We start from the raw sequence: 57,671 nt of genomic DNA, 5'->3' as shown, positions 1-57,671 counted from the left end.
GGACGATGCCTTCGGCGGAAAGAATGGCTAAAAACGGGGACGAGTTCCGTTTGACAAAGATTTTTTGTTGGCGCGTCGTCGCTACGTACGCTTCGCCTGTAATCCCGCCTGCGGAAGCCACCGTCCACTCTTCACCGAGCGCACCGATTATATCTGAATACATATTCATCACGCTCAAATCTCATTAAGAATTACAAAGATACAATCACCATATTAACACGCGATAATCGTCATTGACAACGACTCGACTTGAATCTCACGCGGATTTCGTGCAATCGGGACGAGGCTCGCCGTTTCCCCTTGCACATAAACGTTCCAGTCTCCGTCAGCATGAAACGTCACGTCACCGAACGTTCCGTTCAAATAGACACGGACGCGTTGCCACGCATCGTAGGAATGGCTCGCCGTCAACTCATAGGCGATCACGCCTGGAGGCGACGGAAGGAACTTGAATTGCTCCACGACTTTCTGCCGACTATCGTAACGGAAACAAGTATGACGGCGCCGCAATTTCAGCAGCGTCTTCACAAATTCGACTTCACTCTGACGCTCGTCCCGCAAATCCCAATCGAAGTGATTGATTCGGTCCGGTGCGTTGTAACTATTTTCGACCCCTTGTTTCGTCCGACCAAACTCCTGGCCTGCATGGAGAAACGGGACGCCTTGCGACGTGATGACGATGGCCGTGGCGAATCGTTGCATCCGTAATCGCACCGCCTCGTCCATATCCTCACACGATAAGAGCAATTTATCGTAGGTCGTGTAATTGTCATGCGCCTCGACGTAATTGATTGTATATTGCGGGCTCGGGAATCGTCCGACGGTGACGTTCGGGATTTGAACCGCTCCCGTGATGCACTCTCGAAGCTCCCATTCCCGCCATTCGTTACCAGAGACGAAACCGCGTTCGCGGTCATTGAACGTCGACCCCTTTAACGCGTCCCGCATCATGTCATTGAAGTGCCCGATTCGAGGTATAAAGGCGGCGTTATGGGACGAGGCTTTCAACGATGGGCTGAGCGGTGTCGCCAAATCCCATCCTTCCCCATAAATCAAGATTGAACAATCAATCTTATCAAGCGAAGCCCGGACTTGATTCATTGTCTCGACATCATGGATTCCCATCAAGTCGAACCGGAAGCCGTCAACGTGATACGCCTCGGCAAAGAAAGTCACACAATCGACAATCATCCGCCGCATCATGTACCGTTCCGAGGCCGTGTCATTCCCAACCCCAGTCCCGTTCGCGACCGTCCCGTCATGTTCATAACGGAAATAGTAGTAAGGGACGAGCGCTTCGAGCGAGGATTGTTCACGGATAAAGACATGGTTCATGACGACATCGACGACGACCCGCATCCCGTGACGATGCAGTTCCTCGACCATATGAGCATATTCTAGAATTCTCGATAACGGCTCGGCTGGGTCTGAGGCGTAACTCCCCTCTAACCCGAACCAATGAATCGGGTCGTATCCCCAATTGTATGGCATCCGGGTCGCCTCATCGACGCTGCCGAAGTCATGGACAGGCAACAGTTGCAGATGGGTGACCCCGAGTTCTTTCAAATAATCGAAGCCGGCACTGTTTTCGCCTCTCGTTCTCACTCCGGTCTCGACGATGCTGCCATACAAACCTCGCATCTGACTCATCGAGGACGGATGGCTCGTGAAGTCCCGGATGTTCAGTTCATAGATGACCGCATCGGTCGCTTTCCGCAGCGGCGGCCGTTCCGTCGGCGTGACATGGGCGGCGACATGCGCCTCGACATCGATCAATACGCCAAATTCGCCATTCAGGCTGACGGCTTTCGCGTAAGGATCGACGACCTCGTTCGTTTCGACTGGCGTCTTGACGTACAGTCGATAATAGTGACCTTCATAAAACCGTGGCACGTCGGCATGCCAGACACCACGGCTCTCTTTAGACATACGAAACCGCTCGATTTCACGATGTGTCGTCGAGTCGTGGATGACGAGCCAAATCGAGAACGCGACGGGAGACCAAACGTATGCCTCGATCGAGTGTTCGGAAAAAGTGAGGCCGAGCGGTCCGTCATAGGCATAACGGCGTTCGAACTCGTCCGTATGCACGATTTCACGTGGCACGACGACAATCGTTTTATGTCCGGGGTGAAATACAGTATAGACCGCTTCAAGCGTGACCGGTCGCGCCAATCGGATATCTCGCTCAATCGTACCGGCCTCTGTCGTCCATTCATTGAGCACCACATAGTCGACCGGTCGACCGTTCTGTTCAATCTGTACTGGAACGGATTCATATTCGGCGATGACTTCCAGTCGAATCGTCTCGAACGAGAGCAAAGATGCCCGTTCAATCGTCACATGTGACGTCGTTTGCTGCTCTGGTGTGTGATGCATACGCGTTCCATCCTCTCCAACCTACTGGTCCAAAAATTGTCGAAACGGCATCTGGGCTGTCGCATCTAGTAGTTTCGCCACATCTCGAATTTGTTGGGCTTTGACGATCGGTGCCCTCGTGTTCACTTGTTTCAGCCACGACTCATAATCAGAGCGTGAAATGAACTGAGTCGACCTTGTCTCGGGCACGTGATCGAAATAGCCTTCTGGGGCCACCGTGACTTTTTGGATGACCCCGTCATAGGACGGAAGAAACTGTCGAATGATTTCTTCAGTGCGCGTCAATGCAATGAGCGGATTGACTACACGTTTATTTTCCCCTTTGAGCGGTTGATGAATCCATGTCTTCTGCTTTGAGATGTGATAGATGCTCCGATCCCCGTCAAGCCATTCGACCAAATACAGATGTGACGGTCCGATGATAAGATGGCTCAATTCGACAGTTGCCCCGTTCCATTCGACAACTGGACGATACATGAAGAAGTGTTGGTCGTTCCATTCGGTCACCATCTTGCGATAACCGTATTCACGAAGGAACGGCAAGAACGGCATGTCTGCTTCGGTCGCCCCTTCACATGCGAACTGCAACTTCTGGATGTGGCGACGGTTCGCGAGGAGCGCCTGGAACTGCGTCTCCGAGAGTGGGGTCGGTTCGAGCTCGATACGTTCCGTTCGACGCCAAAATTTCCACCATGGGTTCTCGAACTCCATGATCTCGGGCGGATTCAACCGATTGGACTCATGCAGGCGGCGCATACGGGCGACATCGGACTCGACGTATTCTTGGAAACGATTGAACTGATCGAGCATATTTCGTTCATATTTAGATGTCACGTCAAAAATTTTAATCGGGATCGCCATGTGTCCTCCTCTGACCGCTGTAACGGAAATACTTCAACTGCCTCATAGGCAGGGGTGTGGTTCGGATTGATTCGATAAAGGATGACGGCTTCAATCGACTCTTCGATCTTGAACGTCGGGGGGATGTGTGGAATGATCGTTCCGGTGTCCCACTTTTTGGCGAGCGTGACGTGCGGGACGAACGGTTTCCGGTCGAGTGACGCGATCTCTTCAGACAGCTTGCGCCGGAGCGTCCCGGTGAGCGCCGTCAATTCTGCAGACGAATCCGGGACAATCGTCAACACTCGAGGACGATCTGGTCTCCCGAAGTGATCAATTTGTTGGAACATCAGTGAAAACGGAGCCGTCACTTCCGTCACGTCACGCGTGATCTCTTTGACCGCCTCGACTTCATCATCGTCCAATGCGCCAAGAAACTGAAGCGTCAAATGGAATTCTTCCGGCCGATACGTCCGGCGATACGAATAAAACGGCAAGATGGCCCGTTGAACGCGTTCGAACTCCGCCTCCTCCATCGGTAGGGCTATAAAGTAATGTGTCGACATCGGAATCATCCTTTCTCACGAAACCGTCTCAACCCTAAGAATAAAATCGCGCCAATCACACTGACGACTGTGTACATCCAAAATACACCGATAATGCTGTTCACTTCAATGATGATTCCGCTCAACTGATTGAACGCGGCCGTCGCCAAACCTGAAGTAACTGCCATATAGACGCCAATCGCCGTCGAGGTGACGTTTCGGCTGACAAGGCTTCGCACAAACTGAAGCGCGACCGGAATGAGCAGGCCGACGACGAGCCCTTGGACGATGGCGAGCAGCCAGACGACCCACAGTTCTGGTTCGAGTGCGAGCCAACCGTTGCGGAGCGCTGAAACTAACGCCGCTCCCGCAAGTACGTTGACCGTCCCAAGACGTTCGACGATTTGATACGCCACTTTCATGAACGGGATCTCACAAAGCACGGCCACTAAAAACAACGTCCCGACGAGCGTCGTCGAGCCGCCGATACTCGTCACGTATATCCCGAAGTAATAGTTGTTCGCATAGATTGGACCGAAGACGAGCATGCCCCCAATCAAAAAGGCGATGAACGGGGCGTTCCAGACGGCCGACCAAGCGAACGGGGCGACCGTCGTCGCGCGCGTTGCAACCGGTTCGGCAATCGTCCTTAACACGATGCTGCCGGCCACGAGTACGATGGCGCTGAGCAAAAATGTGCTCGCAAGACCCCACGTCGTATCCGCGATTCGTCCCATCATGAAAACGGCGATGGCGAAACCGGCCGATCCGAATAGACGGATGGCTCCATAATCAATTTTGACACGGGCCGTATAATCGAGCGTCATCATATCGATAAGCGGGATGTGCGCGCATTGGAACACCGACCAGGCGACCATCAAGAGCACGATCCAAACGTAATCGGTCGCGAACAAGAACGTGATGGAAAGGGCGGCCGCCCCGATCATGGCGATACCGAGCCACGCCCGGACACGGCCCGTCCGATCGGCAAGCATGCCCCATAACGGCTGGACACCAATCGAGAGGATCGGCATGATGGCGACAATCGTCCCGACCTGACCCGGAGACAAATCAAAGCGTGCCTGCGAGAAGAAAAGTGCCATGTAAGGAATGAGGGCCCCTTGTGCGAAAAAGATAGCGACATACATTGATTGAAACGATAGTTTTTGTTGGTTCACTGTAAACTTCCTTCCTAACAGACAGAGAGCCGACCGAATCAGTCAGCTCTCACGGATTATTATTTAGCGAGCTCATAAATCGCTTCCGCATAGATGGCGGCGGCGCGAAGTAAATCTTCAATTTCCATGTATTCATCGACTTGGTGTGCGACATCTTTCGCTCCTGGGAACAATGCGCCGAAAGCCACACCAGCCTCGAGCGAACGGGCATACGTTCCTCCGCCGATGGCCATCAAGTGTGCCGATTCGCCGGTTTGACGCTCATACACATCCGCCAACGTTTTCACGAGCGGATGGTCCTCGGCCACGTGGTGCGGCGGCATATGGTGACGCGTCGACAGTTCGAACCCGAACGACAAGGCGATCTCTTTCAAGTTTTGCAACCGTTCTTCAAACTTCGCGGTATACGGATAACGGATATTGACCGTCGCCGTCCGCTCTTCGCCTTGATAGCGGAACACGCCACCGTTAATCGTCAAGTCACCGGTCTCGTCGGTCGCTTCGATGCCAAGCGAAATCCCGCGTGAGTCAGCAAAGACGTGGCGGATGAACTCGATGTAGCGCTCCCCTTGAATATCGAGTGGAAGCGTCAGTAGGAACCCGGCAAGTACGTAGGCCGCGTTCACACCATTATCCGGCTCCATCGCATGGGCGGCGACACCTTTCATCGTGAACGTATACGTCCCCGCTTCCCATGTGCACGTCCCGTCGGCCTCATATTTCGCAAGGTAGGCCTCAAATTTTTCTTCGAGCACATCTTCTGTCTCAAGTACCGCGGTCGCGAAATCCGGGACCATGTTCGGACGTTCTCCGCTCACGAACGAGACCAAGTGATGTTTCGAGCCGGGTACGCGCTGAATTGGGAGTTGCTTCAAGACACCGTCATACAAACCTTTTTCCGCGTTAATAATCGGGAAATCAGCATCCGGTGCGAAACCGTATGTCGGCATCGCTTCCTGCTTAAAATATTCACGGACACAGCGCCATTCGCTCTCCTCGTCACAACCGGCGATGAGGCGGACACGTTTCGATAGCGGCAACCCGAGCTCTTTCACGATGCGCAACCCGTAATAAGCAGCCATCGTCGGACCCTTATCGTCATTGCTGCCGCGGGCGTACAGTTTCCCGTCCGCGACCGTCGGATTGAACGCCCCATACGTCCATCCGTCTCCGGCCGGCACCACGTCTAAGTGGCAGAGGATCCCAACGATTTCTTCGCCTGACCCGTACTCCAAATGTCCAGCGTAACCGCCGACATCTTTCGTCACGAATCCGTCACGCTCTCCTAACGCAAACATATAATCGAGGGCACGGCGGACTTCAGGACCAAACGGCTCGTTCGGTCCGGCCTTGTCTTCATCGAGGACGCTCGGGATTTGTAACAACCCTTTTAAATCTTCTAAAAACGCGTCTGTTCGTGCGTCGACTTCTTGTCTCCAATTCATCTCAATCTCCCCTTTGCGAATGTTCTCTCCCTTATTAGTATATCCAAATGTTAGAAAGACGAACATTCATTTCGAAAATATTTTTTCGTTCGTCTTTTAGAAGTTTTATTATCCATTTACACGATGTTCATTCGATATTTACGTTCATAACATGTTCTTTACATTTCGATTGTTCGTTCTTTTCACTTGCAATTATATTTGAGAGCGGTATACTAAAGGTGTAATTTTAGAAAATAACAATTTCATATTTCATTTGTCGTCCGTAGGTTTTGTCTTTCATCATTCTACGCATTGGGAGGTCATCCAATGAAAGGTTCAACAGATCGTATGCTAACCCGCATCAAGTCCATTTATTTGTTCATTAACGAAAGGGAATGCGTCACCACTTCAGAACTAGTAGAGGAGTTTGGGATCACGTCACGCACCGTACAACGTGATTTGAACGTTCTTGAATACAACAATCTGGTTGAAAGTCCGAGTCGGGGCACGTGGACGTCATCAAAACGTTCACTCAAGACGGCAAATTGAATAACAAGTTACAAGGGATTCCGCACGCGGGTCCCTTTTTTTGCACAAAAAAGTACGTGCCGATTGACACGTACTTCCGAATCATATGAGGAACAAGTCGACTTCCGTTTCTGTCAACTCACGGTATGCACCAGGTTCAAGCGTCGGATCGAGTTCGAGGCCACCGATTTGGACGCGCTCGAGCCGCTCCACATGTTTTCCGACCGCGGCGACCATCCGTTTCACTTGATGATACTTCCCTTCCGAGAGCGTCAAGCGAATCGTCGAGCGGCGCCCGGACTTGCTGAGCAGTTCAAGTCGTGCCGGTTTCGTCGTGTAGCCGTCCTCGAGTTCGACGCCTTCGGCGAAGCGACGGACATCATCTGCCGTCATCTCCCCATCGACTTCGGCGATATATACTTTGTCGACGTGTTTACGAGGCGACATGAGCGCGTGATTGAACGCCCCATCGTTCGTCAATAGCAACAGGCCGGTCGTATCTTTGTCGAGGCGTCCGACCGGGAACAAATCGTAATGGGCATAGGCCGGGTCGATTAAATCGACGACCGTCGACTCGACTTTGTCCTCGGTCGCACTGATGACACCAGCCGGCTTGTTCATCATCAAATAGACGAACGGTTTGTACTCGACGACTTCCCCGTGCACGGTCACACGTTCCGCCTCTAAGTTGATTTGTCGTTTCGCATCTTTGACGGGCTGGTCATCGATCCGGACGGCCCCTTGTTTCAATAAAATCTTGACGTCTTTACGCGAACCATATCCCATGTTCGCCAATAATTTATCAATTCGCATTATGCTTTCCTCCGATATTGGAATCGTTTCCCTAGTAGTTTTCCGGCCAAGTGACTTCTCCAACCGAGATAGCCGTATACGACGAGGCCGATTCCGAAACCGACGATCGTAGCCAATATATCGTTCCCCCAGCTCGGCTCATCTTGGAGCGTGACGAACAACGAGCCGTATACCGCGATAAACATCGCCCCACCCATGGCAAACATGAGCATCGTCCGACGCAACAATTGCTTATACGGGAACTGGAGCGTCCGTTGAATTTTCCACACCATGAGGATGATCGCGACAATATAGCCGGCGATCGTCGCGTAACCGGCGCCGATGCCGCCGAGCGCATAGACGAACGGTACGTTGAGTGCAGCTTTCGTCAATAGTCCCATCGCCGTCGCGAAGATCGTGAAGTACTGACGATTGATCCCTTGCAGGATGGCCGCTGCCACCGAGTAATAGGCCAGGAAGAACGCACTCGGCGCATAGTGGAGCAAGTAGACCCACCCTTCCCGGTCACCCGGGAACAGTGTCCCGAACAACGGCTCGGAGAGGGCGACCAACCCGATGACGGCCGGGATGGTGACAAAGAACGACACTTGGAAGATGTGGTTCACTTGATTACGGACTTTATTCATGTCGCCGTGCGTGAACGATTTCGTGACGAGCGGAATCGTCGCCATCGACACACTTGCCGCGATCGATACCGGAATCAAGACGATCTTATGGGCGTTCCCGGTCAAGAATCCAAACGCGGACGTCGCTTCAGCGACCGACTTGCCCGAGTTGAGCAACGTGTTGACCATCGTCAACTGGTCGACGAACTGATAGAGCGGCGTCGACAAGCCGACCATGACGATCGGGATCGAGTAACTGAGCAACTCGAGCAAGAGCGATTTCATCGAACGGACCGGCGTACCGGCCGGATTATCCGTCTGACGATGGATGTCTTTCCGTTTGCGCCAATACATGGCGAGCACGACGATACTTCCGATTGCCCCGATAAAGGCGCTGAACGTCGCGATCGTCACGGCGAGTACTTTCAACCCGTTCAACTCGGTCGTCGCCACGGCAGCGGTCCCACCGAGCGAGTCGGCGAGCGGACGAATGAGTGCCGAGTCCGAGAAGACGAACAAGACGAGCATCGTTCCGCTGAGCAGGAACATGATGCGGACGATCTGTTCGATGACTTGCGAGATGGCCGTCGGGGCCATGTCCTGATGTCCTTGGAAATAGCCGCGCACCATGCTCATCGCTGGGATGAGCAGGAGTGCGAAACTGACGCTACGCGTGACGAGCGTCAACGAGTCGATATATTGCTGATTGTTCTCCGAGTTGCGGACCATGAGTTCTGATAACCACGGTGCTGAGAAAAACAGTAATAAAAAAGCGACGACTCCGGTCACGAGCATCAGCTTCATCCCTTGACGGAACAAGCGCTGACTCGTGCCATATTCACCGAGCGCGTTATACTTGGCGATAAATTTTGAGACGGCGACAGGAATCCCCGCCGTCGAAATGGCGATCATGAGCGCATAATAGGTGTAGGCCGCCTGATAGAGCGTGACGCCGGCAATCCCGACCATCGCTTGGAAGGGAAACGTATAGAGCAGTCCGAGCGCACGCGAGATCAAATTTCCGGCTGATAAGAGCAGCGTGCCTTTGACGAAGGACTCCCGTCCTGAATCTTGTTTGACGCTTGATGACATGAGATACCTCCATCTATTCTTTCACAACTAATGTACCTAGTTTTACAAAACAACCGTTTCTCATTATACTCTTACTGTTGCAGATAATAAAGTTACGAACCGTTAAAGTTTAGATTGAGAAGAGAAACGAGGGATACCATGATGAAAGATGTCATCGTCATCGGAGGAGGGCCAAGCGGCCTGATGGCGACATACGCCGCCGCCAAAGCCGGAGCGAACACGCTCCTGATTGATAAAGGTTCGAAGCTCGGACGCAAGCTCGCCATTTCTGGCGGCGGGCGCTGTAACGTCACGAACCGCAAGCCCGTCGACGAACTGATTCAGTTCATTCCGGGGAACGGACGCTTCTTATATAGCGCCCTCGCCCAGTTCGACAACCAGTCGATTATCGACTTATTCACCGGGTTCGGCATCCCATTAAAAGAAGAAGACAACGGCCGGATGTTCCCAGTGACGGACAAAGCGCAAGATGTCGTCAACACGCTCCTCGGCGCCATCGACGCACTCGGTGTCGAGATTCGCAAAAACGCGAAAGTGAAGACGCTCCATTTTAATGAAGCAAACGAGTTTGAAGCGGTCGAACTGGAGGACGGTGAACGCATCGAGGCAGGCGCATGTGTCATCGCTGTCGGCGGACAATCTGTCCCCCACACCGGCTCGACCGGCGACGGATATCCGTGGGCCGAGAAAGCCGGGCACACGATCACGGAACTGTTCCCGACCGAGGTGCCGATTTTGTTGAACGATGCCTTTATCGGCACGAAACAGCTTCAAGGGCTGTCGCTCCGGGACGTCGCCCTCACCGTCCACGGCAAAAAAGGCAAACCGATCAAGACACACCGTGGCGATATGATATTCACGCACTTCGGCATCTCGGGCCCGATCGCCCTCCGGTGCAGCCAATATACGATCAAAGAGCGCAAACGCAGCAAAGAGCGTGTCGTCGCCCTCTCGCTCGACTTGTTCCCGGACATGGCACGTGACGAGCTGTATCAAGAGCTGTGGAACCAAGTCCAAGAACAACCGAAACGGGCCGTCAAGAACGTCTGGAAAGGGTTTATCCCGGAACGGATGCTCGACCTGTTGTTGGCCGACCTCGCTTTCGGTGAAGAAGACGCGAGTCAGTTGAAGAAACAATCGGTCATCGATTTTGCGACACGACTGAAGACGTTTGAGCTACATGCGACCGGGACGCTCGATTTCGACAAAGCGTTCGTCACCGGCGGCGGCGTCTCTGTCAAAGAGATCGCCCCGCAGACGATGATGTCGAAGAAAGCGGACGGCCTGTTCTTCGCCGGCGAGGTGCTCGACATTCACGGCTATACAGGTGGTTATAACATCACGGCCGCCTTCACGACCGGACATTGTGCCGGGTCGCACGCCGCAGAATTTGCTGTACGTACAACCGTATAAAAAAGAGAGCCTATCGCGCGAGATAGGCTCTCTTTTTGGTGTCACTGTTTCGCTTCAAGTTGGCGTCGCACTTCCGCCTCGAGCTCTGGCTCGGGTGGCAACCAGCCTTCCGGCTTCATGACCTTATTGTCTGACGCGCGCAGGATCGGCTTACCATCCGGACCGAGCTTCGCCATATTGGCGCGCTGCACGATCTCGAACAACGGCACCGGGTCGAGCCCGAGCTCGACGAAACTGCCCATCACGAAATAGAGGGCGTCCGTGAGCGCATCACCTTGTCCGACGAGTCGCTCGACGTCATTTGTCGGTGGGGCGTCCTGGAGCGATTTCTGAACAGCCTGTTCGAATCCTTGTTGGAACGTGGCGACGGCTTGCAGGAACTCTTCCTCGTTCCGTGCCGATTGATGTAAAAATTCGACGACGGCCTCTTCTGCCGTCCAGACCGAACGTTTGACGGCCCGGTCTAACTCGAGCGGCTGTGGCGCACTCGCTTCCGGGTGCCCGAACGTCTCATGGAATTGGCGAACTTCTTCATAGAAATAGCGTTTGCTCATATGATCCTCTCCTATCAGTCGACCGAGACGAAATCGTCAAGGTCGAACACATCTGGTCGCACGATGGCGAAAATTTCATTGTCTTGCAAAAACATACCGGTCGACCCGTACACACGAGGAGTGACCATCTGTCCGTTCATCGTCCCTTCATCCGGGTTGATCGTGTAGAGGACGAGTTCTTCTGAATCGAGGACGTAAATGCGTCCCTGGCGTTCGACGAGGCCGACACCGCGGAAGTTCTCGAACTTCTGTTGAATCGAGGCGCTCATCCCTTCGGTCGTGAGCGGTTTTCTCGACTCAATGGCCCACTCCGTCTCAGGCGCTGGCGCTTCTTCGGCGTCTGCCTCATCAGCCGTGGTCGCCGTATCGGCGTCTGAATCCACTTCGGTCGTCGCATCCGTCTGGTTCGCATCGGCTGTTTCTTCTGTCTCTGGCTTCGCTTCAGCATCGGTGGCCGTCTCATCCTCGAGCGTCCGTTCTTGGACGTATAACAGTTCCACGTCGGGCGTGTCCGCCAAACGGCTCATGATGATCAGTCGTTTCGTCTCCTCGTCATAACCGAGGCCGAACAATCGGTCTGTCGAGGCGATTCCTTTAATCAATTTGCGTCGTTGTTCCGTCCACCGGCCCTCTTCACGCTCGATTGTCACGAGAACCCCATTCGCCGTGACGGCATAAATCTTGTCCTCGGAAATCATGCGCATACCGATGAACTCGCCGAACCGGTAGGGCTGTCCTTCGTTGCTGAGGATGAGTGACGCGTTCACGCGATTGGCGTTCCCGCTCACTTCGAAAAATTCTTTATTTTTCGTCAAGACGAGATATGATCCGATCGTGTCACTATAGTACACTTCATCGAGCTGTTGAATCTGTTCGAGGGCATCGGTCGTATCGATATCCTCCTCGTCCGGCGAGGCTTCGACGGGAGGTACAGATGTCGCTTGGTGACTCGTTTGAATCTCTATTTTTTCAAACGTCGAGGCGATTTGGCTTTGAATATCCTCGTCCGAAAAGACGAACACATAGCACAAAATCACACCGACGACGACGGCAAACAGCGTCGTATATAGTACGTAAGAACGTTTCATGGACGTTTCGTCCCCTTTACATGCAGTATCGCCCTTTAGTGTAACAAACCCGCCCCGAAAAGAAAACGACATCATACAAAAGAAAGGAACGTGTGACAATGTCACACATTCCTTTGCTTATCCAACGACGATATTGACGAGCTTACCTGGAACGACGATCACTTTGCGGACCGTCTTCCCTTCCGTGAACTCTTGAACGCGTTCGTTCGCGAGCGCATCGGCCTCGAGCGCTTCTTTCGAAGCGTCGCGGGCCACGTGCATCTTCGCACGAAGCTTGCCGTTCACTTGGATGACGACTTCAATCGTGTCGCTGACGAGTTTCGACTCATCAAACTTCGGCCATGCCGCATACGTCAAGTCTTCCGTCATGCCGAGACGCTCCCACAACTCTTCGGCCAAGTGTGGCGCGACCGGGGCGAGCATCTTAATGAAGTTGATCATTTCTTGTTTCGGAAGCGTGTCTTGTTTATACGCTTCGTTGATGAAGACCATGAGTTGCGAGATCGCCGTGTTGAAACGGAGCGCCTCATAATCTTCTGTCACTTTCTTCACCGTCTGATGGTACGTCCGCTCGAAGTCGGCAGTCGGTGCGACGTCTTGAAGCTCTGTCTGATCGAACAAACGCCAGACACGGTCAAGGAAGCGACGAGCGCCGTCGAGACCGTTCGTCGACCAAGCGATGGCCGCATCGAGTGGTCCCATGAACATCTCGTAAAGACGAAGCGTGTCGGCTCCGTGCGATTTGATGATGTCATCCGGGTTGACGACGTTCCCTTTCGATTTCGACATCTTCTCGTTGTTCTCACCAAGGATCATCCCTTGGTTGTAGAGTTTTTGGAACGGCTCTTTCGTCGGGACGATGCCGATATCGTAGAGCACTTTGTGCCAGAAACGAGCGTAGAGCAAGTGTAGGACCGCGTGCTCCGTACCACCGATATACAAATCGACCGGAAGCCAACGCTTCAACTTCTCTGGGTCCGCGATCATGTCTTCATTGTGCGGATCGATGAAGCGAATGTAGTACCAGCAGCTGCCGGCCCATTGTGGCATCGTGTTCGTCTCGCGACGACCCTTCTCACCCGTCACTGGATCCGTGTACGTCAACCACTCGTCCGCGTTCGCAAGCGGCGATTCACCCGTACCCGACGGTTTGATTTCATCGATAATCGGGAGTTCGAGCGGGAGGTCTTCGACCGGTACCGTCTTGAGCGTGCCATCTTCCATATGAACGATTGGAATCGGCTCGCCCCAATAGCGCTGACGGCTGAACAACCAGTCGCGGAGACGATACGTCGTCTTCGCACGGCCAGTGCCGGCAAGTTCAAGCTCTTCGATGATCTTGGCGATCGCGTCGGCTTTATTGAGACCGTCCAAGCTACCTGAGTTGACGTGGACGCCATCCTCGACGTAAGCCGCCTCATCCAAGTTGCCGCCGGTGACGACTTCACGGATTGGAAGGTCAAACGTCTTCGCGAACTCATAGTCGCGCTCATCATGTCCAGGAACGGCCATGACCGCACCTGTACCATACGTTGACAACACGTAGTCAGCAATCCAGATTGGAAGCTTCTCACCATTGACCGGGTTGATCGCGTAAGCGCCAGTAAACACGCCTGTTTTCTCTTTAGCAAGATCGGTCCGCTCGAGATCCGTTTTTTTCGAGACTTCTTCGACGTACGCCTCGATGGCGACGGTTTGTTCCGGTGTCGCGATGGCTTTCACGAACGGGTGCTCCGGTGCGAGCGTGACGTATGTCGCGCCGTAAAGTGTGTCCGGACGTGTCGTGAACACCGTGACGACTTTTTCGTGACCGTCGACTTTGAAATCGACTTCGGCCCCGACCGACTTGCCGATCCAGTTGCGTTGCATCTCTTTGACGCTGTCTGGCCAGTCAAGCCCTTCTAAATCATCGAGCAACCGCTCTGCGTATTCCGTGATGCGGAGCACCCACTGCTTCATCGGGACACGGTAAACCGGATGGCTGCCGCGCTCTGACAAGCCGTCGATGACTTCTTCGTTGGCGAGTACCGTCCCGAGGGCCGGGCACCAGTTGACGGCGACTTCGTCGACGTAGGCGAGTCCGCGGTCATGGAGCTGTGTGAAAATCCATTGCGTCCACTTGTAGTATTTCGGGTCGGTCGTGCTGATTTCACGATCCCAATCGTATGAGAAACCGAGCTCTTTCAACTGGCGGCGGAATGTGCCGATGTTGCGCTCTGTGAACTCGCGCGGGTCATTCCCTGTGTCGAGGGCATATTGCTCGGCCGGAAGACCGAACGCGTCCCACCCCATTGGATGGAGGACGTTGAAGCCTTGCATCCGTTTCATGCGGGCGATGATGTCCGTCGCCGTGTAACCTTCCGGGTGACCGACGTGAAGGCCGGCTCCTGATGGATATGGGAACATGTCAAGGACGTAGAAACACTCCTTGTCCGGGTCTTCTGTCGTCCGGAACGCATCTTTCTCGTCCCAACGCTTTTGCCATTTCGGCTCGATGTCTTGATGTTTAAAATAATCCAAAATTCATCCTCCTCTGCATAATAAAAAGCCTTCCGCCCCGGTAATGGGACGAAAGGCTTGAAAGCTTTCCGCGGTACCACCCATGTTGCATTTCTGCCACTTGAGACGCCGATAACGAGGCGTAACTCCGGTTCACCTTACTGTTCGTTCAGGCGAACTGCTCCAAGGCGAGTTCTCGCAGTCCATATACCGGTTCACACCACCCACCGGCTCTCTACAAATACAGACGTCACGATACTATTCCTCTTCTACGCATGTGTATGATCTCACTCGTTCATTTTAGCCCAATCTGTTTTAGAGCGTCAACTTGATTTTTCAGGCACTCGGATGTCTTTCATAAAAATGAAGAACGCGAGCGCGATGGCCGTGAGCAAGAATAGCATTGTGAAGACGGCACCGATGCCGAATACGTCATAGACGAGGCCCGATAAGGTCGGGCCGATCATCCGACCGACCGAGGCCGCGATATTGACGAGTCCTTGGAACTGTCCTGCTTTCCCCGGCGGTGCGAGTTTCGCGGCGATCGTCGGAACGGCCGGCCAAATGAACATCTCCCCGATCGTCATGACGACCATCGCGACCATGAACATCGTAAAGCCCCCCGCGAACGGGACGACCGCGAAGGCGGCGAGGAAAATAACGGCGCCAACGATGAGTTGCTTCTTCAAATCGTCTTCAAAGTAACGAAGTGCCCGGTTGAGGAGCGGTTGAGCGAACACGATCAAGGCGCCGTTCACCGTCCAAAGGAGCGAATACTGGCTGATTGTCACGCCGAGGTCTTTCGAATGGACAGCGATCGTGCCTTGCCACTGCACGTAAACGAACCAAAGGGCCGCGTAACCGATGGCGACGAACCACATCGATTTCATCGTCGCGCCGGACAACGTCGTCGCCGCAGCCTCAAGCTGCGATTGGACGACCGGACGCGCCGGGTCTTTCAAATAACGGAGCCCGAACAAGAGGACGACGACGAACAAGACCGATAAGAAGAAGTTCGCATAGAAAATCAACTCGATGTCGATGCGCGCGATTTGCCCGCTCATCGCCGTCCCGAGGGCGACCCCGACGTTTTGGGCGACGTAAATCGCGTTGAACGAACGGCGTCCGCCTTCCGGCCAAATCAAGCCGGCGAACGCGTACACGGTCGGGAAGACGAGGCCACCCGAAAACCCAATCAATCCAAGCCAGCCCAAGTAACCGAGGAATGTGGCATGAAACAACAAGAAGCCGAGCGAGCTCGCGAGCAACAGCCCGACCGCGAGGATGAGCGTCCGTTTCCCGCCAATTCGGTCAAACAGCGTGCCCCCGATATAGTTCCCAGCGATGGCGAGCGCCGAGTTGACGAGGAGGGCAATCCCTGCGAGCGTCATCGATTCGCCTAAATATCCATTTATATAGAGTGTGTTAAATGGCCATAAAAAAGACGCCGCCGTTGTGTTGAGCGCCATCGCAATGACCAAAATCCATACCGAAATCGGCATTTTATTGTTCATACCAGTTACTCCTTTCATTCCCGTTTAACGATAAAAATTCGGCACGACGGCCGAATCAAGAATAAGTCCTTCTCCAAGCTAACGGAACGCCCCATAACTGTCAAGAAAAATTACTTATTATGAAGTAAACACGAGGAGAGCTTGTGATAGCATGAGCAAAGAAGGAGAGGATATTCATGCAACATCCATTTGGTGACGCCAGATACCACAAATTAAATGAAGCATACCGCCGTGAGTTCGGCGGGAAAGTGTTCAAGGTACCGCTCGACGGCGGTTTCACTTGTCCGAACCGGGACGGGCTCGTCTCGAAGGGCGGCTGTACATTCTGTTCGGACGACGGCAGCGGTGATTTTGCCGGCAACGCCTGCGATCCGATCCCGGTCCAATTTGCCGAAGTGAAAGCTCGGTTGCATCGGAAGTGGAAAGAAGCCCGCTACATCGCTTACTTCCAAGCGTTCAGCAACACGTATGCCCCCGTCACCCGGCTCCGGGAATTGTTCGAGCCTGCCCTTAAAGAGGAAGGTGTCGTCGGTCTATCGATCGCGACCCGACCGGACTGTCTGCCGGACGACGTCGTCGACTATCTCGCCGAGTTGAACGAGCGGACGTCCCTCACGGTCGAACTCGGTCTACAGACGATTCACGATGCGACAGCGAAAAAAATCAATCGTGGCCATGACTATAAGACGTTCCTCGAAGGTCTCGCCAAGCTCCGCCGACGCAATATAAGCGTGGTTGTCCATATCATTAACGGTCTCCCTGGTGAGACGACAGAGATGATGCTCGACACGGCGCGAGAAGTTGCTAAAATGGACATACAAGGAATCAAGATCCATTTGCTCCACGTCTTGAAGCACACGCCGCTCGCCCGTCAGTACGAAAAAGGATTGCTCGAGCTCATGGACGAGACGACTTACGTCTCCCTCGTCTGCGACCAGCTTGAGACGTTACCGCCCGAGATCGTCATCCATCGGTTGACCGGTGACGGGCCACCGGATCTGTTGATCGGTCCGACGTGGAGCCGGCACAAGATGGCCGTCTTGAACGCCATCGATGCCGAACTGGTGCGTCGTGATTCCTTCCAAGGAAAAAAGAAGGATGAGAGCCATGGGATTAATGAGAGTCTTACCGTTCGCGAAGTACCTACTCCGTGAACACGTCACACCTGGTGCCGTCGCCATCGATATGACGGCCGGCAACGGGCACGATGCATTGTTTTTAGCCGAACTCGTCGAGGCGACGGGACACGTCTACGCGTTTGATGTCCAAGCAGCGGCGGTCGAGGCGACACGCATTCGCATCGAGGAAGCAGCATTGACGGACCGCGTCACTGTCATCCACGACAGCCACGACACCGTCCGAGAAATTGTAGCGGACGAGACACGCCCGATCACAGCCGCCGTGTTCAACCTCGGTTATTTACCGGGAAGCGACAAGTCGGTCACGACGATGGGCAATACGACCATCGACGCCCTCGAGCAACTGCTCGACGTCATGGCCGTCGGTGGTGTCATCGTCGTCGTCATCTATCATGGCCATGATAGCGGCAAAATCGAGCGCGACGAGGTGCTCGCCTACGTCGAGGCACTCGATCAAAAGCGGGCCGGCGTCCTCCGTTACGGCTTCATCAATCAAATCAATCATCCCCCGTTCATCGTGGCGATTGAAAAACGTGCATGAAAACAGGCGACTCGAGCGAGTCGCCTGTTTTGTCATTCTCGAATCAATTCATAAAACGTGATGAGCGTCTCCGCGAACTTCGTGTTCAGTCGTTCATAGCCGAAATGCGGGAAGCCTTCGAGCCGGCGGATGTACACTTGATCGCCGCCGATTTTTCGACAGACGTTGAGCGTCAGTTTCACATCGGCGAAGCGGTCGTCCGGCGCATAGAAGCAAGCGAGTGGAAGGCGCGGCAAATGTTTCTTCTCTTCTTGATGCTCGACGATCTCTTCCTCGATTTCCCGGTATTGCCCATACGTGATCTCACCGAAGCGGGACGACTCTTCGCCTGCACCCATGAACGTCATCATGCCGAGCGGCAAATCCGGACGGAAACGGTCGACCGCACTCGCGACGACTTGTTTCAATCCGCCGATTTGGCGGGACGGATGCCAATCGAACAAGGGTGAGATATACGTCAAACTGCCGAGCGGCACATCGTATTCCTGGAGCAATCGGTTCGTTAACAACGCCCCGAGACTGAAGGCGATGACGTGAATCGGCAGTTTGTACTGGCTCGCCTCGCGTAGCGTGTTCTTGATTAACAGCTTATGGTCTTCCGCGGTCAAGCCGACCGTCTGTCCGGTCACGACGAGAACTTCATATTCGTCACGTAACCGTCCTAAAAACGCCTCGCTCAAGCGTGACGTGAACTGGAGCGGATAGACGATCACGATGACCCCTTTTCGTGATTCTTCTTCGTATGTCATACTGTCACCTCATTTTATTATGTCCATGTTTTTATACTAACAAAAAACATCAGCCGAGACTGATGTTTGTCAGAAAATCCGTCTAGGGTCTTAGCTCGGGTCATAGCGCAAATGAATCAGTTCCATCGGTTGGTCGTACACTTCCTCTTGAATCCGATTCAACTCGATGAACGCCTCATGGTTCAAAAAGGCGATCGCCTGCTCGTTCGAACTCTCGACGTACAGTTCGATCGGTTGAACTTTACGTTCGCGCAGATGAGACAATAAGGCCGTTCCGAGACCTTGTCGGTGATGGGTCGGATGAAGATAGAGTCGGAGCACTTCCCACGTATCCCCGCGGTCGATCGCATGATAGAACCCGATGACGTCGCCTTCGGCTTCACCGACAATGAACAACTGCTCTTTCGCTTCCTCGCTTGAACTGATGGCGCGGACGATCTCTTCTTGCTGATAAGCCCGTTCCATTACTTTTGAACGAACCTCGTCTTGTTCACTGACCGTTGCGAGCGCAATATCGCGGATGGTGGCGGCATCTTCTGGTACGGCTTCCCTGATCTTCATAACGGCATCCCCCTTTTGGCCAATCTAGTAGTATCATTCCCCATCAGCAAAAAAATATCCTGCCCGCTCATTACTTTTTGATGTCGAAATGAAGGAAGACGTTATTTTCCATTTTGACTCGGGTATAAGAGTATCAATGCCAACTTACAAAAAGGAGTGTTACTATGGAACCGAAACTACAACATGATCCAAAACTAGAGCAAGCCAACAATCCAAATCGTCAGTTTGACCAAGCAAATGCAGGTGGCCCTAAAATCACCGTCGTGACCGGGATGCTCCTCGGCGCCCTCGTCGGCGGTCTGCTCGCCTTACTTAGCACGTCGAACCGTGAGAACACGAAACAATCGTTCTCGAGCGCGAAATCGTCGGTCGGCGGTCTCGTCGATACAGTCAAACAAGACCCAGCCGGAAAGGCCTCACAAGTCATCGACCAAGTGAAATCAGCTTCTGGAATCATCCAAGAAGTTGCCACTGACGTTCAAAACGTATACGAGAAAGTCGCTGGTGAAGTCGACACGGTCAAAGAAGACGTGAACAAAGTCGTCGGCACGGCGCAAGAAGCGAAGTCAGATCTTCAATCGATCGGCGAGAAAGTCGTCGATGCGAAAGATACGGCGCTCGGGCAAGAAACTTCATCCGACACGTCATCAAGCAATAACGAATCATCGAATGACAACAAAACACAAGCCTAACAAAAAAACGACCTTTCGCTGAGAAAGGTCGTTTTTACTGTCTTATGCGAAGCGTTTCGCGCCTTCTTCAAGCACTGCCGCTTTATCCGTTTGCTCCCATGGGAGTTCAACGTCTGTACGACCGAAGTGGCCGTAAGCTGCTGTCTGCTTGTAGATTGGACGGCGAAGGTCGAGCATCTTGATGATGCCGGCCGGCCGGAGGTCGAAGTTCTCGCGAACGAGTTCGACGAGCTCAGTCTCGCTCAATTTGCCTGTGCCGAACGTGTCGACTGCGATCGATACCGGGTGGGCAACGCCGATCGCGTAAGCAAGTTGAACTTCTGCTTTGTCAGCAAGTCCCGCTGCAACGAGGTTTTTCGCTACGTAACGAGCCGCGTATGCCGCTGAACGGTCAACTTTGGTTGGATCTTTACCTGAGAACGCGCCGCCGCCGTGGCGAGCGTAACCACCGTACGTATCGACGATGATTTTACGTCCTGTAAGGCCTGCATCCCCTTGTGGTCCACCGATGACGAAACGGCCAGTCGGGTTGATGAAGTATTTTGTATCCGCGTCGATAAGTTCAGACGGGATGACCGCGTCGATGACGTGCTCTTTCAAATCAGCTTGGATTTGTTCGAGTGTGATGTCTTCGGCGTGTTGCGTCGAGATGACGATTGTGTCGATGCGAACTGGGTTGTTCGCTTCGTCGTATTCGACCGTCACTTGTGTCTTACCATCAGGACGAAGGTAAGCGAGCGTGCCGTTCTTACGAACTTCTGCCAAACGACGTGACAATTTGTGTGCGAGTGAAATCGGGAGCGGCATGAGTTCTGGTGTCTCTTTTGTTGCGTAACCGAACATGAGACCTTGGTCACCAGCGCCGATCGCATCGATTTCTTCTTCAGTCATTTGTCCTTCACGAGCTTCAAGCGCTTGGTCGACACCTTGGGCGATGTCTACCGATTGCTCATCAATCGATGTGAGGACAGCACAAGTCTCTGCATCAAAACCATATTTTGCACGTGTGTAGCCGATCTCACGAACTGTTTCACGAACAACTTTCGGGATATCCACGTAAGTTGATGTTGTGATCTCACCTGCTACGAGCACGAGACCTGTCGTGACAGATGTCTCAGCCGCAACGCGGGCGTTTGGATCTTCAGCTAAAATCGCATCCAAAATCGCATCTGAGATTTGGTCACAAATTTTATCCGGATGTCCTTCCGTGACGGACTCCGAAGTGAAAAGTCGACGGTTCAAGTTTGCCATTTCGAAAAACCTCCTATAATAAGGGTGATGTGTGGACGGTACTCGTTCCCCTTACGCGTTGCTTTGGGACGGTAATGAAAAAAACCTTTCGCCATGTTCAATGGGAAAGGTTGAATCGTTCTTCCTTACCCTCTTATCGTTCGAAGCTTGCGCTTCGCTTCAGGATAGCACCTTTTCCGAATAACAATGACAAATCGGACGGTTGCTGGGCTTCGTAGGGCCTTGTTCCCTCCACCGCTCAGAATAAGAGTATCCGTTACGAAGACCATCATATAAATGACACCCCGTTCTGTCAAGCGTATCGACTGAATTCGTAAAACTTTTCACGAACTCGCAATAGTTATGTTTGTGAAATATCAAACATTTTTTTGTCGGTTTTCGATTTTGTACTATGACCTGGTACAGAATATGTTAGAATGACAGTGTAAGAAAGCGCTTACTTTAAAGGGTAAAAAAGGCTTGTTTTTGATTAGTATGTCACATATAATAAAAACGTCATACTAATTAAACGCGGAAGTATGCGGATTTCATCCACATCTATTTAGGGGAAAGGTGGGATTCAGGATGGCGACAACGCTCCTGAAAATCGAAGAATTAATTAAAGGTGCCGACATGATGCGGAACTTAACGGTTCCAGAATTGGTGGAAGAAGCCATTCGCAACGGGGAAGGCGTACTGACGAAAGACGGGGCTTTATCGGTCAGTACAGGTAAATTCACAGGACGGTCACCGAAAGACAAATTCGTCGTGCAAGATGAAGTCAGCAATCATTTAGTAGACTGGGGTCCGGTCAACCAACCGATCGCAGAAGAGAAGTTCACGGCACTGCTCGATAAAGTGCTCACGCATCTCGAGACGAAAGACAAGCTCTATTATCTCGAGGCGTCTGCCGGGGCTGACGAGCATTATACGCTCCCGGTCCGGGCCATCACAGAATACGCGTGGCACAACTTGTTCGCGAAACAGTTGTTCTTGCGCGAATGGCCGACACAAGGTGCCTTTGATCCGTTCACGGTCATCTATGCACCGAGCTATAAGGCCGATCCGGAAGTCGACGGGACGAACTCCGAAACGTTCATTCTCGTCTCATTCGCCAAACGGACCATTCTGATCGGGGGAACAGAATACGGCGGCGAAATTAAAAAATCGATTTTCTCAGTCATGAACTTCCTGTTACCGGAACAGCACGTCTTGTCGATGCATTGCTCGGCGAACGTATCGGACGCCGGCGAGACGGCTCTCTTCTTCGGGCTATCGGGTACCGGAAAGACGACGCTATCGGCCGACACAGAACGTCATTTAATCGGGGACGACGAGCATGGTTGGTCTCCTGACGGCGTCTTCAACATTGAAGGCGGTTGCTACGCGAAGACGATCAACTTGTCGCGTGAGAACGAACCTCAAATCTACGATGCCATTCGATTTGGCTCGTTGATTGAGAACGTCGTCTTGGACGAGGAACGGGCGCCAGACTACAAGAACATCTCACTCACTGAGAACACACGGGCCGCCTACCCGATTCAATTTATCGATAACGCGATGCTTCCGTCACGAGCCGGGCATCCGAACACGATCGTCTTCTTGACGGCCGACGCATACGGCGTCCTGCCTCCAATCAGCAAATTGACGAAGGAGCAGGCGATGTATCACTTCTTGTCAGGCTATACGTCGAAGCTAGCCGGCACGGAGCGCGGCGTGACGGAGCCGCAGGCGACCTTCTCGACATGTTTCGGGTCACCGTTCTTGCCGCTCGCACCGGAACGCTACGCCGACATGCTCGGCACGTTGATCGAGAAACATGACGTCGACGTCTATCTCGTCAATACGGGTTGGACCGGCGGCGCATACGGCGAAGGATCGCGGATGAAGCTCGCCTATACACGGGCGATGGTGAACGCGGCCGTCAACGGGAAACTCCGTGACGTCGAGACGACGCGCCATGACATCTTCAACGTCGAGATCCCACGCCACATCGACGGGGTGCCAGACGACGTGCTCAACCCACGGGGCACATGGAAAGACGGGGCCCGCTACGACGCCGAGGCGGCAGCGCTCGCCCGTAAGTTCCAAGACAACTTCAAACGATTCACGAAAGCGAGTGAGGCGGTCGTCGCGGCCGGCCCAATCATCGTGTAATAAAAAATGACTAGCGCCTGGTTTAGGCGCTAGTCATTTTTTTGGTGCGACGGCTAACATCCAGTCCATCGCCTCATCGGTCGTCTTCCACTTTTCCCAAAACGGGAGTTGATGAGCGAACGGGACGATCCAAAGTTCGGCCCGCTCCCCCATCCGTTCGGCCACGGCTGTCGCATGACGGAGCCGCACTTGCTCGTCGTCTGTCCCGTGAATCAATAACGTCGGGGCCTCCCAGTCCTTGTAGAGGGGTGAACGCTCCACGTACGCCGCACGAGCCGCTTCCGGATCACCCCCGGTCATACGGCGGAGCATTTTCCGCATCGAGCGTTGCTCTTCGTACGTCCATTCCAAATTGGTGACACCCGCCCATGACGTCACGGACGTGAGCGGCCGCTCCGCGGCGAGCGACAACGCCATCATGCCCCCACGCGAGAAGCCAAGGGCATGAATGAGCGTGTCCGTTCGATGGACGCGATCATAGAGAGACAAGACATCCTCTAAATCGGCCCCGCCGAAGTCCTCTTTCCCGCTCCCCCCATGGTTACCCCGATAAACAGGCGCCACGACGTGGAAACCTTTGGCCGCGAACTGCATCAACCGGGGCAAGCGCACGTCGCCGATGCGTCCTGTTCCACCGCGCAAATAAAACAGGACGTGCCCGTTCGGTCGCGTCGGCGTGATCGTATAGGCGACGACATCCTCACCATCGCGCGTCGCGTACCAGCCACGGTGGACCGCATAACCGGCATATGGTGGGAGGACCTCGATCCGGTCAAACCATTCGTTTTTCATGTAGCACCTTCATCGTTTCCGGGAGCACCCGGTCTTTCATCATGAAACTGTACCGGTTGTTCCGGAGCAGATTCGTTGGCAGTTCCTTCATGAGCACGGCGCCGTCGGTCTCATCGACGGCCGGATGGTCATCGAAGCGCTCGATCTCGGCGAAGTAAATATTTTTGATGACCGTGTCCCCGCGCCCGAGCACGCGGTATTGTCCGAGATAGTGCAGCGTCTTCACGACACCACCCGTCTCTTCATACACTTCCCGAATCGCGGCATCATCCTCATGTTCGCCGGGCTCAACTTTTCCACCCGGAAACTCGAGTCCGCGTTGCTTATGCTTCGTCAGCACCCATTGATTCTCATAGCGGGCGACGACCCAGACGTGGAGCGGCGTATCCGAAAATGGATAGTGCGCGAAGCTCAACTCGACTTTATTGTGATAGTAGTCCGTGAATGTCAACATAGTCCATCCCTTTCTTTCCCCTGTCTACTCTCACTTTACCTTGTCTTCCCCCAGTTTCAAACAAAAAAAATAGGCCCGCCGGAGCGGACCTACTCGAAATTACTGGTTCAAACGCTTTTCAAGCTCAGCTTTTTGTTCTTCGTAACCTGGTTTTCCAAGCAACGCGAACATGTTCGCTTTATACGCTTCGACGCCCGGTTGGTTGAACGGGTTCACCCCGAGAATGTATCCGCTCATCGCGCATGCCTTCTCGAAGAAGTAGAACAAGTAACCGAGGTGGTACGGCGTCATCTCTGGCAATTCGACAACGAGGTTCGGTACCTCTCCGTCCGTGTGGGCAAGGAGTGTTCCTTCAGCCGCTTTGTCGTTCACGAATTGGATCGTTTCGCCGGCGAGGAAGTTCAAGCCGTCGAGATCTTGCGCGTCTTCTGGCACGTTCATCGCGTGACGGACGTTCGTGACACGGATGACCGTCTCGAACAAGTCACGACGACCTTCTTGGATGTATTGTCCCATCGAGTGGAGGTCAGTTGAGAAGTCGACAGCCGCCGGGAAGATCCCTTTGTTGTCTTTTCCTTCTGATTCGCCGTAAAGCTGTTTCCACCACTCCGACACGTAGTGCAAGGCCGGTTCGTAGTTGACGAGCAACTCGATCGACTTGCCTTTCGCATACAAGGCGTTACGGACGACCGCATATTGGTACGCCTCGTTCTCAGAGAGCTCTGGTGACGAATAGGCGTTTTGTGCGTCGCGTGCACCTTCCATGAGGGCATCGATGTCGATGCCTGCCGCAGCGATCGGAAGGAGTCCGACCGGTGTGAGGACCGAGAAGCGGCCTCCGACGTCATCCGGGATGACGAACGTCTCGTAGCCTTCCGCATCCGCAAGCGTCTTCAAGGCGCCACGGGCACGGTCTGTCGTCGCATAGATGCGCTCACGAGCACCGTCTTGACCATACTTGTCTTCCATGAACTGTTTCAAGACACGGAACGCGATCGCCGGCTCTGTCGTCGTTCCCGATTTCGAGATGACGTTGACCGAGACGTCTTTGCCTTCGAGCACCTGGAGCAACTCCGTCAAATAAGTAGACGAGATGTTGTGGCCGGCGAAGAAGACTTGTGGCGCGTTGCGCTCTTCTTTTGACAATACGTTGAAGAATGAATGTTGAAGCATCTCGATGGCCGCGCGTGCGCCGAGGTATGATCCACCGATCCCGACGACGACGAGGACGTCCGAGTTCTCACGGATTCGTTCCGCGGCCGCTTTGATGCGGGCAAACTCATCCGTATCGTAGTTTGTTGGGAGGTCGACCCACCCAAGGAAATCGCTACCTGCCCCGCTGCGGTCATGGATGACCGAATGCATTGCTTTCACGGTTTCTTGCAATTGATCGACTTCATGTTCCCCGACGAAAGACAGGGCGTTTGAATAATCGAAACGTACAGTTGACATGTCATTTCCTCCTTTAAATCGCTCCTTGAAGAGCCATACATGACCCATCATAAACGGAAACGTCGGATTCGTTCAATCATTATTGCAAAATAGGCATCAAATCGCCTTATTTGCTCAACTCAAGAATCGCTGCCACGTCTTCACGTTCGAGTGTGCGGAAGCGACCGAACGCCCCGCGTTTCATCGCCGAATCCAAGATGGCGTCGAACGTCGACTCGTCGATGTCATAGTCACGGAGCGAGCTTGGCGCGCCGAGCTCATCGAAGAAGGCACGAACGGCTGCAATCGTACGCTTCGCCGTTTCCAAGTCTGTGTCAGCCGGTTCGACGTTGAACACTTCTGTGCCTAAGCGTGCGAAACGTGCTGCATTGTCTTCATCGAGTACATGTTCCATCCAGCGCGGGAACAGGATCGCGAGTCCGCCTGCATGCGGGATGTCATGGACAGCCGAGACCGCATGTTCGATGTTGTGCGATGCCCAGTCGCCCGAGGCACCCATTTGGAGCACACCGTTCAAGGCGATCGTACCTGAGAACAAGATGATGGCGCGCAAGTCGACATTTTCTAAATCGTCGACGAGTTTCGGTGCCGATTCGACGACCGCTTTCAACACGCCTTCCGTCATCCGCTCTTGAACCGGCGCATGGTTCGGGTGGAAGTACTGCTCGAAACAGTGGCTCATCATGTCGACGATGCCGTAAATCGTTTGGTCTTTTGGCACTGATACCGTGTAACGTGGGTCGAGGATCGAGAACGTCGGATAGACGAGCGGGTGACCCCAGCCGTACTTCTCTTGTGTCTCCCAGTTCGTGATGACCGAACCTGAGTTCATCTCAGAACCGGTCGCCGCGAGCGTGAGCACCGTACCGAACGGGATCGCTTCCGTCGGGATGTGGTCACGGAGCACGATGTCCCAAGCGTCGCCTTCATACGGGATGGCCGCCGAGATGAGTTTCGTGCAATCGATGACCGAACCGCCGCCGACCGCGAGCAATGCGTCGATGTTTTCTTCACGCGCTTGTTTGACGGCACGACGTACCGTCTCGATGCGCGGGTTCGGTTCGACGCCTGAGAAGTCGACGAAATCGATCGAGGCGTTGTTCAGTTCCGCCACGACTTCATCGTACGTGCCGTTCTTTTTGATGCTCCCGCCTCCATAGACGAGCATCACTTTCTTGGCGTCAAGCGCCTTCAACTCGCTCGCGAGTTTTTCAATCTGATGTGTCCCGAAAATAAGTTTCGTCGGGTTCTTGTATTCAAAGTTGTGCATGTTTCATCCTCCTTCGAAAATATGTAACACCTACACTATATACCCTGTTTTTTATGATTGAAAAGCAATCAGGCCTGAGCGTAGATGCGGTCGATGATCGTATGGAGCGTCACTGCCTGTTCCGCTTGCAGGTACGATGGCTCGTGCCGACAAGCCTCGAGGAACGTGCGAATCTGACTGGTGTACGGATCTTGGAGCGTCAGATGGGCCGGTGATTTATCGAATAAGGCGCCATGCTCTTCCGTATGGAGTTGGAGAGGAAAGAGCGACGCCCCGCCCATCGTGCCCCGTAGTTCGACCCGCATCGTGTCCGCCGCCTCGACATTGGCCATGAAACTCGCGTCTAAAAACAAAGATGCTCCGTTGTCGAACGTGACCATCGCCCGGGCCGTGTCTTCGACCGAGAACGCCTCCGCGTCCCAATCACCCATCAGCCCGACACCAGGCCGTGTGCCGAGGTATTGACCGACGTGACCGATGACATCGACCGGCTTCGGATAATCCATCAAATACAAGGCGAGGTCGAGCATATGTACCCCGATATCAAGCAGTGCACCGCCTCCTTGCAGTTCCTTATCCGTGAACACGCCCCATCCCGGGATACCACGACGCCGCAGGGCAAGGGCCGTCGCCGCATAGACATGACCGAGTTCCCCGGCATCGATCATCCGTTTCAATAGTTGTGTGTCCGACCGGTGCCGGTAATGGAATCCGTAATGAAGCGTCCGCTCTGCCTTCCGGGCCGCTTCTAGCATCTCGTTCGCCTCACGGGCCGAGATGGCCGGTGGCTTCTCACAGAGGACGTGGCATCCTGCCTCGAGTGCGGCGATGACTTGCGCTTTGTGGAGCGCGTTCGGCGTACATACACTGACCGCATCGAGTTGTTCTGTGACGAGCATCTCTTCGACCGTCTCATACACCCGTTTGATTCCAAACTGTTCAGCCACCGCTTCCCCGCGCTCTCGCGTCCGATTCATGACGGCGACGACGTCGGCCCCTGCCGCGATGTATTGCGGGATATGGGCAGTCTTGGCAATTCCACCCGTACCGATGATTCCGATTCTCATGGTCCTCACTCCTTTTCTGTACTGTTCGTGAACGAGCGGGACATTTCCTGTACAAAAAAAAAGACGACCTGCACATGGCAGGTCGTCTCAATCACTTACTTCTTGAAGTTCGTGTTTTTGATCCAGTCTTCGAGCTTGTCCTTGAGGACAGTGAATCCTGGAGCTTCTTCTTGCTTGAAGTTTGAAGCTTCGTTGCGGCGTGGTGCGCCACGACGAGCTGGCTTAGCCGACTTCTCGCGTTTTGGAGCTTCTTGTGTCGCTTTCATTGAAAGCTTGATTTTCTTAGATGCTTCATCAACATCAAGAATTTTCACTTCAACTTCTTGACCGACTTGAACGTACTCGTTCACGTCTTTCACGTAGTCGTGTGAGATTTCAGAGATGTGGACAAGACCTTGAGTCTCGTCGTCGAGTGCGACGAACGCACCGAAAGGTTGGATTCCTGTTACTTTACCTTTTAAAACTTGATCTTTTTCGTATTTTGCCATTACAAACACTCCTATGCTAAATTCATCAACTTACTATAACATACTTTTTTCGATAAAGTGTACAAATTAGTAAAAAAGATTATTTGGGATTATTTTCGTGTTTCAAAGTCGACGGGTCGGGTAAATACAAATCAAGCAAGACTTCAAGTATTCCCCCCTGATTCCGCTAGGCTAACGCCTAGCCCTTTTTTTGTTCAAAAGCTTGTAAACGGTCGCTGTGCGGCCACCTCAAACACCGTCTCCCCTACCATTTCATTCAACATAATCGCGTTCCGATATACGGCCATCCCTAAATTCGTTGCCGCCGGCCCGTGCGAATGTTCCAAGTTCGTATGGGTGAACAGACTGCCGGTTAACCGAGTCTCCGTCGCGATTTGATAGCGGTTGTTGACGCGCCATAGTCGTTCCGCTTCCCATTCGATGTCAAATCGTTCGACCCACTCCGGAATCCGCGGTCGATACCCGGTCGCCGCCACGACCGCATCATATTCGTTCGTGAACGATTCACCGCTATGCTGCTGAGTCCCTTCGACCATATAGCTCGATGAGTGCGATACGCGCTCGATTTCGATTTGGGTACACAAGTTCGTCGCTTGGTCCGTCCCGTCCGCCGTCCGATGATATAACGCCCCATAGATGGCACGGAGCGTCTCTGGGTTGACGCCATTGCGGAATCGTTCGAACGACTTCCCAAGTTGCTCACGTTCCGCGTACGGTAATCGATTGAAATACTCGACATACGACAAGCTGAAGATTTCTTCCCCGAGTTTGCCGCTCTCGAGCGACTCGAACACGTCCGAGCGCGTCACCCAATCGATTTGTTGCCGCGTTTTATCGGATCGACTCAATAAATCGAGATACACCTCCGCCGCGCTCTGCCCGCTGCCGATGACGACGATGCGGTCCTTTTCAAGCAATCGTTCCCGCTCCATTCGATACGAGCTCGTATGGATGACGTCTTGGAACGCCTCTGGGATGAGCGGTTCGGCCCCGGTCCCGATGACGACGTGTCGCGACGATAGCGTCTCTTCGCCTTTAGGCGTCGCGACCGTGACGAGGAAGCCGTCCTGTGCCGGACGGACGTCGACGACCCGGTGCGAGAACTTGATTGTGTCGAGCGAAGCAGCGATCGCCTGCAAATAACGATTGAACTCTGTCCGGGGAATCGTCGGGCTCTCTTGGACGATGAACGTCTGCAGCCGGCCAACCTGCTTCAAGTAGTTCAAATAGCTGTGCCGGCTCGTCGGGTCGGCGAGCGTCACAAGGTCATATAAATAATGCGTCTGCATCGTCGCCGCTTCGAGCAACATTCCTTCATGCCAATTGAAGTCGGCCCGCTCTTCAAAACATATACCCGTCAATTTGGTCGATTCGCTGAGCGCCATCAAGCCGAGATTGTACGGGCCACATCCGATTGCTACAAAATCCACTCGTTCCAATGACCTCACCTCGCTCGTCTTTTCCCATCTATTATACCACTAAAACGTAAAACAGACCCTCATCGCTGAGAGTCTGTCACTGTCGTCGTCACTTCGAACTGTTTCATGAACCGATCGATGCGACGAATCGCTTCTTGTAATTGTTCGACCGACGTCGCGTAACTAGCCCGGACGAAGCCTTCACCGCTCGCGCCGAAGGCGTTGCCCGGCACGACCGCGACCCGTTCCTCGAGCAAGAGACGCTCGGCGAACTCTTCGCTCTTCAATCCGGTGTGGCGAATCGATGGGAAGGCGTAGAACGCCCCACCCGGTACGTGCGTCGGTAACCCGGCGTCATTGAGGGCCTGGATGAAGTAGTTACGGCGCTGCCGATAGCTCTTCACCATCTTCGGTACATGCTGGTCACGGCTCTTCAGTGCCTCGAGACCGCCGAACTGAACGAGCGTCGGGGCACACATCATGCCGTACTGATGAACTTTGAGCATCTCCCGTGTCACGACTTCCGGCGCACATGTGAACCCGAGCCGCCAGCCTGTCATCGCGAACGCCTTCGAGAACCCGTTGACGACGATCGTCCGCTCGCGCATATCATGAAGCGTCGCAAAGCTTGTGAACGGCTCGTCATATGACAGTTCGGCATAAATTTCATCACTGACGACCCAAAGGTCATGTTTCGTCGCGAGTTCCGCAATCTCGGTGAGTTCTTCACCCGTCATCGTCGCTCCGGTCGGGTTTGACGGGAAGCAGAGGAGCATCGCTTTCGTGCGCTCCGTGATCGCCGCTTCGACGTCTTCCCGGTTCAGACGGAACCCGTTCTCCGGACGACAGGCGACCGGGACGACCGTCCCGCCGGCGAGCTCGATGAGCGGCCCGTACGAGACGAAAGCCGGTTCAACGACGATGACCTCGTCACCCGGGTTGAGGAGAGCCCGGAAGGCGATATCGAGCGCCTGAGACGCGCCCGTCGTGACGATCAGTTCCGTGGCCGGGTCATATGTCGCCCCGAACCGGTCCGCCATGTAACCAGCGATTTCTTGACGTAACTCGAGGAGACCGGCGTTCGCGCTATAGGCCGTGTAGCCTTGCTCGAGCGCCGCATAGCTCGCCTCGCGCACGTTCCACGGCGTGATGAAATCCGGCTCTCCCACCCCGAGAGAGACGACGTTTTCCATCGTTTGCGCCAAATCGAAGAATCGGCGAATGCCGGACGGCTTCATTGAGACGACTTGTTGGGATAGTGACTTCATGGCGTAATATTCAACCGTTTGTCTTCGACTTGCGGGGTGAATAAAATGCCATCATGCTTATACGTCTTCAATTTGAAGTGCGTCGTCGTCGAGACGACCGAGTCAAGCGGTGACAATTTGTCCGAAACGAACGACGCGACGTCTTGAAGCGAGTTCGCCCGAATGACGACTTGCAGGTCGTAAGCCCCTGACATCAAATAGAGCGCCGTCACTTCCGGGAAGCGATAAATACGTTCCGCGACCTCATCGAAACCACGACCCCGTTTCGGAGTGACTTTGACGTCGATGAACGCCGTGACATCGTGGCGATTGATTTTTTGCCAGTTGACCATCGCCCGGAAGCCGAGCAAGATACCGTCCGCCTTGAACTTCTCGAGCATCGCTTCGACAGTCGCCTCGTCGGTCGCGAGCAAGTTCGCCAACAGTTTCGTCTCGAGGTAGCCTTTCTCTTCGAGCAGCTCGAGCAGTTCTAGTTCTTTCGATGTATACATAGTTATTCTCCTTCCGTTCTACCGGGGAACGCCCCTGTGAACGTTCTCTCTGTCTGTCTCACATAGTCCCGTCGTTCGGCTTGGACGATATGGAAGTTCTTCATTTCCATATTGACCAAACCGTGCTTGTGACAGAACCGATCAAAGTAACGACGGCGCGTCTCGTCTTGTTTGGCCGACAAGTTGTCGGTGCCATTGAACGCATAGAGCACCGTCGCGCGGGCCGGATGACGAATCGTCCCGACCTCACTGACACGTAGAATGAAATCCCAATCCCAGTAGTTATAGACGTCCTCGTCGAACGATCCAATCGTCTCGTGGAGCTGTTTTCGATAGAGCGTACCAGACGGGATAAACGTCGAGTCTTGGCGAAGGCGCTCCAAATCGAGGGCGTAGGCGAATGCCTCCCAGTCGGTGACGCGACGGCGCCCATCTTCCCACGTAAAGCGGAACAGTTCCGCGTCCGTGAAGACGAGGTCGGCCGAACGGATGTCCTCGAGCGCTTGTTCGATATGGGTCGGCATGAGTAAATCATCATCGTCGAGCAACAGGATATAGTCGCCGCTCGCTTCCTGTACGCCGCGATTGCGGGCTTTGACGTGATGATTCTCGCCAAGATCGATATATCGAATCGATAATCGATTCAAAAAAGGCGCCAAAAGATGCTGCTTTGGCGGCCCGTCATTATTGATCACAAGTACTTCGAACTCCCCGAACGTCTGGACGACCAGACATTCGAGCAGTTCCGTCAGTTCCGTCTCCCGCGAATGGACCGGGATGACGATGGAAACGAGCGGGTTCATCCGCGGTAAGCAGTTTCGACGTGCGGCAAGATGGCTTCCCAGCTGACGCCGTTTTCTTTCGATACCGTGACGAAATCGCCATAGGCGAATACGCTCTCGACGCCTTCGATGGCGACGAGTTTTGCGAGAAGCGGTTGGTCCGTCTCTTCGCCGGCTTTCACGCTTTGGCTTTTCGCGCCGAAGACGTTCTCAGGAAGTGTAATTTTCATTGCATTTGGATTCGGTGTTGGATCGATACGTAACATCGTGGTTCCCCCTTATAGTTGACAAGATTCTGAAGACGCGAGTAGTCGTGCCGCCATGGCCCGTGTTTCTGGTTCACTTGGACAGTCGCCAAAAGCGTCTGTCAAGATCTGTCGAATCACGTCATCCAATTGATCGATCGAATCGACGTGAATGAGCGCCAAGGCGATATCGTCAAACTCTGGTCCATACGACCCAAGCCCGTAACCGAGTGGGTCCCATGCTAATAATAAGTCTTCTGCTCTCATTTGTTAAACCCTTCTTTTTACCTTGATTTCAAATCGTACTCCCTCAATCTACCTCACTTTTCAGTTCGATGCTAGTGAGCGTTCGAATTTCCCTCGTTTTGAAAAAACAGTCGTCACTATATATAGTAATCGCTCAAATCATAAAATGAATAGAAGATAGGACGAAATCCAATGAATTTATCGTTTATTTGGACATCCGGTTCATGATTGACCGCTTACATAAAATTGCACGCGTTCTCACGCAAACGTCAATTTAATTTTTTTCTATCTCATATCTCATCTCAAATCGGATGATAGCGCCGTTTTTGAGTAAAAGTAATCTAGGCGTCGACAGTTTGCCGAATGTCAAGATTGCAAAACTAAATATAGGTGATTTATGATTAAAAAGACAAGAAAACGTCAATATATAGTTAACGGATATTTATCACGTTCATCCATCATTGACGTCGAATCGGACAAGTTCCGCTATACCTTTATAATATCTACATCCGAAGAAGGAGTGATCGTTTTGACATCCCCTATCCATCACGAGACGATGTTGGCTGCTGCGCCAACACTTACTGACGTCTCGACATTGATCCAATCATTAAAACAACGCTACCCACAGCTTAGTGTCGAACGATACGAAGAACGAGCCGTCCGGGCGCTCGAAGGAAAGACACTGACACAAGATGTAGTATATGAACTCTTGACGATGCACGCCCTCGATATGTTGAAGGCTGAAGAGCCGGACTGGACGTTCGTCGCCACAGAAATGTACTTAAACCGCCTCTATTTAGAAGCGGCCCGTAACCGCGGTTATGACGCCTCGATGCGTTACGGCGCTCTCTATCCAATGATTGAGACGCTCACGACAAAAGGCATCTTCACCTCGGCACTACTCGATACGTACTCGAAAGAAGACATCGCCTACTTGGAGACGTTGATTGACCCGTCACGTGACCGCATGTTCACATACATCGGTCTCCGGACGTTAGCAGACCGTTACCTCGGCCGCGACCACGTCAAAAACTTGTACGAGTTGCCGCAAGAGCGGTTCATGGTCATCGCCATGACGCTCATGCAAAAAGAGAACGCTGACCAACGTGTGAAACTCGTCGAAGAAGCGTATTGGGCACTATCGAACCTCTATATGACGGTTGCTACACCGACGCTCTCGAACGCCGGGAAATCGTACGGGCAGCTCAGCTCATGTTTCATCGACACGGTCGACGACTCGCTCCGCGGCATCTACGACTCGAACACAGATGTGGCCACGCTCTCGAAAGGCGGCGGCGGAATCGGCGTCTATCTCGGCAAGATCCGCTCACGCGGCAGCGACATCAAAGGCTTCAAAGGCGTCTCGAGCGGCGCGCTCCCTTGGATGAAGCAACTGAACAACACGGCCGTCTCGGTCGACCAGCTCGGCATGCGCCAAGGCTCGATCGCCGTCTACCTCGACATTTGGCATAAGGACATCTTTGAGTTCCTCGATGCGAAATTGAACAACGGGGACGAGCGCCTTCGGACTCATGACTTGTTCACAGGCGTCTGCTTGCCCGACTTGTTCATGCGTACGGTCGAAGCACGTGGCGACTGGCACTTGTTCGACCCGCACGAGATTCGTACGGTCATGGGCTTCAGCCTTGAAGACTTCTACGATGAGACGGAAAATGGTGGTTCGTTCACTGAGAAATACATGGCGTGTGTCAATACCCCGGAGCTCTCGCGCGTAACGGTACCGGCCATCGACCTCGTCAAACGCTACATGCGTTCACAGCTCGAGACAGGAACCCCATACATGTTCTTCCGTGACGCCGTGAACCGCGCTAACCCGAACAAACACGCCGGCATGATCTACAGCTCGAACCTCTGTTCAGAGATCGCGCAAAACATGTCACCGACGACGATCGACGAAGAGTACACAGCGGACGGAAAAATCGTCATCACGAAAACACCTGGTGACTTCGTCGTCTGTAACTTGAGCTCGATCGCCCTCGCCCGGGCCGTGAAGTCAGATGTGCTCGAACGACTGATCCCGATTCAAATGCGGATGCTCGACAACGTCATCGACTTGAATACGATCGAAGTACCGCAAGCGATGATCACAAACCAAAAATACCGCGCCGTCGGACTCGGAACGTTCGGTTGGCATCACCTGCTCGCCCTCGAAGGCATCCGTTGGGAATCGGTCGACGCCGTCCAGTACGCGGAAAAGCTATATGAGAAGATTGCTTACCTCACGATTCAAGCGTCAATGGAATTAGCTAAAGAAAAAGGCGCATTCGGTGTCTTCGAAGGATCGGAGTGGCATACGGGTGAGTACTTCAAACGCCGTAACTACCGCTCACACGATGAACTCGATTGGGACGGCCTCGCGGAAGCGGTTCATCAAAACGGTGTCCGCAACGCCTACATGATGGCGGTCGCACCGAACTCGTCGACGGCCATTATCGCCGGCAGCACCGCCTCGATTGATCCAATCTATAAGAAGGTCTACTCGGAAGAGAAGAAAAACTATAAGATCCCGGTGACGGTCCCTGACCTCAACCCGGAGACGAACTGGTTCTATAAATCAGCGTTCGAAGTCGACCAGCTCTGGAGCATCCGTCAAAACGCGGCCCGTCAGCGTCACATCGACCAAGCGATCAGCTTCAACCTATACGTCAAAAACGACGTGAAGGCGACCGAAATGTTGGCGATGCACCTTGAGGCGTGGTCACTCGGAATGAAATCAATCTACTACACGCGTTCGACGACCGTTGAAGTCGACGAATGTGAATCGTGTGCTTCGTAACGTCACGTAACAGAAAGGTGGGACCAACCATGAACGTCGCAATCGTCTATAGTTCGATGAGCGGGAATACAGAAGAGGTCGCCGAACTGATTCAGGCGACCCACGTCCATCGGGGCGACCACGTCGGCCTGTATGAAGCGGACCGCATCGGCCATCGCGAAGCCCAATCACTCGCCACGTACGACCTCGTTTACTTCGGGTCGTATACGTGGGCGGACGGCGTCTTGCCGGACGAGATGAAAGACACGTTCCGTCTCGTCTTGAAAGAACTTAATGTGCCGCTCCGCCAAGCCGCCGTGTTTGGGACAGGTGACAAGATGTTCGTCCACTTCTGTCGGGCGGTCGACGAGATGGCCTACCACCTTTCGAAATACGGAATTCCCCTCGCCGGTGAGACATTGAAAATCGAGCAGTCACCGCGCAATCAACCGTACAACGTCCGTCATTGGGCCGAACGGTTGGCTAGAAACACCGAAGAAGGAGTATATGTCCATGACCATTCAAAAGATCAAACTACTGTCGCCCAAACATCCTAACCGGGCGACTGCCATTATCGGGGGCGAGACGAGTTCCATCGTCAATTGGAACGACATCGCCTACCCGCAGTTTTACACCATCTATAAACAATTGCTCTCAAACTTCTGGATCCCGGATGAGATCTCGATGTCGAAAGACATGCAGCAATGGCCGCAGTTGAGCGAGCGTGAACAAGACGCCTTCAAACGCATCATCGGGTTGTTGTCGATCCTCGACTCGGTACAGACGCGCTATATCCTCGAGTCATCGATGTTCTCATCAGATTCGTCGGTGCACGCCGTGCTCGCCGTCATCGCCCAACAAGAAGTCGTCCATAACCAATCATATAGCTACGTCCTCTCGAGCCTCGTCCCGCTCAGCGAGCAAAATCGCATCTTCGATATCGCCAAGGACGACGAGATGGTCATGAAACGGAATCAGTTCATCTTGGACTTATACGAGGACTTCCGGGCCGACCAGACGGCCGAGACGTTCGCCAAGTCGCTCGTCGCCTCAATCATTCTCGAAGGCATCAACTTCTATTCCGGTTTCGCCTACTTCTACAACTTGGCCCGTCACCAGAAGATGGTCGGCACGTCGACGATGATCAGCTACATCCAGCGTGACGAGATGCAACACTCGTATTTCGTCAGCCAGTTACTCCGGGCCGTCTTGACGGAAAACCCGGAGATCGACGCCGACGGCAGCTTCAGCCAGTTCGTCTATGACACGATGGCGGAAGCCGTCGACCTCGAGGTCGAATGGTGCGAATACGTCCTTCGCGACCTCGACGGGCTCGACGTCAGCGAGATGCGCGATTACGTCAAGTACCTCGCCAACAAACGCCTCCGCGTCATCGGCTTGAACGATCTGTATGAAGGGTTCAACGAGGACGTCATGCCGTGGATTCGTGCATACTCAGACGATTCATTGAATGCCACGAAATCCGACTTCTTCGAACAGAAGTCACGCTCTTACGCGAAAGTCACCGACGCCAACGGCTTCGACGACCTATAAGCACAAAACGCCCCGACTCACGATGAGTCGGGGCGTTTTTGATGGATGAAATTTAATGATAAGCGCGTACGTACTGAGCGATCCCTTCAGCGACACCTTCCGCCATCCGTTGGCGTGAGGCGTTGCTCCGTAAATGCGTGACGTCTTGCGGCGAAGAGATGAATCCGAGTTCGACGAGGGCCGATGGCATCGTATTATAACGAATCACATAATAGTTCGCCGTCTTCACACCGCGGTTCGTCATCCCGGACATCTTGCCCATCAAATTGGATTGAATGTTCGTCGCGAGCACACGGCTCTTCGAACTGTGGGCTGAATAAGACGAATAGAACGTCTCGACACCTTTAGCATACTGAGTCGTCGCCGCATTCGTGTGCAAGCTGACGAACAAGTTACCGCGAAGCGTTTTTGCCGTCTGAACGCGTTGGTCGAGCGTCAAGTAGACATCTGTCGAGCGCGTCAACCGGACTTGGTAGTCATACTTCGAACGAAGATACGCCTCGACTCGTTTCGTCACATCGAGAACGATCGTCTTCTCATAGAGCGATCCATTCACCGCTCCCGGGTCACCGCCTCCATGGCCCGCATCGAGGACGATGACGGCGTTGCTCGTCGCGCTCGGTTTGAGCGTCATCGCGTAAGCCGTCGAGATGTAGCCGTCGCGACCATTGTACTTGATTTTATAAAAGCCGTTCGTCGAGCCGTAATGGTCGACTTGAGTGCCATGGGCGAGTCGGCCGAGAATCGTCGAGCTCGCCGAGGCGCTCGCCCGGACGTTCAAGACGTCCCCTGGTGTGTTCGTGTACACTTTCCCTTTAGGCGTCGCCGCAGGGGCGGCCGGGGCCTTCCCGGCCGACAACCAAGCTGTCGGGGTATAGAACGTGTCCGACCCGATATAGACGACCGACCAGCTCGAGTTATGTTTGCTGTACGTCACCGGCGTATACTTCGGCAACACACGAGCGACCGGTGATGATTGAAGCGTCTTCTTGAACAGGTTGGCATTTCGGTTCGCATATCCTGTTACTTTTTGAATGACAGGCGGTTTCGTCGTCGGCGGTTTCGTTACCGGCGGCGCTCCCGGTGTGATCCATGCCGTCGGCGTGTAATATGTTTTGCTGCCGATGTAGACGATCGACCAACTCGAGTTATATTTGCTCGAGACGACCGCCGACTTGGCCGGCAACACTTTCAACACCGTCGAACGTTGGTTGCGCGCGCCGAACAGTTTCAACTCGCGGTTGGCATGACCATCGACTTTTACGACTGGCGGTTTCGTCGTCGGCGGAGGCATCGTCGGTGCCCCAGGCGTAATCCATGCCGTCGGCGCATAATACGTTTCGCTTCCGACATAGACGACCGACCAGCTTGAGTTATATTTGCTCGAGACGACTTCCGTCGTGACCGGCAATACTTTCAACACTTTCGAACGCTGATTGCGCTCGCCAAACAACTTCAACTCACGGTTGGCATGACCGTTTACTTTTGCCGCACTCGGTTTCAAAGTTCCCGGCGTGATCCATGCCGTCGGCGTATAATATGTGCTACTGCCAACGTAGACAACCGACCAGCTCGAGTTATATTTGCTCGAGACGACCGCTGACTTAGCCGGCAACACCTTCAACACCGCCGAACGCTGATTCCGTTCGCCGAACAACTTCAAATCACGATTCGTATAGCCTGTTTCACGGGCTGGTGTCGATGCGACGGCTTTCGGGGCAATATATGCCTTGGCCGCATAATACGTCTTCCCGTTCAAGTACACTTTCGCCCAAGACGAGTTATGCACGGCATATTGAACGGTCGTGCCTTTTTTAAGCGTCCGGTACACGGTCGCCTTGCTATGGGCCGACACACGGATGTTCAAGTTGACGGTCGTCACACCCGTCGAAGTGGCAGCTTGCTTCGTGACCGTCGTGGATTGGGACGGGATCCGCTTGATGTACTGGGCGGAAGCATAGTACGTTCGATTGTTTAAATATATCTTACTCCACGATTTGTTATAAATTACATATTTTACTTTTGTTCCCTTTTTTAGCGTTTGTATCAATTTTCCGCTCGTGCTTGGTGCAGAGCGAACGTTCAAGTTGACTGTCGTCTCTCCGTCCAAAGTAGCGGCTTCTACCGCGGGTATTTGGATTGAAAACAAGACAATGGTCATGATGAGGGCAAGTTTAAAAAGCTTCATATTCATCCAAAATATTCCTTTCTTCATACGCACATCGCGACTGACAACACCTTCATAGTAGCACATTGCTTTTATTAAAAAAGTAAATATTTGAAAAAATGATGAATACTTTTTACAAAAAAGGTGAATGTTTTTACCCTTGTTTTCGCACAATCCAAAACGTGTCAGTGCCATGTCGCTCGATCTCGACGGCGAAAGGGGCCGCTAGTTGCAAATCAGTCTCGATGGAGCGATCGATTTGGAAAGGCGGCTCAGGTTGTCGAATGACAAACCCATCGAGTCCCTCGACTTCGGCGATCTTTAAAAACCGCGCCAAGTGCCCTTCCCGCTCTCTATATCGGCTCACTTCTTCGAAAGGTTTAGCCTTCACCCCGCCCCAGTATCGTCCTTCCACATAAGAACGATACGTGCGGACCGAATCTTCCGTAATCGGGTCGGGGGTATGGTCGAAGCGTCCGAAGTCTCGGGACGACTTGTCTTCGATCAACGAGGCGATCTCCGCGAATAGGTCAAATCCATTCATGTCGGCAAGTTCCATGACCGCCTGTTGAACGGCCTCGATGTGTCGTTGCAACGATCCCGGCGTCGCGGACGCCTTCAATTTTTTATCGCCTTCATAGGCATTTAATATGCGGCCAACTTCCCCCGCTTCGCGCACGAGGCGGTAGTAGCTACGTTCTTCTTTCGTCTCGTCACGGTCTGTCGTTTGATTCGTGAGGGTGATGGCATATTGATTCGCCAGACACGTCGAAATAACGAAGACGTCCATCAGCTCTTCTCGCAGGGCGACTCGGTCGTCTGCATAGAGCGCGCCACCAACTTCGCCCACTTCTTCTAACAGCCGGGCCAACCCCGACAGCGGCCGCCAGTAGCCGCCTAAATGAATAATCATCCGATCGATTCGTCGTTGTAATTCCTTCATGTTTAATCACCTATCCATCCTCTATATTTACCGGTTGCGTGGTATACTATGCTCAATCCAATCGTTAGGAAAGGGGCCATGTGTCGTGTCGCCAGCCAGGCTTTGGCAGTTACTTCGTTTCCTGCTCGTCATTATCGGGCTCGTCTTCGTCATTTGGGGACTGAGCGTCCTCTTTACGTACACGTATCCTTTCGTGTTCGCCTTCTTGTTATCCTTGTTGACCGTCCCGCTCGTCAATTGGTTCGAACGCGAGACCAAATTGCCCCGGGCTCTTGGGACGCTCGCTTCCTTGTTGATCGTCATGAGTGTCGTCAGCGGTGTGATTGCCATCGTGGTGACTCAACTCATCCGTTACTTGACGATCGCCGCCGAGAAACTTCCCGACCAGATTGAAACGTTCACCGAATACATACAACGCATGTTCAACGAAAAAATTGCCCCGTTCGTCAATGATGCGTATGACAGCGTCCAGCGGCTCAATCCGGGACAGACGAACTCGCTCGAAGGCGGGATCACCGAGATCGGGGTCCAGCTCGGAGCCGCGATCGGCGTCTTGTCACGAGGGGTCGCCGGTTTACTGCAAGATATCCTCAGCGCCTTACCGCTTGTCTTGCTCTTGTTCATCGTCATCGTGCTCGCCTGGTTCTTCATCACGAAAGACTGGAACGTCTACATGCGGTCCATCGCGCGCTTGAATGAGCGAAAAGGCTTCAAGGAATTTGAACTGGTCATGACCAATTTGCGCTCGGCCCTGTTCGGTTACGTCCGGGCCCAATTGACGCTTATCTCCATTACGTTCGGGATCGTCCTTGTCGGCATGTTCATCCTGCGGGTCGACAATCCATTCTCTTTCGCACTTTTAGCGGCCATCTTCGACTTGTTGCCGTACCTCGGCGTCGGGACGCTGTTATTGCCATGGGCCGCCTATGCCGCCGTGAGCGGCGACTGGTTCCTCGCCATCGGCCTCGTCATCTTGTATATCGTCGTCATCGTCCAACGTAACTTGGCTGAACCGAAAATCGTTGGTTCTCACATTGGACTTGACCCGCTCGCCGCCCTCATCTCGATTTTTGTCGGTTTGCAACTGTTCGGGGTGCTCGGCTTCATTTTAGGACCGGTCTTGGCCGTTCTGCTCAAGGCGCTCTATAACGCCCAAGTGTTTCACTATATGTGGAGATTCGTCCTCGGGCCGACGACACCAAAAGAGCGATGACGCGTCATCGCTCTTTTGTCTTCGGTACCGCCACGAACGGCGCTCCTTCAGTTTGGTCAGGATGCGTCACCATCCCAGTCGTTCCCGCCTCATAGGCGGCCACGGCCAAAATACAGGCGTCGATAATATCATCGACTTGTACGTTCGACATCTTCCACTTCCAGGGCGAGCTTTTTGAATAGCGGCGCAACAACTCGATCCGTTCGAGCTCTCCCGCCTCGGTCTTCTTGCTGAAACGCGCCTCGTTCCCGGTCATGACAGCGAAGCACACTTCCGGGTGTGACTCATAGACGTCCGTTTCAGCGATCGTTTGAAACTCTCGAATCCGCGGCACAAGGTTCCACGCTTGTTTGCTGATTCCTTTTCCGACTAGTTCGCGACTTCTCGCGTTGGCCGTCTCATACGATGCTTCTGTTACCACTTCTTGAATCGGTGGTGTGAAGATCGATGACTTCCGCTCTTTTAGTTGCGACCGCATCCACGCGTCACACGTTCGGCCCGGCTTGTCGATCGACCCTAAGTCTTTCGGCATATCGACAAAATGCACGGCCCCTTCGATCAATAAATCTTCCAACTTCTCTGAGATGGTCAAACAGAGCGAGATGCTGTCGTACGTGATTCGTACCCAACCCCCGCGCGCGCCATCAATTCCTACTCCGACCACGGCGTCCCTCCTGCATCAAAAACAACACTCCGAGCACCGCGCAAAAGACGGTCACTCCTAACAACCAACGGCTTGGCCAAGCCGTGTATCCGAAACCGGAGACGACGGCCAAACCGATCAATACAAATCCAATTTTCAACGTTTCCATCCTTCGAGCATCGAGGCGAGTGTGCGCACCATGACGCCAGTCGGTCCTTTTGGTCCGAGGTCGCTCGCCGACGAACGTTCGCTCGTCCCAGCGATGTCGAGATGGAGCCAAGGCGTGTCCCCGACGAACTCACCGACAAAAGCGCCGCCGAAAATCATATGACCGTAACGGCCCGGTGAGTTGTTCAAGTCGGCGACTTCCGACTTACGCACTTGGTTGATGAAGACATCGAAGTATGGCATCTGCCAGACGAGTTCGTTCGTGTCACGGCTCGCAGCTTCTAAGGCGCCATAGAGCGACGCATCGTTCGTCAGGCAACCAGTCACTTCCGTACCGAGTGCGACGAGCACACCGCCCGTGAGCGTGGCCACATCGATGATGGCTTGCGGTTCATACGTCTTGGCAAAGGTAACGGCGTCGGCGAGGACGAGACGACCTTCCGCATCCGTGTTAAGCACTTCAATCGTCTTCCCGTTCATCGCCGTGATGACATCGTCCGGCTTGAATGCGTCCCCTGAGATCATGTTGTCCGTCGATGGGATGACACCGATGACGTTCACGTTCGGTTTCGTCGTCGCGAGCGTCTCGAATAAACCAAGTACCGTCGCGGCGCCGCCCATATCCCCTTTCATACCGACGATGCCGTCTTTCGGCTTGATCGAGTAACCGCCCGTATCAAACGTGATGCCTTTTCCGACGACAGCGACAGGCGCCTCGTCTCCAGCTCCGCGATATTCGAGCACGATCAACTTCGGCGGGATCGTCGACCCTTGGTTGACGGCGAGAAGCGCGCCCATTCCGAGCCCTTCCATCTCTTCTTTTTCAATGATGCGATGTTCAAAGCCGTGACGTTCGGCCAACTCGACCGCATAGTCCGCGAGCGTTTCCGACGTCAAAATATTGGCTGGCATCATAGTGAGCGACCGCGCCACATTCACACCACGTCCGTAAGCTGCACCTGCTAGCGCCTCTTCCTCTGCATCAGCTCCGAGCAACGTGATCGTTACGTCCGGTTTCGTCGGTTTCGGCTCTGATTTGTATGTAGGATGCTCATACGTCGCCATCTCATACGCTTCAGCAAACAGTTTCGCCGTATTCGGTCCGAACGTGTCGAGGGCGACTGCGACGTCCGTGAAGGCCCGGGCTTTGATGTGTTTGGCGACTTTCCCGAACCAATTGCGCACATTTTCAACCGTATTTTCGTTCCGTTGTCCGAGACCGACGAATAGGATCCGTTTAACCGTTCCCTCAAACGTCGGGACGATGGAGACTTCACCTGTTTTCGTTGAAATATCTGCCGATTGAATCAATGCTTTGACGCGTCCATTAAACAATGAATCGAGTCCTTGCTCAATCGTGTCGGCAGCGCCGATCCCCACGACGATTGTGTCATATGAGCCGTTCCAATCTAAGTCTTTCACTTGATACATGTTTGCCACTTCCCTTCTTTATATATGGTTAGCATAACGAACTTCTGCCAAATAATGAAACAGTATGCGCAAGAGTCAATAAATCTTCGAATTCAGGCGTTAACTCCTCGTTGTGACGATGATTTATTTTATGATAGGATAAGAAAGTACGCAATCAGGCATCCCTCCCTGTTGAGGCGAGGCCATTTTGTTCGGTCGAGGCTTCCCCTAGTAGTAGACCGTTGCTACTTTAATCTTCCAGGTTTTCGTTAGTTCCTTTTTCATTTCGGGTAAGAACTAACGAGATAACGTTGGAAACCACTATTTCTTTGAAGAGAGGGACTACGCTTATGTCACACATTAAAGGTATTGGCGCATCTGCAGGAATCGCAGTTGCGAAAGCATTCGTCATGGAGACACCTTCATTTGACATCCCGACAAACAAAATCGAGGACGTAGCAGCTGAGAAAGCCCGTTTCCAAGCGGCGATCGCTCAGTCGAAGACAGAACTCGAAGAAATTCGCGAGATCACACTTCGTGAACTCGGTGAAGACAAGGCAGAGATCTTCTCGGCACACTTGCTCATCGTCGAAGATCCTGAGATCGTCTCACAAGTGAACGACAAAATTGAAAGCGAACACATGAACGCTGCGAAAGCACTCGATGAAGTCGCTCAAATGATGGTCATGATCTTTGAATCGATGGATAACGAGTACATGCGTGAACGCGCTGCCGACGTTCGTGACGTCACAAAACGCGTCATGGCGCATATCCTCGGTGTCACATTCATGACGCCTGCGTCGATTTCTGAAGAAGTCATCATCATCGCTGAAGATTTGACACCGTCTGACACGGCGCAACTCAACCGTAAATACGTCAAAGGTTTCGCGACAAACATTGGTGGACGTACGTCTCACTCAGCGATCATGTCTCGCTCACTCGAGATCCCTGCTGTCGTCGGAACAAAAATAGCGCTCGAAGAAATCAAGAACGGCGACCTCGTCGTCATCGACGGGACAGAAGGCGACGTCTTCGTCAACCCGTCTGAAGAACTCGTCAATGAATACGTTGAAAAACGTGCTTCATTCGAAGCTTACAAAGAAGAGTTGAAACAGCTCGTCAACGAAGAGTCGGTCACAGCCGACGGCCATAAAGTCAAACTTGCGGCAAACATCGGTACACCGAACGACCTCGAAGGCGTGTTGAAAAACGGCGCTGACGCCATCGGTCTTTACCGGACCGAGTTCCTCTACATGGACTCAGAAACGTTCCCGACGGAAGAAGAGCAATATACAGCCTATAAAGCAGTACTCGAAGGTATGGACGGCAAACAAGTCGTCATCCGTACGCTCGATATCGGTGGAGATAAAGAATTGTCTTACCTCGACCTTCCAAAAGAAATGAACCCGTTCCTCGGCTATCGCGCAATTCGCCTTTGCCTCGAAGAGACGGACTTGTTCCGCACACAACTTCGCGCCCTTCTCCGTGCCTCAGCGCACGGTGACCTCGCCATCATGTTCCCAATGATCGCGACACTTGAAGAGTTCCGCGCGGCGAAAGCGCTCCTTCTCGAAGAAGAAGCGAAGTTGAAAGCAGAAGGCATCGCTGTCGGTAACTACGAGACAGGGATGATGGTCGAGATTCCATCGACTGCCGTCATGGCGAAGCAATTCGCGAAAGAAGTCGACTTCTTCTCAGTCGGCACGAACGACTTGATTCAATACACGATGGCAGCGGACCGCATGAACGAGAAAGTCTCGTACTTGTACCAACCGTTCAACCCGGCCATCTTGAACCTTCTCCACAACGTCATCACAGAAGCACATAAAGCTGGCAAATGGGTCGGCATGTGTGGCGAGATGGCTGGAGAAGAGCTCGCGATTCCAATCCTTCTCGGACTTGGCCTTGACGAGTTCTCGATGTCAGCTTCAAGCGTCCTTCGCGCACGTAGCCTCGTGAAGCGTTTGACGAAGTCAGAAACAGAAGCGATCGTCAACGACGTCCTCAACATGGATACAGCTGAAGAAGTCGTGAACTTCCTCAGTGAAAAATTCGATATTAAGAAGTAACAAAAAAAAGAAGTTCTCGCAGCTGCGAGAGCTTCTTTTTTGTTTACTCGGCTCCTTTATCATCCGTTCTGAAGTCGAGCGCTTCACCGGCGACGACCGTCTCTCCGAATGGGACGACGACGATTTTGCCGTCTCCGTTCGTCCAAATGATCGGCGTGATGAGCGATGGGACTTTGTCGCGAATCAAATTGAGGTCAACGTCGAGCAAGACATCCCCCGCTTCGACGCGGTCGCCTTCTTTCACTTTGGCGACGAAACCTTCGCCTTTCAGATTGACCGTATCGAGTCCGACATGGATAAGAATCTCGCGTCCATCGTCCGCAAGTAGACCGATCGCATGTTTCGTCGGGAAGAACGTCGTGATTTGTCCCGTGACCGGCGCAACGACTTGTCCTGAACTCGGTTCGATGGCAAATCCTTCGCCCATCATGCGGCCCGAGAAGACTTGGTCCGGAACGTCATCAAGTGACAAGATGACACCTGACATCGGGGCAAGGAAGCGATGATCGGCATGTTCGGCCGCTTCCGGTGTGATGACGGCTTTTTCTTTCGGCTTGTATTCGCCGCCCTCGATGATGGCCGCGATTTGCGATTTGAGCGTATCCGATTTCGGTCCGAAGATGGCTTGAATATTATCTCCGACTTCGAGTACTCCGGCCGCTCCCAAATCTTTGAGCAAGTCTTTATCGACTTGTTTGACATCGTTCACCGTGACGCGAAGACGCGTGATACAGGCGTCGAGGTGTTTGATGTTTTCAGGTCCGCCGAGACCGACGAGCACTTCGTACGGTAAATCGTCTCCGACGACGGCTCGGGCTCCTTTTCCTTCAGCGACGGTTTCACGTCCCGGCACTTTCAAATCGAATTTCGTGATGGCGAAGCGGAACCCGAAGTAATAAACGACCGCGAAGACGAGGCCGACCGGAATGACGAGCCACCAGGCTGTCCGGTTCGGCAACACTCCGAACAATAGATAGTCGATGAGTCCGCCTGAGAACGTCATCCCGATTTTTACGTTGAGCAAGTGCATGGTCATAAAGGATAGTCCAGCAAAGACGGCGTGAATACCAAAGAGTAGAGGTGCAACGAAGACGAACGAGAATTCGACCGGCTCGGTGATTCCCGTTAAGAATGAAGTGAGGGCTGCTGAGAAGTAAAGTCCTTCGACGTCTTTACGACGCTCTTTCGGGACCGTGTGGAACATGGCGAGACAAGCGGCAGGCAATCCGAACATCATGAACGGGAATTTCCCGGTCATATACGTACCGGCCGTAAACTCGACTCCGTCACGTAATTGTGCGAAGAAGATCCGTTGGTCCCCTTGGACAAGGTCTCCCGCCTGGTTCGTATATTCCCCGAACTGGAACCAAAACGGAGAGTACCAGATGTGGTGCAGACCGAACGGGATCAAAGAACGTTCGACCAAACCGAAGACGAAGGCAGAGACGGCGACGTTTGCTTCAATGATCGTGCTCGAGAACGTATTGATGGCCGTTCCGATTGGCGGCCAAATATAGGCGAGCGCAATCCCAATCACCAAGCTGAACGCGGCGGTCGCGATCGGCACGAACCGTTTCCCGGCGAAGAACCCTAAGAAATCCGGCAACTTGATGTTGAAGTACTTGTTGTACGCGAATGCGGCGATGAGACCTGCGATAATACCCCCGAATACCCCCATTTGGAGCGTCGGAATCCCAAGTACCGTGGCATAGGCCGGGTCTCCCTGGGCGATTTCCGCGGTAATACCGTTCCACGTACTGATAACTTTGTTCATAATCAAATAACCAACGATAGCTGCTAACCCGGCAACACCGTCCCCGTTGGCTAGCCCGATGGCGACACCGACGGCGAACAATAGACCTAGATTGGCAAACACGATATCCCCGGCATCTGTCATAACTTGCCAGACGAGGACGAGTGAATCGTTTGCCAAGAAAGGCAAGAGCGAAACGAGATCAGGGTTTTGGAACGCGGTACCAAATGCGAGTAATAGACCGGCTGCCGGTAGAATCGCAACCGGAAGCATGAGTGCCTTCCCGATCCGCTGCAAAACACCAAACACTTTCTTCCACATCATGGTTCCCTCCTTTTGTCAGAATACTTACTTTTCCCCATCTGCCAGTAGGCTGAAACCGTTTCACCCATACAAAAAAAGCCAATCCATAATGGATTGGCTTATAGCTTCATTCAGTTTGCTTTCTTTTCGTTACCTGAAGCGATGACCGCTTGCATTTCTGATTTCAATGCATCAGAACGTGGTCCGAAGATGGCTTGAATGTTGTTACCGACTTCAAGGACACCAGCTGCCCCGAGGCGTTTCAATTCTTCTTTGTTGACTTGGCTCTTATCTTTAACTTCAACGCGAAGACGTGTGATACATGCGTCTAAGTGTTTGATGTTTTGTGAACCACCGAAACCAACGAGGATATCTTGTGCAAGTTCCGAACCTGTAGCAGTTGATTGCTCAACGACTTCATCTTCACGGCCCGGTGTTTTAAGGTTGAACTTACGGATAACGAAACGGAATCCGAAGTAGTAAACGACTGCGAACACGAGACCGACTGGAATGACGAGCCACCAGTCTGTACGGTTAGGAAGTACACCGAAGAGAAGGTAGTCGATCAAACCGCCCGAGAACGTCATCCCGATTTTGACGTTCAAGATGTGCATGACCATGAACGAAAGGCCAGCGAAGACTGCGTGTACTGCGAACAAGAGTGGAGCAACGAACAAGAATGAGAACTCGATCGGCTCAGTGATACCAGTCAAGAACGATGTAAGTGCTGCCGAAGCCAAGAGACCACCGACGACTGCTTTACGCTCAGGACGTGCTTCATGGTACATAGCGAGTGCTGCTGCTGGAAGACCGAACATCATGAACGGGTACTTACCAGTCATGAACGTACCAGCTGTGAGCTCGGCACCATCACGAATTTGTGCGAAGAAGATCGCTTGGTCACCACGAACGATGTTACCCGCTGCATCCGTGTACGAGCCGAACTCGAACCAGAATGGTGAGTAGAAGATGTGGTGAAGACCAAATGGAATCAATGAACGTTCGATCAAACCGAAGATGAATGCCGCGAACGTGCGGTTTTCAGTCAACATGAAGTTTGAGAACGTGTTCAAGCCGTGTTGAACTGGTGGCCAGATGAGAAGCATAACGAAACCAGCGACAACTGCCAATACTGCAGTAACGATTGGGACGAAACGCTTACCAGCGAAGAAGCCAAGGAATTGCGGCAATTCGATGTTGAAGTACTTATTGTATGCCCATGCGGCAATCAGACCGACGATAATCCCTCCGAATACCCCTGTTTGGAGTGTTGGAATCCCAAGTACTGATGCGTAAGCCGGGTCACCTTGTGCGATGATTTCAGGTGTGAGTTCGAGCCAAACACCCATTACTTTGTTCATGATGAGGAATCCGACGATGGCTGCAAGTCCGGCAACGCCGTCCCCTGCTAAACCGATCGCGACACCGACTGCGAATAAGAGTGCTAAGTTCGAGAAGATAATGCCACCCGCTTGCTCCATGAGCTGAGCGAATTTCACAACGCCTGCGTTCGTTAACCAACCAGCGCGTGATGTGAGGGCCGGGTTTTGCATCGCGTTACCGAATGCAAGAAGAAGACCGGCTGCCGGCAAGATCGCTACAGGAAGCATAAGTGCTTTACCGACTTTTTGAAGAACACCAAAGATCTGCTTAAACATGATAAATCCTCCTTTTGTGATTGTTTCGTGCGGAAAGACGACTGTAGATGTCAGACAACCGACGTATCTAAACGTTTTCATAATAAACGTTTATAAAAACAGAAACAGGCATGAATAAGGTATAGAACGTAGACCTCTCCTAATGGAGACATCGTTGCGTTCCACTCCTTACTCATGCCTGATCGAATCAGTAACACGTAAGATACGTGGTATCAGTTATCTACTTGTTAGGCGCTGGAGATGCATCGTCAAATATGTCGCTTCACCTCGCGGGACAGGACGCTTTAATTCGCGTTCCATGATGCCCATCAGCTCCCAAGCAGTACTATAGCATAGCGGATATTCTTCGCGCAATACCTTTTCAATTTTTTGTGGGGCCTCCACCATCTCACCCGTCGCAACCCGCTCAACGGCGTACCTTAAGTGCCGAAGTAAGCGCTTATAATCGAGTGAACTCCGGTCCATTTTGACGTTCAAACGACTCTCAATCGTCTGAACGATTTGCCCGATGATTTGGTTGTGCCGGTTGACCTCGAGGACGTTTTTAAACGTCGTCGCCGAATGGATATGGAGCGCGATAAATCCGATCTCCGCGTCCGGCAACAGCACGTCGAGCCGCTCGTGAATCATATCGACGATTCGTTCAGCCAAGGCGTACTCATTCGGATAGAGCGATTCGGTCTCAAGCAAGAACGGATTTGTCACTTCCATCCCTTGTTCGATCCGCTTCATCGTGAAGAACAAGTGGTCGGTCAAACCGATATGGATATGTTGATCGACTTTTTTACCTGTGTTGTTCTCGATAAAGCCGACGATTTCTTGCATGAAGGCAATAAAGTCTTCATCGACGTGTTTGACGAGCTCACGGTATTGAGATTGTTCTTCTTTATCTGTCAGTTGATACACTTTCTCCGGGACACTGGCCGGGTCGACGAGATCGCCCGCTTTCTTGCCGAAGCCAATCCCTTTCCCGAGTAGAATGACTTCCGGTTCCGGATCATGTTGGCAAATGACAACGCTATTATTCAACACTTTCTTGATCGTATACATCGGTAATGTCATTCTCATCGCATCCCTTACTAATTAAATCGTTATCTTATCTAGTATATCGGTTCGCCTTCTAAAAAAGTAGGCAGAAAACAAAAAAGACGAACATTTCTGCCGTCTTTAAAACATTGAGTAACCACTCTTACGCAAGTAGCGGATCGTGACGCCGGCCAAAATCGCACCGAGCAGTCCGAAACCAAGCATGAACACATCCAAAAACTGAAGTCCGAGCACCCGTTCGTAAACGTTGGCGAGCGCGGTCGATGTCTCCGTGATGTAACTCGAGAGCTTGACGTTATCAATCATCATAATGACGAAAATCGGATAGATGAACACGAGCGTCCATGTTTTTTTAAGTAGCATGTTCAAAATGAAGCCGATGCTGAAGAAGATGACCAAATAAAGAATCGCCCCAATGACAGCCTGGATGATATGCATGCGATTGCCCCCTTTTCCCGTTGTCTATTATACCGAATCGCCCTCTCTTAGGTCAAAGGTGAACCATGAAGCGTCATCAAAAAAAGTAGCCCGTTCGGATGAGCGGGCTACTTGGTCATATTGCTTAGAATTTACCTTTTTTGAGGACGAGACCGTACTTCTTCAATTCGATGAAGTGTTTGTTGTCGATCACTTTCTTCATGAATGAAGCGTTGCGACCGAAGATCTTTTTGCCCATGACGATGCCGATGCCGTCGTTATGGCCAAGTGAAGCGACTGTCCCTTTGCTCTCATACGTGAATTTCGAAGTCGATTTTCCGTTGATGAGCGCCGCGATGTTTTTCGCTACGTTGTGCGCTTGTTGCGTCGCGATTTGAGCAGTCGGCGGGTATGGACGGTTTGAGACCGGATCCATGACAGCCGAGCAGTCACCGATGATGAAGACGTTGTCGTGACCTGGGGCGCGGTTGTCCGCCTCGACCATGACACGGTTACGGACCGCTTCAAAACCAGATTTCTCGATGATCGGGCTACCGCTCACGCCACCTGTCCAAAGGATCGTGTTCGCTGCGATCGTCTCCGTCGTGTCGCCTTGAAGCGGACCGAACGTGACGACGCCAGGCTCAACGCCTTTGATGCCGTTGCCGAGTTTCATCTCGACACCGTTACGCTCGAGCCATTTCTGTGCATACGTCGTAAGTTCTGGGTCGAAACCAGGAAGGACGGTCGGAGCCGCCTCGATGTTCACGATGCGAACCGCTTCACGTGGCACGTCATACTGCTTGCAAAGCTCAGGGACACGGTTGACGAGCTCACCGAGGAACTCGATACCTGTGAAACCTGCGCCGCCGACGACGATTGTCACGTACGAGCGGTCAGCCGACCCGTTCGTCTTGTATTGTGCGAATGAGTATTCGATATGTTCTTTGATTTTACGGACGCTGTTCAATGAACTGATTGTCATCGCGTTCTCTTTGAGGCCTGGGATTCCGAAAGTTTCTGGAATGCCGCCGAGTGCGAACACGACATAATCATATTCAACAGTCGAGCCGTCTGCGAGTAGTACTTGTTTAGCCGTAGTATCGACGCGATCGACGATCCCTTTGACAAATTTCACGCGTGACGGGTTCACAACGTCGTTGATGTAGATACGAGCTTGCTCCGGTTTCATCGTTCCGGCCGCTGGTTCATGGAGCCACGTCGTCTGGTAATGGTAATCATGCTTGTTGATGAGCGTGATGTTCGCGTCGCCAGCTGAGAGCGTCTTCTGGAGGTTCACCGCTGTGATGAGTCCACCGAAACCTGCGCCAAGAATAACAATGTTAGGTCGTTTCATGTTCATTTCCACCTTGTTTTGATAGTTTTGTTTTCTTGAACAATCATGTTGTGTGTTTTTTCACATGAATGTTCACAATAAAGCCTAAACCTTGTTCAACCAATGTTCACAATTGCTTCTCGTTCATTGTACGCTGTTTATTTCGTTTTCTCAATGGAAAAGCTTATCTTCTTGAATTTTTTTTGAATGTATAGGATGTTTGTACAGAATGGATTTAATTCACGATTGTCACTATAATGGATGTATACGTTTTGAGGAGGAATTCGATGAAATCGACGAAAGATGTGATCATCATCGGTGGCGGCCCGGTCGGACTGTTCACCGCATTTTATGCAGGTATGCGCCAACTCGATACGGCGTTGATTGAAAGTTTGCCGCAGCTCGGCGGACAATTATCGACACTGTATCCAGAAAAATATATTTACGACATCGCCGGCTTCCCGAAAGTGAAAGCCCAAGATTTGATTGACCAATTAAAAGCCCAAGCCGATCAGTTCGAGCAGGACTATCGCCTCGGGGAGACGGTCGAGACGGTCGAACGTCTTGAAGACGGCACGTTCCAGATTACGACGAACAAGGATGAGTACCATACGAAAGCCATCATCATCACGGCCGGGAACGGGGCATTCGCCGCACGACCACTCGGTCTCGATGGTTGTGAAGACTATGCCAACCTTCATTACTTCGTCGACAACATGGAGAAATTCCGTGATCGTCGCGTCATGATCGCCGGCGGCGGTGACTCGGCTGTCGACTGGGCGCTCATGCTCGAAGGAATTGCGAAGGAAGTCCATATCGTTCACCGCCGTGACCGCTTCCGTGCCCACGAGCATACGGTCGAACAGATGAAGGCCTCAACGATCAACGTCTGGACACCATATAACATTGAGTCACTTTCAGGTGAGACACACATCGAGTCGGTCGAATTGACGGACAAAGACGGCGAATCGAAATTCGTCGAAATCGACGACCTCATCTGTAACTACGGTTTCGTCTCATCGCTCGGCCCAATCAAAAACTGGGGCATGGAGTTCGAGAAGAACACGATCCGCGTCGACTCACGCATGGAGACGACGGTCGCCGGCATCTTCGCCTGTGGTGACATCGCGACTTATGAAGGAAAAGTGAAATTGATTGCGACAGGCTTCGGTGAAGCCCCAATCGCCATCAACCAAGTGAAGCAGCTCGTCGACCCGACAGCGCGTCACCCGCAACATTCGACTTCGGTATTTGCCGGGAAATAATGATGTGGCCCCCATCTTCACGATGAGGGCCATTTTTCATTTGCGGATTGTTTGCACAATGACCCGGTCAAGCCAGTCGTCGAGTTGAGTGAAGACGAAACCGGCCTTTTTCGCCTCGGCGATCGACATATAATAGTCGACGTCCGTATCGTACGGCGATGACTCGCCATCTTTGATGATCTGGACCGGTTTATTTAAGTGATGACCGATCTGTTCCATGAGTGCCCCGAGCGAGATGACTCCTTCACTCGCCGCGTTGAACGGCCCGGTCACGTTCGCCCGACCGACCCATTCTAGAAAGGCGGCCGCCTCAAAACTTGAGATGAACCCCATCTTCGCTTCCGGGTGATGCAGCACGATCGGCTCTTCCCGTCGGACGGCGTCGATATAAAACTTGAGACGGTCTGTATAGTCGTCGGGTCCGAGCACGATCGGCAAGCGGACCGTCGCGACCGGGAACGAGGCGCGATGGAAGAAATAAGATTCAGCCTCTCGCTTCCCTTGCCCGTAATCATGTTCGGATTCGAGATGATAGTCATGATGGAGCGGATTGAAATCACTTTCTTTCAACTCGGCGCCTGGCGCATAAACCGACATAGTCGACGTGAGCACATATTTACCGACTTGGTCCATGAAAGCGTCCGAGGCGATCTTTGCCTGGTACGGGTTAAAGCAAATATTGTCATAGACGAGGTCGTAATGGTCGCGTGACAAATCTTTCATCGTCGCCACCGACTGCCGGTCCCCTTTGATCGACCGGATGCCCTCCGCCTCGGGTACTTGCAGTTGTCCACGCGTCACAATCGTCACATCGTCACCGGCCTCCGCCAACCGAAGCGCCAACCGCTTTCCAAAATAGCGTGAGCCACCGAAAATCAATACTTTTCTCATCGTCCCTGCCCCTCCTACATGAAATGACATCTCTTTTCATTTTCCCTTGCATCCTCTCGACTAATCTTCCACATCCTTGAATATTTTTGTTATTCTTATATATATAGACAAGAAAGAGGCGAGACGCATGCATCAGATCACATTAGAAAAAGGATGGTCGTGTGAATTACCGACACAATATGCCATTTACCAAAGCTTATCGGACTTCAGCCGTTACTCGGTCCTTGACCAAGAGGAAGAGAGCGTCTGTTCATTCCGCATCACGAACGACACGTGTAAAATCACAGCGTTTCGTCCTTGGCAACATCAAATCGAGTTAGACGCGGCTTCGAAACTCATTCGATTAATTCTGATTGAAGAGACAGACTGAATACAAAAAAGGCCAATCATGAGGCATGATTGGCCTTTCGTTTAGCAATCCCCAGGTGTCCCGGCGTTCGACGCCGTCCGGAAACTCGAGCCACAACCGCAAGTAGCGATGGCGTTCGGGTTTTTAATCGTGAAGCCGCCTCCTAGCATCGACTGCTTATAGTCAATCTCGAGACCGTCGACGACCCCATGATCGGCTTCGGCGACGATAACCCGGACACCGTAGTGGTCAAACTGAACGTCCTTGTCTGTCTTATCCTCATCAAACCCCATCCCGTAAGACAGGCCGGTACACCCGCCCCCTTGCACTTTGATCCGCAAGTACTGGTCGTCGGGGCGTTCGGTCTGTTTCATCATATCGATGACTTGTAATGCGGCTGATTCTGTCAAATGAATCATCTGAACTCCTCCTTCGTTATCTTAACTTCAAGTCAACTGACTTGAGATTTTGTGAAATATCTTGTATAACTAAACTGTAACAAAAAAAATTAAATCGTTCCATCTTCGGGGCAGGGTGAAATTCCCGACCGGCGGTATTGAAGACTAGTTCTTCTCAGCCCGTGAGCGAGCAAGGCGTTGCTTGCTGATTTCGTGAGATTCGAAAGCCGACAGTAAAGTCTGGATGGGAGAAGATGGCGGCATCCGACCGATATCCGGATGTTTTCTTCGGCGTGGTCTAAACACCGATGAGAACATCTATTTCGTATGCGCGTAAACTCTCCCGATTGTTTGATACAATCGGGTTTTTCTATGCGACGGGTGCCATTCATCAAGGAGCGACAAAAGGAGAGATTTTGATGAAAACAACGCGCAACAAACGATTGACAACACTGGTGACGCTATCGATGCTCGGGGCCATTTCTTTTGTCCTCATGCTCTTTAACTTCCCGCTGCCTTTCCTACCACCGTTCCTAAAAGTGGATTTCAGTGACATTCCCGCGCTCGTCGCCGGGATTGTGTTCTCCCCACTCGCAGGCGTCGTGGTCGTCGCTCTAAAAAACGTCCTCTACTATGTCTTCAACGGTGGCGGCGTTCCGGTCGGTGAAGTCGCGAACTTCTTTGCAGGTGTCGCCTTCATGTATCCGGTCGCATGGTTCTACCATAAACGTAAAACGAATAAAGCGCTCGCTTCAGGCCTCGTGGCCGGTACGATCACGATGGCACTCAGCTTGGCGATCTTGAACTATTTGCTCATCTTACCAGCCTACGCGTTCTTCTTCGGCATGACCGAGATGGCGCAACCGGCAGTCAAAACGGACCTCGTCCTATACGGTATCTTGCCGTTCAACTTCATTAAGGCCTTGTTGATCAGCGCCTTGTTCGTCCCACTCTTCCTCAAATTGAAGCCGTGGATCGAACGTCAGCGCATGCAACTTCAAGCGTAACTGACAAGCACCTAGACCCCGGTCTAGGTGCTTTTTGTATAGGTACGCTATGCTAATGAGAGAATAGGAGGAGATGGATTGAACACGACTGAAGATGTGACCCATTTTTTAGAGACTGATGTGGAACTGATGCGTCTGTTGACAATCGTCGCTTCGCTCGGTTTACCCGATTGGTGGATTTGTGCCGGATACGTGCGGGCAAAAATATGGGATGACGCGCACGGCTACGAAGTACCGACGCCGACCGAGGACGTCGATGTCATCTACTTTGACCGATCTCACATCGACGAGGCGATTGAAAAACAGTATGAGGCACAACTGCACGACCTGTTACCGAACGTCCCTTGGTCGGTCAAAAACCAGGCCCGCATGCATCGGGTCAATCAATTGCCACCGTATCAATCTGCGGTCGACGCCTTGGCCCATTTCCCTGAGACGGTCACGGCCATCGGTGTCAGTCTCGCCAAGAACGGACGTTTAAGGTTGGCCGTTCCTTACGGCGTTGACGACCTTGTCGGACTGAAGCTCCGCCCCACACCAGCCTTTGCGAACGACGCTTCACACCATCATATTTATCGAGCCCGGATCAATAAAAAGAATTGGCAAGCCACTTGGCCGAGACTCCAAGAAGTGGATATACCTCGTCAGGGATGATAAACACTAGTGAAACCGACCGCCTTACGGTCGGTTTTTGCTGTTCATTCATAAACGTCACAACGAAAAAGAGTGACCACCGAAGTGATCACTCTGAGTATACCGTGTTTGATTAGAGAAGAAGACCAGCGAGTGT

At 52.7% G+C, this 57,671-nt stretch carries 53 protein-coding genes, 2 pseudogenes, 2 riboswitches and 1 other annotated feature (2 of these 58 running past the window's edge); of the genes and pseudogenes, 15 read left to right on the top strand and 40 right to left on the bottom strand.

Going from position 1 to position 57,671, the window contains the following annotated elements:
* The 6 genes in view from KNP86_RS04380 to pepV are tightly spaced (at most 59 nt apart) and all read right to left on the bottom strand, a layout consistent with a single transcriptional unit that may run on beyond the window.
* A protein-coding gene (locus tag KNP86_RS04380) for a phosphotransferase family protein (protein ID WP_034779996.1) crosses the window boundary here: on the bottom strand, positions 1-163 show its 5' portion. It extends 632 nt beyond the left edge of the window; 163 of the gene's 795 nt are visible here — the first part of the coding sequence; it begins with the start codon at positions 161-163; its stop codon lies off the left edge, out of view.
* 50 nt (positions 164-213) lie between these two features.
* Complete coding sequence (gene pulA, locus KNP86_RS04375) at positions 214-2,379, bottom strand: type I pullulanase (RefSeq protein WP_214753027.1); 2,166 nt, start codon at positions 2,377-2,379, stop codon at positions 214-216.
* Positions 2,380-2,400: 21 nt separating this feature from the next.
* On the bottom strand, positions 2,401-3,240 hold the full coding sequence (locus KNP86_RS04370) for an NERD domain-containing protein (RefSeq protein WP_034778292.1): 840 nt from the start codon (positions 3,238-3,240) through the stop codon (positions 2,401-2,403).
* Complete coding sequence (gene thpR / locus KNP86_RS04365) at positions 3,210-3,785, bottom strand: RNA 2',3'-cyclic phosphodiesterase (RefSeq protein ID WP_034778294.1); 576 nt, start codon at positions 3,783-3,785, stop codon at positions 3,210-3,212. Before thpR ends, KNP86_RS04370 begins: the two co-directional genes overlap by 31 nt.
* 5 nt (positions 3,786-3,790) lie before the next feature.
* Positions 3,791-4,942 (bottom strand): MFS transporter, encoded by a 1,152-nt coding sequence (locus KNP86_RS04360; RefSeq protein ID WP_084592834.1) that lies wholly within the window; start codon positions 4,940-4,942, stop codon positions 3,791-3,793.
* Positions 4,943-5,001: 59 nt separating this feature from the next.
* On the bottom strand, positions 5,002-6,387 hold the full coding sequence (gene pepV / locus KNP86_RS04355; RefSeq protein WP_034778296.1) for a dipeptidase PepV: 1,386 nt from the start codon (positions 6,385-6,387) through the stop codon (positions 5,002-5,004).
* Positions 6,388-6,693: 306 nt separating this feature from the next.
* Between pepV and KNP86_RS04350 the strand changes: the two genes are divergently transcribed.
* Entirely contained in the window at positions 6,694-6,915 is a 222-nt protein-coding gene (locus tag KNP86_RS04350) for a DeoR family transcriptional regulator (protein ID WP_081637897.1), read from the top strand.
* Positions 6,916-6,996: 81 nt separating this feature from the next.
* On the opposite strand, the gene KNP86_RS04345 is transcribed toward KNP86_RS04350, so the two are convergent.
* Together KNP86_RS04345 and KNP86_RS04340 are read right to left on the bottom strand one after the other, a co-directional pair.
* A complete protein-coding gene (locus KNP86_RS04345; protein WP_034778298.1) occupies positions 6,997-7,707 on the bottom strand; it encodes a pseudouridine synthase in 711 nt (236 codons plus the stop codon).
* Positions 7,707-9,404 (bottom strand): putative polysaccharide biosynthesis protein, encoded by a 1,698-nt coding sequence (locus tag KNP86_RS04340; protein ID WP_034778300.1) that lies wholly within the window; start codon positions 9,402-9,404, stop codon positions 7,707-7,709. Before KNP86_RS04340 ends, KNP86_RS04345 begins: the two co-directional genes overlap by 1 nt.
* A gap of 138 nt (positions 9,405-9,542) precedes the next feature.
* Between KNP86_RS04340 and KNP86_RS04335 the strand changes: the two genes are divergently transcribed.
* Complete coding sequence (locus KNP86_RS04335; RefSeq protein WP_034778302.1) at positions 9,543-10,817, top strand: BaiN/RdsA family NAD(P)/FAD-dependent oxidoreductase; 1,275 nt, start codon at positions 9,543-9,545, stop codon at positions 10,815-10,817.
* A 41-nt stretch (positions 10,818-10,858) separates the two neighbouring features.
* On the opposite strand, the gene KNP86_RS04330 is transcribed toward KNP86_RS04335, so the two are convergent.
* The 4 genes from KNP86_RS04330 to KNP86_RS04315 form a co-directional block, all read right to left on the bottom strand.
* Complete coding sequence (locus tag KNP86_RS04330) at positions 10,859-11,371, bottom strand: pyrophosphohydrolase domain-containing protein (RefSeq protein ID WP_034778307.1); 513 nt, start codon at positions 11,369-11,371, stop codon at positions 10,859-10,861.
* Between the two features lie 14 nt (positions 11,372-11,385).
* Entirely contained in the window at positions 11,386-12,459 is a 1,074-nt protein-coding gene (locus KNP86_RS04325) for a hypothetical protein (protein WP_034778308.1), read from the bottom strand.
* Between the two features lie 117 nt (positions 12,460-12,576).
* On the bottom strand, positions 12,577-14,979 hold the full coding sequence (gene leuS / locus KNP86_RS04320; protein WP_034778309.1) for a leucine--tRNA ligase: 2,403 nt from the start codon (positions 14,977-14,979) through the stop codon (positions 12,577-12,579).
* 41 nt (positions 14,980-15,020) lie between these two features.
* Positions 15,021-15,239 (bottom strand) — a binding site (T-box leader).
* A 42-nt stretch (positions 15,240-15,281) separates the two neighbouring features.
* On the bottom strand, positions 15,282-16,472 hold the full coding sequence (locus tag KNP86_RS04315; RefSeq protein ID WP_052090142.1) for an MDR family MFS transporter: 1,191 nt from the start codon (positions 16,470-16,472) through the stop codon (positions 15,282-15,284).
* Positions 16,473-16,648: 176 nt separating this feature from the next.
* Between KNP86_RS04315 and mnmL the strand changes: the two genes are divergently transcribed.
* Positions 16,649-17,626 carry a tRNA modification radical SAM protein MnmL/YtqA gene (mnmL, locus tag KNP86_RS04310; protein ID WP_214753025.1) on the top strand — a complete coding sequence of 326 codons (978 nt, stop codon included), beginning with the start codon at positions 16,649-16,651 and terminating at the stop codon, positions 17,624-17,626.
* On the top strand, positions 17,580-18,152 hold the full coding sequence (mnmM, locus tag KNP86_RS04305) for a tRNA 5-(aminomethyl)-2-thiouridylate-methyltransferase MnmM (protein ID WP_214753024.1): 573 nt from the start codon (positions 17,580-17,582) through the stop codon (positions 18,150-18,152). Before mnmL ends, mnmM begins: the two co-directional genes overlap by 47 nt.
* A 32-nt stretch (positions 18,153-18,184) precedes the next feature.
* On the opposite strand, the gene KNP86_RS04300 is transcribed toward mnmM, so the two are convergent.
* Both KNP86_RS04300 and KNP86_RS04295 read right to left on the bottom strand, forming a co-directional pair.
* Positions 18,185-18,901, bottom strand: a complete 717-nt coding sequence (locus tag KNP86_RS04300) for an alpha/beta fold hydrolase (protein WP_034778316.1) — start codon at positions 18,899-18,901, stop codon at positions 18,185-18,187.
* Positions 18,902-18,991: 90 nt separating this feature from the next.
* Positions 18,992-19,462 carry a GNAT family N-acetyltransferase gene (locus tag KNP86_RS04295; RefSeq protein WP_034778317.1) on the bottom strand — a complete coding sequence of 157 codons (471 nt, stop codon included), beginning with the start codon at positions 19,460-19,462 and terminating at the stop codon, positions 18,992-18,994.
* A 164-nt stretch (positions 19,463-19,626) separates the two neighbouring features.
* Between KNP86_RS04295 and KNP86_RS04290 the strand changes: the two genes are divergently transcribed.
* Positions 19,627-20,154: a hypothetical protein gene (locus KNP86_RS04290; RefSeq protein WP_138859149.1), complete on the top strand. Its 528-nt coding sequence runs from the start codon at positions 19,627-19,629 to the stop codon at positions 20,152-20,154.
* Positions 20,155-20,196: 42 nt separating this feature from the next.
* Here KNP86_RS04290 and metK read toward each other — a convergent pair whose 3' ends face one another.
* On the bottom strand, positions 20,197-21,405 hold the full coding sequence (gene metK / locus KNP86_RS04285; protein ID WP_138859148.1) for a methionine adenosyltransferase: 1,209 nt from the start codon (positions 21,403-21,405) through the stop codon (positions 20,197-20,199).
* Positions 21,406-21,535: 130 nt separating this feature from the next.
* Positions 21,536-21,655: riboswitch (SAM riboswitch) on the bottom strand.
* A 314-nt stretch (positions 21,656-21,969) separates the two neighbouring features.
* Here metK and pckA point away from each other — a divergent pair.
* Complete coding sequence (pckA, locus tag KNP86_RS04280) at positions 21,970-23,541, top strand: phosphoenolpyruvate carboxykinase (ATP) (protein WP_034778322.1); 1,572 nt, start codon at positions 21,970-21,972, stop codon at positions 23,539-23,541.
* 33 nt (positions 23,542-23,574) lie between these two features.
* Here pckA and KNP86_RS04275 read toward each other — a convergent pair whose 3' ends face one another.
* The 12 genes from KNP86_RS04275 to KNP86_RS04220 form a co-directional block, all read right to left on the bottom strand.
* Positions 23,575-24,333: an alpha/beta hydrolase family protein gene (locus KNP86_RS04275; protein WP_214753022.1), complete on the bottom strand. Its 759-nt coding sequence runs from the start codon at positions 24,331-24,333 to the stop codon at positions 23,575-23,577.
* Positions 24,314-24,787: an RNA deprotection pyrophosphohydrolase gene (gene ytkD / locus KNP86_RS04270; RefSeq protein ID WP_034778327.1), complete on the bottom strand. Its 474-nt coding sequence runs from the start codon at positions 24,785-24,787 to the stop codon at positions 24,314-24,316. The genes KNP86_RS04275 and ytkD overlap by 20 nt, the downstream gene beginning before the upstream one ends.
* A 99-nt stretch (positions 24,788-24,886) precedes the next feature.
* Positions 24,887-26,239 carry a glucose-6-phosphate isomerase gene (locus tag KNP86_RS04265; protein ID WP_034778329.1) on the bottom strand — a complete coding sequence of 451 codons (1,353 nt, stop codon included), beginning with the start codon at positions 26,237-26,239 and terminating at the stop codon, positions 24,887-24,889.
* Positions 26,240-26,345: 106 nt separating this feature from the next.
* Positions 26,346-27,509 (bottom strand): iron-containing alcohol dehydrogenase, encoded by a 1,164-nt coding sequence (locus KNP86_RS04260; protein WP_034778331.1) that lies wholly within the window; start codon positions 27,507-27,509, stop codon positions 26,346-26,348.
* 68 nt (positions 27,510-27,577) lie between these two features.
* Positions 27,578-28,576 (bottom strand): Gfo/Idh/MocA family protein, encoded by a 999-nt coding sequence (locus KNP86_RS04255; RefSeq protein WP_214753020.1) that lies wholly within the window; start codon positions 28,574-28,576, stop codon positions 27,578-27,580.
* A 95-nt stretch (positions 28,577-28,671) separates the two neighbouring features.
* The gene (gene yugI / locus KNP86_RS04250) at positions 28,672-29,064 is read right to left on the bottom strand and encodes a S1 domain-containing post-transcriptional regulator GSP13 (RefSeq protein WP_016509788.1); all 393 of its coding nucleotides are present in this window, start codon (positions 29,062-29,064) and stop codon (positions 28,672-28,674) included.
* A 194-nt stretch (positions 29,065-29,258) separates the two neighbouring features.
* Positions 29,259-30,494 carry a lysine N(6)-hydroxylase/L-ornithine N(5)-oxygenase family protein gene (locus KNP86_RS04245; protein WP_353048157.1) on the bottom strand — a complete coding sequence of 412 codons (1,236 nt, stop codon included), beginning with the start codon at positions 30,492-30,494 and terminating at the stop codon, positions 29,259-29,261.
* A 68-nt stretch (positions 30,495-30,562) separates the two neighbouring features.
* Entirely contained in the window at positions 30,563-31,750 is a 1,188-nt protein-coding gene (locus tag KNP86_RS04240; protein WP_214753016.1) for an aminotransferase, read from the bottom strand.
* Complete coding sequence (locus KNP86_RS04235; protein ID WP_021065542.1) at positions 31,747-32,241, bottom strand: Lrp/AsnC family transcriptional regulator; 495 nt, start codon at positions 32,239-32,241, stop codon at positions 31,747-31,749. Before KNP86_RS04235 ends, KNP86_RS04240 begins: the two co-directional genes overlap by 4 nt.
* Positions 32,242-32,243: 2 nt before the next feature.
* Positions 32,244-33,044: a glycosyltransferase family 2 protein gene (locus KNP86_RS04230; RefSeq protein WP_214753014.1), complete on the bottom strand. Its 801-nt coding sequence runs from the start codon at positions 33,042-33,044 to the stop codon at positions 32,244-32,246.
* Positions 33,041-33,289, bottom strand: coding sequence for a NifU N-terminal domain-containing protein (locus KNP86_RS04225; protein WP_034778343.1), 249 nt, complete (start codon positions 33,287-33,289; stop codon positions 33,041-33,043). The genes KNP86_RS04230 and KNP86_RS04225 overlap by 4 nt, the downstream gene beginning before the upstream one ends.
* Before the next feature lie 12 nt (positions 33,290-33,301).
* The gene (locus KNP86_RS04220) at positions 33,302-33,535 is read right to left on the bottom strand and encodes a DUF1871 family protein (RefSeq protein WP_034778345.1); all 234 of its coding nucleotides are present in this window, start codon (positions 33,533-33,535) and stop codon (positions 33,302-33,304) included.
* A gap of 508 nt (positions 33,536-34,043) precedes the next feature.
* On the opposite strand from KNP86_RS04220, the gene KNP86_RS04215 reads away from it, so the two are divergent.
* Genes KNP86_RS04215 through KNP86_RS04205 form a run of 3 tightly spaced genes read left to right on the top strand, consistent with a single transcriptional unit; the run spans position 34,044 to position 37,844 of the window.
* The gene (locus KNP86_RS04215; RefSeq protein WP_034778347.1) at positions 34,044-36,311 is read left to right on the top strand and encodes a ribonucleoside-diphosphate reductase subunit alpha; all 2,268 of its coding nucleotides are present in this window, start codon (positions 34,044-34,046) and stop codon (positions 36,309-36,311) included.
* Positions 36,312-36,340: 29 nt separating this feature from the next.
* Positions 36,341-36,847 (top strand): flavodoxin domain-containing protein, encoded by a 507-nt coding sequence (locus KNP86_RS04210; RefSeq protein ID WP_034778349.1) that lies wholly within the window; start codon positions 36,341-36,343, stop codon positions 36,845-36,847.
* Positions 36,804-37,844, top strand: coding sequence for a ribonucleotide-diphosphate reductase subunit beta (locus KNP86_RS04205; protein WP_034778351.1), 1,041 nt, complete (start codon positions 36,804-36,806; stop codon positions 37,842-37,844). The genes KNP86_RS04210 and KNP86_RS04205 overlap by 44 nt, the downstream gene beginning before the upstream one ends.
* A gap of 52 nt (positions 37,845-37,896) precedes the next feature.
* On the opposite strand, the gene KNP86_RS04200 is transcribed toward KNP86_RS04205, so the two are convergent.
* Positions 37,897-40,038 carry an N-acetylmuramoyl-L-alanine amidase gene (locus tag KNP86_RS04200; RefSeq protein ID WP_052090144.1) on the bottom strand — a complete coding sequence of 714 codons (2,142 nt, stop codon included), beginning with the start codon at positions 40,036-40,038 and terminating at the stop codon, positions 37,897-37,899.
* Positions 40,039-40,165: 127 nt separating this feature from the next.
* Entirely contained in the window at positions 40,166-40,954 is a 789-nt protein-coding gene (locus KNP86_RS04195) for a MazG nucleotide pyrophosphohydrolase domain-containing protein (protein ID WP_034778353.1), read from the bottom strand.
* Positions 40,955-41,039: 85 nt separating this feature from the next.
* Between KNP86_RS04195 and ytvI the strand changes: the two genes are divergently transcribed.
* Positions 41,040-42,167, top strand: coding sequence for a sporulation integral membrane protein YtvI (gene ytvI / locus KNP86_RS04190; RefSeq protein WP_034778354.1), 1,128 nt, complete (start codon positions 41,040-41,042; stop codon positions 42,165-42,167).
* Between the two features lie 4 nt (positions 42,168-42,171).
* On the opposite strand, the gene KNP86_RS04185 is transcribed toward ytvI, so the two are convergent.
* The 3 genes from KNP86_RS04185 to KNP86_RS04175 are packed head-to-tail and all read right to left on the bottom strand — an operon-like array spanning position 42,172 to position 44,409.
* Positions 42,172-42,831, bottom strand: coding sequence for a DUF429 domain-containing protein (locus KNP86_RS04185; protein WP_214753012.1), 660 nt, complete (start codon positions 42,829-42,831; stop codon positions 42,172-42,174).
* Positions 42,812-42,970 carry a hypothetical protein gene (locus KNP86_RS04180; RefSeq protein ID WP_161787546.1) on the bottom strand — a complete coding sequence of 53 codons (159 nt, stop codon included), beginning with the start codon at positions 42,968-42,970 and terminating at the stop codon, positions 42,812-42,814. Before KNP86_RS04180 ends, KNP86_RS04185 begins: the two co-directional genes overlap by 20 nt.
* The gene (locus KNP86_RS04175; protein ID WP_214753010.1) at positions 42,967-44,409 is read right to left on the bottom strand and encodes a leucyl aminopeptidase; all 1,443 of its coding nucleotides are present in this window, start codon (positions 44,407-44,409) and stop codon (positions 42,967-42,969) included. Before KNP86_RS04175 ends, KNP86_RS04180 begins: the two co-directional genes overlap by 4 nt.
* A 329-nt stretch (positions 44,410-44,738) precedes the next feature.
* Here KNP86_RS04175 and ptsP point away from each other — a divergent pair, with 329 nt between their 5' ends.
* A complete protein-coding gene (gene ptsP / locus KNP86_RS04170; protein ID WP_214753008.1) occupies positions 44,739-46,457 on the top strand; it encodes a phosphoenolpyruvate--protein phosphotransferase in 1,719 nt (572 codons plus the stop codon).
* A gap of 136 nt (positions 46,458-46,593) precedes the next feature.
* On the opposite strand, the pseudogene ptsG (KNP86_RS04165) reads toward ptsP, so the two are convergent.
* The 5 genes and pseudogenes from ptsG (KNP86_RS04165) to KNP86_RS04145 all read right to left on the bottom strand — a co-directional run.
* A pseudogene (ptsG, locus tag KNP86_RS04165) lies at positions 46,594-48,531 on the bottom strand (glucose-specific PTS transporter subunit IIBC); the annotation flags it as partial.
* Between the two features lie 140 nt (positions 48,532-48,671).
* Positions 48,672-50,171, bottom strand: a pseudogene (ptsG, locus tag KNP86_RS04160) (glucose-specific PTS transporter subunit IIBC); the annotation flags it as partial.
* Between the two features lie 216 nt (positions 50,172-50,387).
* Positions 50,388-51,233, bottom strand: a complete 846-nt coding sequence (gene glcT / locus KNP86_RS04155; protein WP_021065527.1) for a glucose PTS transporter transcription antiterminator GlcT — start codon at positions 51,231-51,233, stop codon at positions 50,388-50,390.
* 105 nt (positions 51,234-51,338) lie between these two features.
* Complete coding sequence (locus KNP86_RS04150; RefSeq protein WP_021065526.1) at positions 51,339-51,656, bottom strand: YuiB family protein; 318 nt, start codon at positions 51,654-51,656, stop codon at positions 51,339-51,341.
* Positions 51,657-51,780: 124 nt separating this feature from the next.
* Positions 51,781-52,992 carry an NAD(P)/FAD-dependent oxidoreductase gene (locus tag KNP86_RS04145; protein WP_214706576.1) on the bottom strand — a complete coding sequence of 404 codons (1,212 nt, stop codon included), beginning with the start codon at positions 52,990-52,992 and terminating at the stop codon, positions 51,781-51,783.
* Positions 52,993-53,258: 266 nt separating this feature from the next.
* Here KNP86_RS04145 and KNP86_RS04140 point away from each other — a divergent pair, with 266 nt between their 5' ends.
* Complete coding sequence (locus tag KNP86_RS04140; protein WP_034778371.1) at positions 53,259-54,236, top strand: NAD(P)/FAD-dependent oxidoreductase; 978 nt, start codon at positions 53,259-53,261, stop codon at positions 54,234-54,236.
* A 36-nt stretch (positions 54,237-54,272) separates the two neighbouring features.
* On the opposite strand, the gene KNP86_RS04135 is transcribed toward KNP86_RS04140, so the two are convergent.
* The gene (locus KNP86_RS04135; RefSeq protein WP_214753006.1) at positions 54,273-55,127 is read right to left on the bottom strand and encodes an NAD-dependent epimerase/dehydratase family protein; all 855 of its coding nucleotides are present in this window, start codon (positions 55,125-55,127) and stop codon (positions 54,273-54,275) included.
* A 127-nt stretch (positions 55,128-55,254) separates the two neighbouring features.
* Between KNP86_RS04135 and KNP86_RS04130 the strand changes: the two genes are divergently transcribed.
* Positions 55,255-55,497, top strand: coding sequence for a hypothetical protein (locus KNP86_RS04130; RefSeq protein ID WP_029595120.1), 243 nt, complete (start codon positions 55,255-55,257; stop codon positions 55,495-55,497).
* A gap of 41 nt (positions 55,498-55,538) precedes the next feature.
* Here the strand turns inward: KNP86_RS04130 and KNP86_RS04125 are convergent, their stop codons facing one another.
* Positions 55,539-55,895, bottom strand: coding sequence for a HesB/IscA family protein (locus KNP86_RS04125; RefSeq protein WP_029595119.1), 357 nt, complete (start codon positions 55,893-55,895; stop codon positions 55,539-55,541).
* Positions 55,896-55,992: 97 nt separating this feature from the next.
* A riboswitch (FMN riboswitch) is annotated at positions 55,993-56,134 on the top strand.
* A gap of 159 nt (positions 56,135-56,293) precedes the next feature.
* On the opposite strand from KNP86_RS04125, the gene KNP86_RS04120 reads away from it, so the two are divergent.
* Entirely contained in the window at positions 56,294-56,881 is a 588-nt protein-coding gene (locus KNP86_RS04120) for an ECF transporter S component (protein ID WP_029595118.1), read from the top strand.
* 129 nt (positions 56,882-57,010) lie between these two features.
* Complete coding sequence (locus KNP86_RS04115; protein WP_214753388.1) at positions 57,011-57,535, top strand: nucleotidyltransferase family protein; 525 nt, start codon at positions 57,011-57,013, stop codon at positions 57,533-57,535.
* A 112-nt stretch (positions 57,536-57,647) separates the two neighbouring features.
* Here the strand turns inward: KNP86_RS04115 and KNP86_RS04110 are convergent, their stop codons facing one another.
* Positions 57,648-57,671: the end of a NupC/NupG family nucleoside CNT transporter gene (locus KNP86_RS04110; protein WP_029595115.1), read on the bottom strand. Its footprint extends 1,188 nt past the window's final position; the window shows 24 of its 1,212 coding nt (coding positions 1,189-1,212); its start codon lies off the right edge, out of view; the stop codon is at positions 57,648-57,650.

Origin of the sequence: Exiguobacterium sp. s16 (assembly GCF_018618115.1) — a bacterium.
Taxonomy (GTDB): domain Bacteria; phylum Bacillota; class Bacilli; order Exiguobacteriales; family Exiguobacteriaceae; genus Exiguobacterium; species Exiguobacterium mexicanum_A.
This window is presented reverse-complemented; position numbering and strand designations above follow the sequence as displayed.

Excerpts from the sequence above, each read along its gene's own strand:
- KNP86_RS04275 (WP_214753022.1), bottom strand. The coding sequence starts at position 24,333 with ATGAAAAACGAATGGTTTGACCGGATCGAGGTCCTCCCACCATATGCC.
- ytkD (WP_034778327.1), bottom strand. The coding sequence starts at position 24,787 with ATGTTGACATTCACGGACTACTATCACAATAAAGTCGAGTTGAGCTTC.
- pepV (WP_034778296.1), bottom strand. The coding sequence starts at position 6,387 with ATGAATTGGAGACAAGAAGTCGACGCACGAACAGACGCGTTTTTAGAA.
- KNP86_RS04300 (WP_034778316.1), bottom strand. The coding sequence starts at position 18,901 with ATGACATACGAAGAAGAATCACGAAAAGGGGTCATCGTGATCGTCTAT.
- KNP86_RS04210 (WP_034778349.1), top strand. The coding sequence starts at position 36,341 with ATGAACGTCGCAATCGTCTATAGTTCGATGAGCGGGAATACAGAAGAG.
- KNP86_RS04260 (WP_034778331.1), bottom strand. The coding sequence starts at position 27,509 with ATGCACAACTTTGAATACAAGAACCCGACGAAACTTATTTTCGGGACA.
- pulA (WP_214753027.1), bottom strand. The coding sequence starts at position 2,379 with ATGCATCACACACCAGAGCAGCAAACGACGTCACATGTGACGATTGAA.
- glcT (WP_021065527.1), bottom strand. The coding sequence starts at position 51,233 with ATGACATTACCGATGTATACGATCAAGAAAGTGTTGAATAATAGCGTT.
- mnmM (WP_214753024.1), top strand. The coding sequence starts at position 17,580 with ATGGGATTAATGAGAGTCTTACCGTTCGCGAAGTACCTACTCCGTGAA.
- KNP86_RS04135 (WP_214753006.1), bottom strand. The coding sequence starts at position 55,127 with ATGAGAAAAGTATTGATTTTCGGTGGCTCACGCTATTTTGGAAAGCGG.
- KNP86_RS04240 (WP_214753016.1), bottom strand. The coding sequence starts at position 31,750 with ATGAAGTCACTATCCCAACAAGTCGTCTCAATGAAGCCGTCCGGCATT.
- KNP86_RS04265 (WP_034778329.1), bottom strand. The coding sequence starts at position 26,239 with ATGTCAACTGTACGTTTCGATTATTCAAACGCCCTGTCTTTCGTCGGG.
- KNP86_RS04235 (WP_021065542.1), bottom strand. The coding sequence starts at position 32,241 with ATGTATACATCGAAAGAACTAGAACTGCTCGAGCTGCTCGAAGAGAAA.
- KNP86_RS04125 (WP_029595119.1), bottom strand. The coding sequence starts at position 55,895 with ATGATTCATTTGACAGAATCAGCCGCATTACAAGTCATCGATATGATG.
- thpR (WP_034778294.1), bottom strand. The coding sequence starts at position 3,785 with ATGTCGACACATTACTTTATAGCCCTACCGATGGAGGAGGCGGAGTTC.
- KNP86_RS04205 (WP_034778351.1), top strand. The coding sequence starts at position 36,804 with ATGACCATTCAAAAGATCAAACTACTGTCGCCCAAACATCCTAACCGG.
- KNP86_RS04225 (WP_034778343.1), bottom strand. The coding sequence starts at position 33,289 with ATGTTACGTATCGATCCAACACCGAATCCAAATGCAATGAAAATTACA.
- KNP86_RS04345 (WP_034778298.1), bottom strand. The coding sequence starts at position 7,707 with ATGCGAATTGATAAATTATTGGCGAACATGGGATATGGTTCGCGTAAA.
- KNP86_RS04175 (WP_214753010.1), bottom strand. The coding sequence starts at position 44,409 with ATGTATCAAGTGAAAGACTTAGATTGGAACGGCTCATATGACACAATC.
- KNP86_RS04315 (WP_052090142.1), bottom strand. The coding sequence starts at position 16,472 with ATGAACAATAAAATGCCGATTTCGGTATGGATTTTGGTCATTGCGATG.
- metK (WP_138859148.1), bottom strand. The coding sequence starts at position 21,405 with ATGGCAAACTTGAACCGTCGACTTTTCACTTCGGAGTCCGTCACGGAA.
- yugI (WP_016509788.1), bottom strand. The coding sequence starts at position 29,064 with ATGGCAAAATACGAAAAAGATCAAGTTTTAAAAGGTAAAGTAACAGGA.
- KNP86_RS04340 (WP_034778300.1), bottom strand. The coding sequence starts at position 9,404 with ATGTCATCAAGCGTCAAACAAGATTCAGGACGGGAGTCCTTCGTCAAA.
- KNP86_RS04255 (WP_214753020.1), bottom strand. The coding sequence starts at position 28,576 with ATGAGAATCGGAATCATCGGTACGGGTGGAATTGCCAAGACTGCCCAT.
- KNP86_RS04335 (WP_034778302.1), top strand. The coding sequence starts at position 9,543 with ATGATGAAAGATGTCATCGTCATCGGAGGAGGGCCAAGCGGCCTGATG.
- mnmL (WP_214753025.1), top strand. The coding sequence starts at position 16,649 with ATGCAACATCCATTTGGTGACGCCAGATACCACAAATTAAATGAAGCA.
- KNP86_RS04115 (WP_214753388.1), top strand. The coding sequence starts at position 57,011 with ATGCGTCTGTTGACAATCGTCGCTTCGCTCGGTTTACCCGATTGGTGG.
- KNP86_RS04200 (WP_052090144.1), bottom strand. The coding sequence starts at position 40,038 with ATGAATATGAAGCTTTTTAAACTTGCCCTCATCATGACCATTGTCTTG.
- pckA (WP_034778322.1), top strand. The coding sequence starts at position 21,970 with ATGGCGACAACGCTCCTGAAAATCGAAGAATTAATTAAAGGTGCCGAC.
- KNP86_RS04145 (WP_214706576.1), bottom strand. The coding sequence starts at position 52,992 with ATGAAACGACCTAACATTGTTATTCTTGGCGCAGGTTTCGGTGGACTC.
- KNP86_RS04140 (WP_034778371.1), top strand. The coding sequence starts at position 53,259 with ATGAAATCGACGAAAGATGTGATCATCATCGGTGGCGGCCCGGTCGGA.
- KNP86_RS04330 (WP_034778307.1), bottom strand. The coding sequence starts at position 11,371 with ATGAGCAAACGCTATTTCTATGAAGAAGTTCGCCAATTCCATGAGACG.
- KNP86_RS04325 (WP_034778308.1), bottom strand. The coding sequence starts at position 12,459 with ATGAAACGTTCTTACGTACTATATACGACGCTGTTTGCCGTCGTCGTC.
- KNP86_RS04230 (WP_214753014.1), bottom strand. The coding sequence starts at position 33,044 with ATGAACCCGCTCGTTTCCATCGTCATCCCGGTCCATTCGCGGGAGACG.
- KNP86_RS04220 (WP_034778345.1), bottom strand. The coding sequence starts at position 33,535 with ATGAGAGCAGAAGACTTATTATTAGCATGGGACCCACTCGGTTACGGG.
- ptsP (WP_214753008.1), top strand. The coding sequence starts at position 44,739 with ATGTCACACATTAAAGGTATTGGCGCATCTGCAGGAATCGCAGTTGCG.
- KNP86_RS04295 (WP_034778317.1), bottom strand. The coding sequence starts at position 19,462 with ATGAAGATCAGGGAAGCCGTACCAGAAGATGCCGCCACCATCCGCGAT.
- KNP86_RS04350 (WP_081637897.1), top strand. The coding sequence starts at position 6,694 with ATGAAAGGTTCAACAGATCGTATGCTAACCCGCATCAAGTCCATTTAT.
- KNP86_RS04195 (WP_034778353.1), bottom strand. The coding sequence starts at position 40,954 with ATGAAGGAATTACAACGACGAATCGATCGGATGATTATTCATTTAGGC.
- KNP86_RS04150 (WP_021065526.1), bottom strand. The coding sequence starts at position 51,656 with ATGCATATCATCCAGGCTGTCATTGGGGCGATTCTTTATTTGGTCATC.
- KNP86_RS04130 (WP_029595120.1), top strand. The coding sequence starts at position 55,255 with ATGCATCAGATCACATTAGAAAAAGGATGGTCGTGTGAATTACCGACA.
- KNP86_RS04120 (WP_029595118.1), top strand. The coding sequence starts at position 56,294 with ATGAAAACAACGCGCAACAAACGATTGACAACACTGGTGACGCTATCG.
- KNP86_RS04370 (WP_034778292.1), bottom strand. The coding sequence starts at position 3,240 with ATGGCGATCCCGATTAAAATTTTTGACGTGACATCTAAATATGAACGA.
- KNP86_RS04290 (WP_138859149.1), top strand. The coding sequence starts at position 19,627 with ATGGAACCGAAACTACAACATGATCCAAAACTAGAGCAAGCCAACAAT.